The 55,234-nt window shown below is 63.8% G+C and carries 53 protein-coding genes, 5 tRNA genes, 1 rRNA gene and 3 pseudogenes; 23 read left to right on the plus strand and 39 right to left on the minus strand.

Going from position 1 to position 55,234, the window contains the following annotated elements; genetic code table 11:
- Window positions 1–94: 94 nt before the first annotated feature.
- A pseudogene (locus BM357_RS15165) lies at window positions 95–334 on the plus strand (transposase domain-containing protein); the annotation flags it as partial.
- A gap of 102 nt (window positions 335–436) precedes the next feature.
- On the opposite strand, the gene BM357_RS20510 reads toward BM357_RS15165, so the two are convergent.
- The 9 genes from BM357_RS20510 to BM357_RS15210 all read right to left on the minus strand — a co-directional run bounded on the left by BM357_RS20510 (window position 437) and on the right by BM357_RS15210 (window position 10,758).
- On the minus strand, window positions 437–571 hold the full coding sequence (locus BM357_RS20510; protein WP_281245611.1) for a hypothetical protein: 135 nt from the start codon (window positions 569–571) through the stop codon (window positions 437–439).
- 98 nt (window positions 572–669) lie between these two features.
- Window positions 670–3,492, minus strand: a complete 2,823-nt coding sequence (locus BM357_RS15175) for a UPF0182 family protein (RefSeq protein ID WP_074955344.1) — start codon at window positions 3,490–3,492, stop codon at window positions 670–672.
- 204 nt (window positions 3,493–3,696) lie between these two features.
- Window positions 3,697–4,380 (minus strand): response regulator, encoded by a 684-nt coding sequence (locus tag BM357_RS15180; protein WP_074955347.1) that lies wholly within the window; start codon window positions 4,378–4,380, stop codon window positions 3,697–3,699.
- Window positions 4,377–6,059, minus strand: a complete 1,683-nt coding sequence (locus BM357_RS15185) for a GAF domain-containing sensor histidine kinase (protein ID WP_074955350.1) — start codon at window positions 6,057–6,059, stop codon at window positions 4,377–4,379. Before BM357_RS15185 ends, BM357_RS15180 begins: the two co-directional genes overlap by 4 nt.
- 119 nt (window positions 6,060–6,178) lie before the next feature.
- Window positions 6,179–7,258 carry an S-adenosylmethionine:tRNA ribosyltransferase-isomerase gene (locus tag BM357_RS15190; protein WP_074955353.1) on the minus strand — a complete coding sequence of 360 codons (1,080 nt, stop codon included), beginning with the start codon at window positions 7,256–7,258 and terminating at the stop codon, window positions 6,179–6,181.
- Between the two features lies 1 nt (window position 7,259).
- Window positions 7,260–8,036 carry an SDR family NAD(P)-dependent oxidoreductase gene (locus tag BM357_RS15195; RefSeq protein ID WP_074955356.1) on the minus strand — a complete coding sequence of 259 codons (777 nt, stop codon included), beginning with the start codon at window positions 8,034–8,036 and terminating at the stop codon, window positions 7,260–7,262.
- A 173-nt stretch (window positions 8,037–8,209) separates the two neighbouring features.
- Window positions 8,210–8,833: a methylthioribulose 1-phosphate dehydratase gene (gene mtnB, locus BM357_RS15200; RefSeq protein ID WP_074955360.1), complete on the minus strand. Its 624-nt coding sequence runs from the start codon at window positions 8,831–8,833 to the stop codon at window positions 8,210–8,212.
- Window positions 8,834–9,535 (minus strand): MtnX-like HAD-IB family phosphatase, encoded by a 702-nt coding sequence (locus BM357_RS15205; RefSeq protein ID WP_245784039.1) that lies wholly within the window; start codon window positions 9,533–9,535, stop codon window positions 8,834–8,836.
- Window positions 9,532–10,758 (minus strand): 2,3-diketo-5-methylthiopentyl-1-phosphate enolase, encoded by a 1,227-nt coding sequence (locus BM357_RS15210; RefSeq protein ID WP_074955363.1) that lies wholly within the window; start codon window positions 10,756–10,758, stop codon window positions 9,532–9,534. The genes BM357_RS15205 and BM357_RS15210 overlap by 4 nt, the downstream gene beginning before the upstream one ends.
- 223 nt (window positions 10,759–10,981) lie before the next feature.
- Here BM357_RS15210 and BM357_RS15215 point away from each other — a divergent pair, with 223 nt between their 5' ends.
- A complete protein-coding gene (locus BM357_RS15215; protein ID WP_074955367.1) occupies window positions 10,982–11,602 on the plus strand; it encodes a LysE/ArgO family amino acid transporter in 621 nt (206 codons plus the stop codon).
- Window positions 11,603–11,630: 28 nt separating this feature from the next.
- On the opposite strand, the gene BM357_RS15220 is transcribed toward BM357_RS15215, so the two are convergent.
- Genes BM357_RS15220 through BM357_RS15235 form a run of 4 tightly spaced genes read right to left on the minus strand, consistent with a single transcriptional unit; the run spans window position 11,631 to window position 15,654 of the window.
- Window positions 11,631–12,998 carry an amidohydrolase family protein gene (locus BM357_RS15220; protein WP_074955370.1) on the minus strand — a complete coding sequence of 456 codons (1,368 nt, stop codon included), beginning with the start codon at window positions 12,996–12,998 and terminating at the stop codon, window positions 11,631–11,633.
- Between the two features lie 52 nt (window positions 12,999–13,050).
- Window positions 13,051–13,926, minus strand: a complete 876-nt coding sequence (locus tag BM357_RS15225) for a VOC family protein (protein WP_074955373.1) — start codon at window positions 13,924–13,926, stop codon at window positions 13,051–13,053.
- A 46-nt stretch (window positions 13,927–13,972) separates the two neighbouring features.
- Window positions 13,973–14,935: a fumarylacetoacetate hydrolase family protein gene (locus tag BM357_RS15230; RefSeq protein ID WP_074955376.1), complete on the minus strand. Its 963-nt coding sequence runs from the start codon at window positions 14,933–14,935 to the stop codon at window positions 13,973–13,975.
- Window positions 14,926–15,654 (minus strand): FadR/GntR family transcriptional regulator, encoded by a 729-nt coding sequence (locus BM357_RS15235; RefSeq protein ID WP_074955379.1) that lies wholly within the window; start codon window positions 15,652–15,654, stop codon window positions 14,926–14,928. Before BM357_RS15235 ends, BM357_RS15230 begins: the two co-directional genes overlap by 10 nt.
- 219 nt (window positions 15,655–15,873) lie before the next feature.
- Between BM357_RS15235 and BM357_RS20760 the strand changes: the two are divergent.
- The 3 genes and pseudogenes from BM357_RS20760 to BM357_RS15250 form a co-directional block, all read left to right on the plus strand.
- A pseudogene (locus tag BM357_RS20760) lies at window positions 15,874–16,185 on the plus strand (carboxylesterase family protein); the annotation flags it as partial.
- A 308-nt stretch (window positions 16,186–16,493) separates the two neighbouring features.
- Entirely contained in the window at window positions 16,494–17,036 is a 543-nt protein-coding gene (locus BM357_RS15245) for a 1,2-dihydroxy-3-keto-5-methylthiopentene dioxygenase (protein ID WP_074955383.1), read from the plus strand.
- A 16-nt stretch (window positions 17,037–17,052) separates the two neighbouring features.
- Window positions 17,053–18,504 (plus strand): aldehyde dehydrogenase family protein, encoded by a 1,452-nt coding sequence (locus BM357_RS15250; RefSeq protein WP_074955387.1) that lies wholly within the window; start codon window positions 17,053–17,055, stop codon window positions 18,502–18,504.
- Between the two features lie 119 nt (window positions 18,505–18,623).
- Here BM357_RS15250 and BM357_RS15255 read toward each other — a convergent pair whose 3' ends face one another.
- From BM357_RS15255 to BM357_RS15270, 3 genes are all read right to left on the minus strand, one after another.
- Window positions 18,624–18,926: a hypothetical protein gene (locus tag BM357_RS15255; RefSeq protein ID WP_139234753.1), complete on the minus strand. Its 303-nt coding sequence runs from the start codon at window positions 18,924–18,926 to the stop codon at window positions 18,624–18,626.
- A 320-nt stretch (window positions 18,927–19,246) separates the two neighbouring features.
- Window positions 19,247–19,322: transfer RNA gene (locus BM357_RS15265), tRNA-Met, on the minus strand.
- A gap of 5 nt (window positions 19,323–19,327) precedes the next feature.
- A tRNA-Lys gene (locus BM357_RS15270) sits at window positions 19,328–19,403 on the minus strand.
- Window positions 19,404–19,585: 182 nt separating this feature from the next.
- On the opposite strand from BM357_RS15270, the gene BM357_RS15275 reads away from it, so the two are divergent.
- Window positions 19,586–19,660 (plus strand) — tRNA-Ala (locus BM357_RS15275).
- Between the two features lie 5 nt (window positions 19,661–19,665).
- A tRNA-Asp gene (locus BM357_RS15280) sits at window positions 19,666–19,742 on the plus strand.
- 239 nt (window positions 19,743–19,981) lie between these two features.
- Here the strand turns inward: BM357_RS15280 and BM357_RS19950 are convergent.
- Together BM357_RS19950 and BM357_RS15285 are read right to left on the minus strand one after the other, a co-directional pair.
- Window positions 19,982–20,122 carry a hypothetical protein gene (locus tag BM357_RS19950; RefSeq protein WP_175511556.1) on the minus strand — a complete coding sequence of 47 codons (141 nt, stop codon included), beginning with the start codon at window positions 20,120–20,122 and terminating at the stop codon, window positions 19,982–19,984.
- A gap of 37 nt (window positions 20,123–20,159) precedes the next feature.
- Window positions 20,160–20,492: a hypothetical protein gene (locus BM357_RS15285; protein WP_074955395.1), complete on the minus strand. Its 333-nt coding sequence runs from the start codon at window positions 20,490–20,492 to the stop codon at window positions 20,160–20,162.
- A gap of 291 nt (window positions 20,493–20,783) precedes the next feature.
- Here BM357_RS15285 and BM357_RS15290 point away from each other — a divergent pair, with 291 nt between their 5' ends.
- Window positions 20,784–21,989 (plus strand): class I SAM-dependent rRNA methyltransferase, encoded by a 1,206-nt coding sequence (locus BM357_RS15290; RefSeq protein ID WP_074955398.1) that lies wholly within the window; start codon window positions 20,784–20,786, stop codon window positions 21,987–21,989.
- Window positions 21,990–22,013: 24 nt separating this feature from the next.
- Here BM357_RS15290 and BM357_RS15295 read toward each other — a convergent pair whose 3' ends face one another.
- Window positions 22,014–22,487 (minus strand): DinB family protein, encoded by a 474-nt coding sequence (locus tag BM357_RS15295; RefSeq protein WP_217647705.1) that lies wholly within the window; start codon window positions 22,485–22,487, stop codon window positions 22,014–22,016.
- A gap of 189 nt (window positions 22,488–22,676) precedes the next feature.
- Between BM357_RS15295 and BM357_RS15300 the strand changes: the two genes are divergently transcribed.
- Entirely contained in the window at window positions 22,677–22,907 is a 231-nt protein-coding gene (locus BM357_RS15300) for a hypothetical protein (RefSeq protein ID WP_074955404.1), read from the plus strand.
- 367 nt (window positions 22,908–23,274) lie between these two features.
- Here the strand turns inward: BM357_RS15300 and BM357_RS15305 are convergent, their stop codons facing one another.
- The 3 genes from BM357_RS15305 to BM357_RS15315 form a co-directional block, all read right to left on the minus strand.
- Entirely contained in the window at window positions 23,275–24,207 is a 933-nt protein-coding gene (locus BM357_RS15305) for a GNAT family N-acetyltransferase (protein ID WP_175511557.1), read from the minus strand.
- 19 nt (window positions 24,208–24,226) lie between these two features.
- A complete protein-coding gene (locus BM357_RS15310; RefSeq protein WP_074955410.1) occupies window positions 24,227–24,670 on the minus strand; it encodes an OsmC family protein in 444 nt (147 codons plus the stop codon).
- Between the two features lie 89 nt (window positions 24,671–24,759).
- Window positions 24,760–25,704, minus strand: a complete 945-nt coding sequence (locus tag BM357_RS15315) for a heme o synthase (RefSeq protein WP_074955413.1) — start codon at window positions 25,702–25,704, stop codon at window positions 24,760–24,762.
- Between the two features lie 183 nt (window positions 25,705–25,887).
- Between BM357_RS15315 and BM357_RS15320 the strand changes: the two genes are divergently transcribed.
- Window positions 25,888–27,411: a polysaccharide deacetylase family protein gene (locus BM357_RS15320; protein WP_074955416.1), complete on the plus strand. Its 1,524-nt coding sequence runs from the start codon at window positions 25,888–25,890 to the stop codon at window positions 27,409–27,411.
- Window positions 27,412–27,467: 56 nt separating this feature from the next.
- On the opposite strand, the gene BM357_RS15325 is transcribed toward BM357_RS15320, so the two are convergent.
- The gene (locus BM357_RS15325) at window positions 27,468–27,707 is read right to left on the minus strand and encodes a Trm112 family protein (protein WP_029422008.1); all 240 of its coding nucleotides are present in this window, start codon (window positions 27,705–27,707) and stop codon (window positions 27,468–27,470) included.
- A gap of 207 nt (window positions 27,708–27,914) precedes the next feature.
- Between BM357_RS15325 and BM357_RS15330 the strand changes: the two genes are divergently transcribed.
- Window positions 27,915–28,484, plus strand: coding sequence for an FAD-dependent oxidoreductase (locus tag BM357_RS15330; RefSeq protein WP_074955419.1), 570 nt, complete (start codon window positions 27,915–27,917; stop codon window positions 28,482–28,484).
- A gap of 69 nt (window positions 28,485–28,553) precedes the next feature.
- Here BM357_RS15330 and BM357_RS15335 read toward each other — a convergent pair whose 3' ends face one another.
- Window positions 28,554–29,342: a putative hydro-lyase gene (locus tag BM357_RS15335; RefSeq protein ID WP_074955422.1), complete on the minus strand. Its 789-nt coding sequence runs from the start codon at window positions 29,340–29,342 to the stop codon at window positions 28,554–28,556.
- Window positions 29,343–29,586: 244 nt separating this feature from the next.
- Here BM357_RS15335 and BM357_RS15340 point away from each other — a divergent pair, with 244 nt between their 5' ends.
- The gene (locus BM357_RS15340) at window positions 29,587–30,816 is read left to right on the plus strand and encodes an NRAMP family divalent metal transporter (protein ID WP_342741634.1); all 1,230 of its coding nucleotides are present in this window, start codon (window positions 29,587–29,589) and stop codon (window positions 30,814–30,816) included.
- Window positions 30,817–30,924: 108 nt separating this feature from the next.
- On the opposite strand, the gene BM357_RS15345 is transcribed toward BM357_RS15340, so the two are convergent.
- The gene (locus BM357_RS15345) at window positions 30,925–32,163 is read right to left on the minus strand and encodes a YeeE/YedE family protein (protein ID WP_074955424.1); all 1,239 of its coding nucleotides are present in this window, start codon (window positions 32,161–32,163) and stop codon (window positions 30,925–30,927) included.
- Window positions 32,164–32,362: 199 nt separating this feature from the next.
- Between BM357_RS15345 and BM357_RS15350 the strand changes: the two genes are divergently transcribed.
- The 8 genes from BM357_RS15350 (at window position 32,363) to BM357_RS15385 (ending at window position 42,160) form a co-directional block, all read left to right on the plus strand.
- Window positions 32,363–33,538, plus strand: coding sequence for a thermonuclease family protein (locus BM357_RS15350; protein WP_245784040.1), 1,176 nt, complete (start codon window positions 32,363–32,365; stop codon window positions 33,536–33,538).
- A gap of 153 nt (window positions 33,539–33,691) precedes the next feature.
- Window positions 33,692–34,912 carry an MFS transporter gene (locus tag BM357_RS15355; protein ID WP_139234754.1) on the plus strand — a complete coding sequence of 407 codons (1,221 nt, stop codon included), beginning with the start codon at window positions 33,692–33,694 and terminating at the stop codon, window positions 34,910–34,912.
- 105 nt (window positions 34,913–35,017) lie between these two features.
- A complete protein-coding gene (locus tag BM357_RS15360; protein ID WP_074955431.1) occupies window positions 35,018–35,851 on the plus strand; it encodes a helix-turn-helix transcriptional regulator in 834 nt (277 codons plus the stop codon).
- A gap of 161 nt (window positions 35,852–36,012) precedes the next feature.
- Window positions 36,013–37,161, plus strand: coding sequence for a Gfo/Idh/MocA family protein (locus BM357_RS15365; RefSeq protein ID WP_074955434.1), 1,149 nt, complete (start codon window positions 36,013–36,015; stop codon window positions 37,159–37,161).
- 16 nt (window positions 37,162–37,177) lie between these two features.
- Window positions 37,178–38,341, plus strand: a complete 1,164-nt coding sequence (locus tag BM357_RS15370) for a dihydrodipicolinate synthase family protein (protein WP_425426558.1) — start codon at window positions 37,178–37,180, stop codon at window positions 38,339–38,341.
- A complete protein-coding gene (locus BM357_RS15375; protein ID WP_074955440.1) occupies window positions 38,341–39,150 on the plus strand; it encodes a sugar phosphate isomerase/epimerase family protein in 810 nt (269 codons plus the stop codon). The genes BM357_RS15370 and BM357_RS15375 overlap by 1 nt, the downstream gene beginning before the upstream one ends.
- A 118-nt stretch (window positions 39,151–39,268) precedes the next feature.
- Window positions 39,269–40,849, plus strand: coding sequence for an acyl-CoA synthetase (locus BM357_RS15380; protein ID WP_074955442.1), 1,581 nt, complete (start codon window positions 39,269–39,271; stop codon window positions 40,847–40,849).
- Window positions 40,850–40,867: 18 nt separating this feature from the next.
- Window positions 40,868–42,160 (plus strand): MFS transporter, encoded by a 1,293-nt coding sequence (locus BM357_RS15385; protein WP_074955445.1) that lies wholly within the window; start codon window positions 40,868–40,870, stop codon window positions 42,158–42,160.
- A gap of 127 nt (window positions 42,161–42,287) precedes the next feature.
- Here the strand turns inward: BM357_RS15385 and BM357_RS15390 are convergent, their stop codons facing one another.
- The 3 genes from BM357_RS15390 to BM357_RS15400 all read right to left on the minus strand — a co-directional run bounded on the left by BM357_RS15390 (window position 42,288) and on the right by BM357_RS15400 (window position 44,720).
- Window positions 42,288–43,370, minus strand: a complete 1,083-nt coding sequence (locus BM357_RS15390) for a DUF1643 domain-containing protein (protein WP_074955448.1) — start codon at window positions 43,368–43,370, stop codon at window positions 42,288–42,290.
- A 66-nt stretch (window positions 43,371–43,436) separates the two neighbouring features.
- Window positions 43,437–43,937, minus strand: coding sequence for a DinB family protein (locus tag BM357_RS15395; RefSeq protein WP_074955451.1), 501 nt, complete (start codon window positions 43,935–43,937; stop codon window positions 43,437–43,439).
- 288 nt (window positions 43,938–44,225) lie between these two features.
- Window positions 44,226–44,720, minus strand: a complete 495-nt coding sequence (locus BM357_RS15400; RefSeq protein WP_074955454.1) for an SRPBCC family protein — start codon at window positions 44,718–44,720, stop codon at window positions 44,226–44,228.
- 209 nt (window positions 44,721–44,929) lie between these two features.
- Between BM357_RS15400 and BM357_RS15405 the strand changes: the two genes are divergently transcribed.
- The gene (locus tag BM357_RS15405; protein WP_074955457.1) at window positions 44,930–45,133 is read left to right on the plus strand and encodes a hypothetical protein; all 204 of its coding nucleotides are present in this window, start codon (window positions 44,930–44,932) and stop codon (window positions 45,131–45,133) included.
- 173 nt (window positions 45,134–45,306) lie between these two features.
- Here BM357_RS15405 and BM357_RS15410 read toward each other — a convergent pair whose 3' ends face one another.
- From BM357_RS15410 to guaB, 10 genes are all read right to left on the minus strand, one after another.
- Window positions 45,307–45,603, minus strand: coding sequence for a hypothetical protein (locus tag BM357_RS15410; RefSeq protein ID WP_074955460.1), 297 nt, complete (start codon window positions 45,601–45,603; stop codon window positions 45,307–45,309).
- Between the two features lie 336 nt (window positions 45,604–45,939).
- Window positions 45,940–46,018, minus strand: a tRNA-Arg gene (locus BM357_RS15415).
- Window positions 46,019–46,253: 235 nt separating this feature from the next.
- Window positions 46,254–46,697, minus strand: coding sequence for a hypothetical protein (locus tag BM357_RS15420; RefSeq protein WP_074955463.1), 444 nt, complete (start codon window positions 46,695–46,697; stop codon window positions 46,254–46,256).
- A 19-nt stretch (window positions 46,698–46,716) separates the two neighbouring features.
- Window positions 46,717–47,034 carry a hypothetical protein gene (locus BM357_RS15425; RefSeq protein ID WP_074955466.1) on the minus strand — a complete coding sequence of 106 codons (318 nt, stop codon included), beginning with the start codon at window positions 47,032–47,034 and terminating at the stop codon, window positions 46,717–46,719.
- A gap of 11 nt (window positions 47,035–47,045) precedes the next feature.
- Entirely contained in the window at window positions 47,046–48,326 is a 1,281-nt protein-coding gene (gene serS / locus BM357_RS15430; protein WP_074955469.1) for a serine--tRNA ligase, read from the minus strand.
- Window positions 48,327–48,527: 201 nt separating this feature from the next.
- The gene (gene pdxT, locus BM357_RS15435) at window positions 48,528–49,103 is read right to left on the minus strand and encodes a pyridoxal 5'-phosphate synthase glutaminase subunit PdxT (RefSeq protein ID WP_074955472.1); all 576 of its coding nucleotides are present in this window, start codon (window positions 49,101–49,103) and stop codon (window positions 48,528–48,530) included.
- A gap of 3 nt (window positions 49,104–49,106) precedes the next feature.
- Complete coding sequence (gene pdxS / locus BM357_RS15440) at window positions 49,107–49,991, minus strand: pyridoxal 5'-phosphate synthase lyase subunit PdxS (RefSeq protein WP_029422155.1); 885 nt, start codon at window positions 49,989–49,991, stop codon at window positions 49,107–49,109.
- A 32-nt stretch (window positions 49,992–50,023) separates the two neighbouring features.
- The gene (locus BM357_RS20515) at window positions 50,024–50,146 is read right to left on the minus strand and encodes a hypothetical protein (RefSeq protein WP_269320496.1); all 123 of its coding nucleotides are present in this window, start codon (window positions 50,144–50,146) and stop codon (window positions 50,024–50,026) included.
- A 45-nt stretch (window positions 50,147–50,191) separates the two neighbouring features.
- Window positions 50,192–51,427: a D-alanyl-D-alanine carboxypeptidase family protein gene (locus BM357_RS15445; protein ID WP_074955475.1), complete on the minus strand. Its 1,236-nt coding sequence runs from the start codon at window positions 51,425–51,427 to the stop codon at window positions 50,192–50,194.
- Window positions 51,428–51,630: 203 nt separating this feature from the next.
- Complete coding sequence (gene guaB / locus BM357_RS15450; RefSeq protein WP_074955478.1) at window positions 51,631–53,100, minus strand: IMP dehydrogenase; 1,470 nt, start codon at window positions 53,098–53,100, stop codon at window positions 51,631–51,633.
- 304 nt (window positions 53,101–53,404) lie between these two features.
- On the opposite strand from guaB, the pseudogene BM357_RS20765 reads away from it, so the two are divergent.
- Both BM357_RS20765 and BM357_RS20345 read left to right on the plus strand, forming a co-directional pair.
- A pseudogene (locus BM357_RS20765) lies at window positions 53,405–53,764 on the plus strand (YaaC family protein); the annotation flags it as partial.
- Window positions 53,765–54,028: 264 nt separating this feature from the next.
- Window positions 54,029–54,550 (plus strand): YaaC family protein, encoded by a 522-nt coding sequence (locus tag BM357_RS20345; RefSeq protein WP_245784041.1) that lies wholly within the window; start codon window positions 54,029–54,031, stop codon window positions 54,548–54,550.
- 597 nt (window positions 54,551–55,147) lie between these two features.
- Here BM357_RS20345 and rrf read toward each other — a convergent pair.
- Window positions 55,148–55,234: ribosomal RNA gene (rrf, locus tag BM357_RS15460) — 5S ribosomal RNA — on the minus strand; the annotation flags it as partial.

The following is a 55,234-nucleotide window of genomic DNA, read 5'->3' on the forward strand; positions in this document are numbered from 1 at the left end:
GCTCGCGTGACGTTTGGCGGCAGGCCAAGACGCCATACAACAGCATACAAACCAAGTGCCGTCGAATCTCGCAGAAAGACTCGTTCAGCAGACCCTAATTGGTCGCAAGAACTTCCTGTTTGCCAACACCCCACAAGGTGCGAGGGCGAGCGCCATCGCCTACAGCCTAGTGGAGACAGCCAAGGAGAACGGGCTGGACCCGTATTTGTACCTGGAATACCTGTTCGAGCGGCTACCCAACATCCGAACGGATGACCGGGCAGCGATGGACGCGTTGCTCCCGTGGTCAGATCGCCTGCCGGAACGAATCCGGAGACGTGGAAAAAAAGGATAGCATGAGAAATCGCCCCGCTGGGTCTCCTGGCGGGGCTGATTGTTGTCGTCCATGACTGTCGCACGACGGTTGGAGAAACGCAAGGTGTGGGGGCTTTGACGCTTACACGACAACGTCTAAGGCCGACTGGGCGATATCTGCAAGAACCACCATTGCTGCAGCGAACAACTTCGCCATCGCTCGTCCCATTCCCGAAGCCGCACCAGTTATGACCGCGACCTTGTTCTCCAGTTTCATCCCGGAACACCGTCCCCGTGTTCGTATTGAGCTGCCGTGCTGCCTTGTGTGCGCCTGCCGCCTGCCGTCTGCCGACCCTTCATCGCCGTGCCTTCGTGTCACCTACCCGATGAAGGTCGCGAACCGGGCTGGCCGGCCAACCGGGCCAACACCGCCTCCAGTTGCTTCAGGTCCTTCCCAGCCGCTTCGAAGTCCCCCTTCGCCGTGTCCGCCTCGTACTGGCGCAGCAGTTGGCTGGCCTGTTGGGCGAGTTGGGCCGTGTTCGATCCCGCCGCTCCGCCGGAACCCGCACCGGACTCACCGGGACCGCCCGCGTCTGTGCCACCGCCGCCGGTCCCGATGCCACCGCCGGTCCCCGCGCCGCCGGACGGAGCGTTCGGCGCCGGCTGGTTGCCGTTTTGCGCCTGGAGCAGGTCCTGCAGCGCGGCGCCGAGGGAGTTGTCCATGAACACCTGCTTGTTGTAATTGACGATGACCCTGGCCAGCTGCGGCAAGGAATTTTCGCGGTTGGCCACCAGGTACACGGGCTCCACGTACAGGATGGTATCGCCGACGGGCAGCAGCAGCAGGTCCCCCCGCACCACATGCGATCCCTGCTGGTTCCACAGCGACAGTTGGCTGGAGATACCCGGGTCGGCGTCAATCTGGTTCTCCGCCTGCATCGGACCGAACACCAGGGTGGACTGCGGGAACTGGTACACGGTCAGGTGTCCGTAGCGGCCCGGCTCATTGTCTGCGACGAACCAGCCGTTCAGGTTGTCCTTGTTGGCCGGCGTGAAGAGCGCGCTCAGCACGAAGTGCGGCGCCGTCTCGCCCGGCATGCGCACCATCTGGTACACCGGCGGCCGGACCTGCTTCTCGTTCTGTTGGTAAATCTGGGTCGCGATGGCCCACAGATCCTCCTGGTTGTAGAACGACGCCGCGTCCGTCATGTGGTAGCGCGTCAACGCCTCCGCCTGAGCTTGGAACAGGTCCTGCGGGTAACGGAAGTGAGCCGCCACGTCCGCCGGCACCCGGGTGGTGAACAGCGTCGGGTACAACCGCATCAGGCTTTGGATCATCGGATCCGACGGATCGACCACGTAATACGTCACCTTGCCGGTGTAGGCGTCGATGGTGACCTTCACCGAATTGCGGATGTACGCGGCGCCGAGAAAGTGCTGCGCATACGGAATGTGATTCGAGGACGTGTAGGCATCGAGCATCCACTCGATGTGGCCCTGGCCGTCGATGAACGGATACGCGTCCTGGTCATAGCGCAAGAAGGGCGCGATGTCCTGAACCCGCTGATAGATGTCGCGGTCGAACAAGTACAGCGACTGGGGCGTGATCTGGTCGCTCGTGTAAAAGCGCAGACTCCGGTTCGCAATCGCGAGCATCCAGCGGTTGCCTTGCACCGGCAGGCCGTAGCCGCCCTGGTAGTGAGACGTGTGATCGGAGGACCCGACCGGATAGTCGAACTCCGGTTCCCGGCTGGGCGCGATGACGTCCGTGTTCATCCGCCCGAAGTAGATCTCGGGCCGGGTGATGGCCGGCAGCGGCGCCTGTGTCTCCTGCGGCGTGTCCTTGGCCAGCATGGCGGGCAGGCCGTCTTGATCCACCTGGTTCACCGGACTCGCCGCCAGACCGTATCCGTGCGTGTACACCAGGGTGCGGTTGATCCAGGTCTGCACCGGCACCTTGTCCACATCCATCTGGCGCGCCCCGACGTACACCTCCTGGCCGTCGTAGCGGTCGACCGACACCTGGTCGAAGTGGAAGTAGCTCTTGAAGCTCTGCAGTTGGTTGTAGATGTCGGTGGTCTGGCCCTGGTCGTTGATGCGGGCGTTGTCGAGGGTGGGCTTGTCTTTGTCCACCGCCGCCCGGGTCAAGGCCGGGGCAGGGGTGAACGGTTTTTGATCGACGTGATCAATCCCGATGGCCCACCGGGTCATGTCGATGGTCCTCTGGATGTACGGCAGTTCGACCGTGTTCTGGTTCGGGTGCACGTACAAGGCTTCCGTCAGACCGCCGATGATCCCCGTCACCACCAGGCTCCCGACGTACCCGGAAAACGCCCACCACACCGGCCGAAACCCGCGCCAGCGCAGGACCACCATCCCGTCCCGCAACTGCAGGACCCGGTCCACCCGCACCGCCAGCCACAGCACGAGCACCGCCGCAACGGCCAACAACAGCGTGTGCACCACCGAGAACACCGGGATGGACAAGCGGGCGCTGACAAACCCCGGCCCGAACAAAAACGACCCATTGCCCTCCTGCAACTCGGCCAGATAGCGCGCGAACCAGGAGATGGCGGTGAAGCAGACCAGAGCACCTCCGATGAGCGCCAACACCACCCGCGCCTCGCGCCGGATCACAGCGGGGAGATCCACGCGGGAGATGGTCAGCCGCTGCATCCCCAGGCTCACCGCCAACGCCGCCATGCGGACGGCTGCGAGCAGCAGCAGCGTCCCCGCCAAGCGGCCCGCCAGGCCGACGCACAGGGGCAGTTGATACACGAAGAACGCGAGGTCGAGGTGAAAGAGCGGATCGACCCGCCCAAAGGGCTGGTGCTGGAAAAACAACATCCAGTCCGTGGCGTTCAGATACCATACCGCATAGCCCAGCACGAATCCGACTGCCACCGCGGGCCAGCGCACCAGCGCGTACGCCCAGCGCGGGAGGTGCTCCGAGAAGGGCCGCACCGCCCAGGCGCCGAGCAGGGCGTACAGCAGCGCGCCTCCCCAGCGGGTGCACAGTTCAAACACCATGTTCTTGCTGTACACGTCTCCGTATCCCAATGCCACGTGCAACCGCAGATCGTACAGCCGGTGGAACCACACGTGGCCAATCAGCAACAACAACACGACGCCCGCGAGGACCCGAATGCCTCGCGGAACGCGGCGCGGCACCAGCCGCTTGGTCTTCCGGACAATCACGATGGACGTCTGCCTCCCCGTTCCCAGGCGATGTACCCGTTCGCCTCTCCGCCGGCCCATCGGGTGGAAGTGATGGTTCCTCTGAGCAGAGATGGACCGAACGTCTCCATCCCCATTGTATCAGGGCGGCGCCGACGGAGGGATGACATCGTGGTCCACATTTGTGTTTTGGATGAGGCGGACCCCGCCCCCACGGATCCCCGGTCAATCCATGCGGACGAGTCCCAGCCGCGTGGCCGCCAGCACCGCCTGCGTCCGATCGTAGACGTCCAGCTTGCCCAGGATGTGGCTGATGTGCACCTTCACCGTCTTCTCCGCAATCCCGAGCGCCGCGGCGATCTCCTTGTTCGACATGCCCTGGGCCAACGCCTGAAGCACCTCTTGCTCACGCTGCGTCAGCGGCTGACGAAGGTACGGATCGGCCGCCCCGCCCCCCGCGGGCTTGGATTCCCGGCGGGGCTCCCCGCCGCGGAGCGCGTCCAAGGCCACCGGATCCAACACCGCCCGGCCCACCGCCGCCTGGCGGATGGCTGTCACCAAGTCCTCCGGGCTGACGTCCTTCTGCAGGTACCCGATGGCCCCGGCCCGGATGGCGCCGAGGGTTCGATCCCGCTCCTGAAACGACGTCAACGCGATGATGCGGATGTCCGAGTGCCGCTGCGTGATCTCGCGGATCGCCGCCACCCCGTCCATCGCCCCCGGCATCACCAGGTCCATCAGCATCACGTCCGGGCGAACCGCGTCGGCCAAGTGGATGGCGTCCTCGCCCGTGGCCGCCTCGCCGGCCACTTCGATATCCTCCGAGAGCTGCAGGAAGGCGCGCAGGCCTTCCCGGACCATCGGGTGATCATCCACAATCGCAAGTCGGATGGTCCGCGCCTCGCTCACCGATCTTCCCCCCTCGCCGGGTCCCCAGGCACCGGCACCGTGAACACCACCCGCGTGCCGCGGCCCGGATGGCTGGTGATGGACAACCGGCCCCCCGCCTTTCGCATGCGCTCGTACATCGTGCTCGTCCCCAGGCCCTCCGCCGCCTCCGGATGGAACCCGCAGCCGTCGTCCTGCACCGACACCTCGACCTCGTCCGCCGCGAGCCGGAGGTGGACGTGCACGTTCCGCGCGCCCGCGTGCCGGAGCGCGTTGTGCAACGCCTCGTCCAGAGCTGCAAGCAAGGACTCGCGCGCCTCGAAGGGGATGGCCGGCTCCTCTGCATCGCCGGCAACGGTCAGATGGATGCGGGTCTGCCCCTGCAGTTGCAGCGGTGCGATCCGCTCGCGCACCCGCGCCACCCATCCCCGTTCTCCCGCGGGGCGCAGCGCCTCGATGAGCTCTCGCATCTCACGCTGGCTGTCCGCAATCAACGCCTCCAACCGCTCCAACACCTCGTCCATGCGCCGTTCATCCGTACGCTGCGCTGCCATCCGCCGCTTGGCGTGGCCGCGCCCGGCCAGCAGACGGGCCGTTCTGGCCAGCAGTTGCGCGGAGAACAGGCGCTGGCTGACCGCGTCGTGCAGATCCGCCGCCAGGCGGCGTCGTTCCACCCACCGGGCTTCCTCCAAGGACTGCTCGTACAGGCGGGCGTTCTCCAAAGACGCGGCCACGTGCCAGGCGAACGCCGACAACATCTCCTCGTCACTGGCCGAAAACGCGCCCCGGCGCCGGCTTTCCACCCGGACCTCGTAGGGGCTGTGCGGGATCGGCCGAACCATCGCGCTGCGGGCCTCTGGCAGCAACACCCGCTCTGCTTCGTCCAGCAGCGGTTCCTCCTCGTCGCGCGCGTACGAGTATCCGGCCGGTTCTCCGTCGGATGAGCGGTACGCCGACGCCACCACCCGCCCCGGGCCCCCCGCACCGAGGGCCTCCGCCTCCGGATCCCCAGGCTCGCGGAAGGTGATGCCGCAGCACTCGTACCCGAGCCGATCCACGAACTGGCACACGGCCAGTTCGAGCACAGCCCGGGGGCGGACCACGCTGACCAGCTCCGCCGCGATGTCTGACAGCGCCCGGAGTTGTTCCGCACGCCGCCGCTCCTCGGCCAGAATGGCGGCTCTGTCGACCGCCACCGCCACGTGGTGACCGATGGCCGTGAGCAGTTGCAGCGCAGACGGGGTGAACACGCTGTGCCCGGCCGCGGCCACGTTCAAGATCCCGAGCGGCTTGCCCTTGCTTCGCAGGGGCACGCTCGCGTGGTAGGTCAATCCGCCCTTGTCGCCGACGGCATCGCGCAGGCGGCTACAGCGTACGATGTTCACCGCCCGGTCTAACCGCCCTTCCACAAACCGGTCCTGGCATTCGCACCACCCGGACTTGAGCGGCGCCCCGCCGTCGCACGCCAGGGCCGGCGGCAGCCCGCTCGCTCCCACTTCCACAAACTGGCTGCGCCCGGCGTCGTAGCGGAATGCCCACGCCGTCGACAGGCCCAGCACCCCGCTGAGCCTAGGTAAAATGGCGTCCATCGCTTCCGAGATGTCCGTCGCCTCGTTGAGCGCCTCGGCGATGTCCTTGAGCATGGCCAGGCGCTCCGGTTCGGGCCACGCCTCCTGAACAGAACCATTCGAGTCACGCATGTTCGCTCATCCCGTTCTACGGTTTCAGGCTGATGGTACCACACCGCCCGGCACGCGGCGGAAAATTCCCTCCCCGCCGAAGGCGCCGCCGCGCCCGTGCCGAGGACACGTCCGGCGCCTCACACCAGCAGGCTGATATCGCCGAATTCGTGCCACAGATACCCCAACTGCACCGCCTCCTCATAAGCCCTGCGCAGGAACTCGGGGCGGGCGAACGCGTACAGCAGCGCCAGATGGCTGGTGTGGTTGTCGTGCATACCGGTGATGAGACCGTGGACCACCCGCGGCGGGGTGGCGGGGGTGACCAGGTGGGTGGTCCAATTCGATCCGCTGCGCACCCGCACCCCTTCCCCGCCCCGGGCGGGCACCGCGGCGCTCTCCAACGCCCGCACCACGGTGGTGCCCACGGCGATGACGCGCCGCCCCTCCGCCATCGCCCGGTTGACCGCGGCGGCCGTGGCGGGCGGAATGTGATACCACTCCGGCAACACCGGGTGGCGGGCCAAATCCGACGCGACCTCGTGAGAGGACACACCGGTGTGCAGAAGAAGCGAGCAGAACCGCACCCCCCGCGCCGCGAGGCCGCGCAGCACCCGGTGCGTGAACGGGCGGGCGGCGGAAGGCATCTCGGCCGACCCTGGGGTACGACTGAAGAGGGTTTGGAACGCGCCCGTCTCCAGCGGCCGTGTCACGTAGCCGTACTGGATGGGCACCCCGGCGGCTTCCGCCACCCGAAACAGGTCGCGGTCCGCGCGGACTCGCCACAGACGGCTGTCGGGATGAAAGTGGGCTTCCACTTGGATCCGGGCCAGGACCCGCCCGTCCTCGGGATGGACGACCCTTAACGTATCCCCCGGCTCGAATGGACGAGGGTCTGGCCCCCCGTCCGCCCGCCGCCGCTCCAGGATACAGGTGTCCTCCGTCAACCGGATCGCCAGGTGCAGATACAGCGGCTCACCCCGGTATACGGCCCGCAACCGGCCGGGAATGGTGGCCGACGTATTGACCACCATCAGGTCCCCGGCGGACAGAAAGTGGGGCAGGTCGACGAAGCGCGCATGCCGGCAAGCTCCCGTCGCCCGGTCCATCACCAGCAGGCGCACCTCGTCCCGCCGGAGTCCGCGCGCCTCCGGGGGGAGGGGTGCGGGAGCCGGGGGACGGCTCAAGTGCAGATTGAGATCCAGCGCAGACTGGGTCATGTCAGCACCCCCCTTCGCACGGGAAGAGGGCTGTGCCGCGCACCGCGAGGCGCATCCCGCTCGGGTGCGGGAAGGGGGCGGCGGTGAGCAGCGGATCGAACAGGCGGGCCAACACCGCCGCCACTTCGGCAGGGTCGGCCAGCCCTTGGGCGGGGGCGCCGGGATCCGCCAGCCGGTGCAGCTCGGTGTCCATGTCGCCGGGGTCGACGCTGTACAGCGCGATGTGGTCGAGGTCCGTTTCCCGGGCGAACGTCTTGATGAGGAGATCGAGCGCCGCCTTGGACGCGCCGTACACCCCCCAGCCGGGATACCCGCCGACCGCGGCGTCGCTCGAGAGGGCCAGGCACAGGGCGCGCGGGCGCGCGGCCAGCAAGGGCAACGCCTGCTGGAGCAGCAGCACGGGGGCAAACGTGTTCACCTCGAACACGGTGCGCAGATTGACGACGTGCGTGTCGCGCAAATCGGGCATCGGGATGTCCCCGAGGGTGGACGCGTTCAGAACCAGGGCGTCGAGATGCCCGAAGCGGCGCACCACGTGCGAGAGCCATGTGTTGCGAAAGCGCGGGTCCGCGACGTCGCCCGCCACGCCGTCGACGGGGCCGAGTGCTTCAAGCGACTCGACTGCCTCCAAGAGCCGGCGCTCCCGGCGCGCGCACAGCGCCACGGCCATCCCGCGGCGAAGCAGGACCTCCGCCAACGCCAGGCCGAGCCCGGCACTGCCGCCGGCGATGGCGACGACCGGACGGTCTCCCGCCGGGTGACGAATCCCTTCATTCATGACAAACGCCTCCTCACGGCCGCATTGGCCAGATCTTCCTTCTGGTCAAAGCGTACGGTGAAGAGGCGGGAGGCACATCGGCCGCCGGTCATAGACCGGCTCGGCCAATGGTCCTATGACTTTCGGCCGAGGTCATGACGCCACGTGGCGAAGGCGAGGCCGGCCAACCGAGGTCACGGGAACTGCCGGCGCCGCAGCACGTACTCGAACAGGAACTCGAACGCCTCCAGGTGGCGCAGGGCGGCATCCGCGTCCTCGCCCCAGGCGTAGATGCCGTGGTTGCGCACCAGGACCCCCGGCACCGCCGGTTGGGCCTGGGCCGCGACGGCGGCGGCGAGATCGTCCAGACGGTGGTGATTCTCCACAATCGGCACCCGGATGCGCGCGCCCTCCTCCCAGTGGCCGAGCGCCTTGAGCAGCTCGTGACCGGCCAGGTCCACGTAACCCTGAGGGAAGAACACATCGGATGCGAGGTTGTTGAACATGGTGTGCACGTGCACAATGGCGCCGCAGGGCTGCGACTGGTACAGCCGCACGTGGACCACCGTCTCCGCCGAGGGGCGGTGGGACGTCTTCGCCACCGGCCGCCCGTCCTCGCCGACGAGGAGCACGTCGTCCAGCGCCAGGCGCTGCTTGTCCGCCCCGCTGCGCGTGATGGCAAAGCGCAGAGGCGCATCGCTCACTTTCACCGACAGGTTGCCGCTCGTCGCCGGCAGCCACCCCTTGGCCGCCACCGTCTGCGCCAGCCAGCGCACCTGCTCCGCCTCGCGGCGGAAATCCACATGCGTTCCTTCCATCTACCGGGCCACCCCCTGGTCGCGCGGCACATCCGCCAAGCGGGCCACGATGTCGTCGAACGTCTCAAACGGCAGGGACGGGATCCCCATCCGGTCGCACTCGCCCCGCAGCCGGTCGCGCGCAAACACGAAATCTGCGACGCGCGCCGCCTTCGCGTCGGTCACCCCGTCACCGACCAGCATCTGGCGCACGCCCGGCCGCTGCCGATACCGCAGCACCGCCGGCTTGCACAGGCCGCAGCCGCCTTCGCACGCCGCGTCACACGGGGTCGACCACACCACGCGCAGGTGCGAACCGCTGGCATCGATGCGGTTGCATACCACGTCGAGACGGTCCCGGAACGGCGCCAGCGCCGGCTCGACGAAGAAGTCAAAGCCGCCGCTGACCACCGTCAACCGCCACCCGCGCTCCCGGCAGAGCCGGACGAACGCCGGGAATCCCTGCCGCAGCCGCACGCTCGTGACCGCGAAATCGCGCACCTCCCCGAACCGAGACGAGGGAATCCGGGCGAACATCTGCTCGACGCCCTCCTGGACCGTCAGCTCGTGCCGGTTGACCCGATCCATCAGTTCCAACCCCGCCTCTGGGACGAACCGCTTCATGATCTGCGCAATCATGTCGTTCTCGGAGATGGTCCCGTCGAAGTCGCAGAACACATCCCAGGCTCCGTCGGCGAAATCCGGCATCGGCCTGTCGATCACGCTTCCCTCACCCCCCACTGCTGTATCGCCGCGGCCAGCTCGGGGCTGTCCTCCGCCGCTTCCCGAAGCGATCGGCCGGCCACAACCGCCCGGATGGCCGCCATGAACGCGCGCGCACCGGCGCGAGCCCCGCCCGGGTGACCGTGGATGCCGCCGCCCGCGTTCACAATCACATCCATCCCGTAATCGCGCACCAACAGCGGCACGAGACCGGGGTGGATGCCGGCCGACGGCGCGGGCAGCGCCGGCTTCAGGCCGTTGTCCGCCCGCAGGTGATGCAGCACCTGCCCGCTCTCCTCCGCCTCCAGGGTGACCGTCCCGTACGGCGACGGGTAAATGACGATGTCCGCCCCGCCCAGGCGCAGCAACTGGCCGAACAGGACGCTCGCCGAGATGCCGTACCCGGGCGCGGCGTACATCGCCCCCGCCACCGCCGGGTGAGCCATGAGCGGCACGGACACTTCCGGATCCTCCGCCAACGCCTGCAGCACGTCCAGTCCGTACGCGAACGCGTTGATCAAGAGGGCCCCCGCACCCAGTTCCGCCAGTCGCCTGGCGCGATCCCGCAGCTCCGTCACCGGCCCCGTCAGGTTCACGGCGTACAGGACGCGCTGGCCGGTCTCCGCCTCCGTCCGCCGTGCCGCCTCCCGGTACGCCCGCACGCGGTCCTCCGGCGACGCCAGGGATTCGTTGAAGAAGATCTCGTCGTCCTTGATGAGGTCCGCCCCGCCCAGGGCCTGTTCCGTGAATGCCGCCACCAGTTCGTCCATCGGGAGGCCGATGCACGACTTGAAGATGCTCATCAACAGCGGCCGGTCGTGCACGCCGAGGACTTGGCGCACCCCTGCCGCCCCGAACTTCGGCCCCGGGAACGCCCGTGCAAACGATGCCGGGAGATGAAGACCCGCCAGCCGGATCTTCCCGTCCATCGACAGCTTGCCGAACACCGTCGTCAGGAGTGCCGGGATGCGCGCCGGGAAATTGACCACCGGATAGCCGATGGCGATGCGTGCCCGCACCCGTCCGTCCGGCAGGCGCTCCTCCACCGTAATGTCCTCCACCCGGCCGCAGTACGGGCGCATCCGCTCCTGCGTCGCCGCCGGCAAGTCGGTCCACGATCCCACGGTCAGCCCGATGGCGATCCCGTCGGCCCGTTTGCGCAACTGCTTCTCCTCGTCCTCCACCACGTACGTGGCCACCACAAAACGGTCGTCCGCCGTCACTTCCACATCCCCCTTGCCGCCGCGCCCCGCCGGGTCCGCGGCCCCGTCCCGGCCGCCGCCGACACCGGCCGGCCGTGGTGTCCGGTTGGAAAACTACCCCCACTATAGCGGCCGCCCTCAGGGGCGTCAAACGCCGCCGGCCGTATGGCGGGATGGTGTTGTACAATGGAAAGCGGCTGCGCCGGTGCAGTCCGGACGTGGGTACGGCGAGGAGGGAATCGGGTTGTTGGTCGCGTTCGTCCACGGGTTCCTGTTGTCCCTGGGCCTCATCCTGCCCATCGGGATGCAGAACGGGTTCATCCTCACCCAGGGGGCGTTGCACCGCCGCTGGGCCGGTACCCTCCCGGCCGTCCTGACCGCCGCCGTGTGCGACACGCTGCTCATCGCGCTGGCCGTGATGGGCGTCTCCGCGGTGGCCCTGCACATCCGGTGGCTTCGGTACACGTTCGGCGCCATCGGGATTGCCTTCCTCCTCTATATGGGCGCATCCGCCTGGCGGGAGAACCAGGGACAAGACGAATCGGCGGTGACCACCGCCTGGACGGTCCGCCGCCAGATGGTGTTCACCGCCTCTGGGTCGCTGCTCAACCCGCACGCGCTGATAGACACCCTGGCCGTCGTCGGCGGCAGCGCCGCCGCCTATCCGGCCTGGCCGGAGCGCATCGCCTTCGGTGTGGCCAGCGTCCTCGTGTCCTGGCTGTGGTTCTTCTCGCTCTCCATCGCCGGACACCTGGCTGGGCGCGCCCTGTTGGGCCGCTCGTCCCTGCGCGTCCTCAACCGCGTCTCCGCGGTGATGATGTGGGCCTCCGCCGTCTACCTCGCCTACATCATCTGGCACCTGTGACGCGTGGGCGCGCACAGCGGCTGCGCCATCACAGCGGCCATGCCCCGTCCGGCGTCCCGTACTCGGCGAAGATGTAGTCCCGGGATTGGGCCGCCAGGGTGCGGACGCGCGCGAGATCGACATGCAACAACCGGCCCCCGCGCTTGACCGCCTTGCCCGCGACGTAGACCGAGTCCACGTTGCCGGCGTGGGCGCACTGGACCACGGCGCCGACGGGATCGTTCACCGGCGTCAGGTTGATGTCGGTGGCGCGGATGAGAATGACGTCCGCCTGTTTGCCGGGCGTCAGCGATCCCACCTTGGATTCCAGGCCCAACGCCCGCGCGCCGTCAATGGTCGCGAACTCCAGCACCTCCCTGGCCGAGAGCGGCAGCTTCTCCGGCATGTTGCCGCCCGCCAGAATCCCTTCGTTGATCCGCGAGCGCTCCGCCTGCAGCATGAACTTCATCTGCGCGAACATGTCGCCGCCCGTCGAGGTGACGACGTCGATCCCGATGGTCGGCCGCCCACCGTGCCGGGTGAGCCGCCCGGTCAACGGGTACCCGTGCCCCATCATCATCTCAATCTCGGGCGTCACCGACACGGACGCGCCCGTCTCGGCAATCAGGCGGAACTCCTCGTCGCTGATGGTGTTCACGTGGACCAGGTTGAGATCCGGTCCGAGCAGCCCGGCCTGGTACATCTTCTCGATGGAGCGGTCCACCGATCCCCACGATCCGAACCCGACGTGCATCGAACACACTGCGCCGAGTTCCCGGGCAAGCCGGATGTCGTGCAGCGTCGCGTTCCAGGAGGAGAACTCCGGCCCCCGGATGGCGAGGCCGAAGGTCAACAGTTGGTCGTCGGAGGAAAAGTACTGTTTCTTCACCCGCACGCAGTCCTCCGGGTGGGTCAGCTCGCTCTCGCGGGACCAATAGTCCCCAGCGCCCCGCAGCGGCGTGCCGTATGCGAAGACGGCCCGGATCCGCGCCTCCTGAAGGGCGCGGATCATCTCGTCGGCGTGATCCGGCGAGTTGATCATGGACCAATCGAGCAGCGTGGTGACGCCCGCGTCGAGGGCTTCCAGCGCGCCCAACAGGTTGCCGATGTACACGTCCTCGGGACGCAGGGTGCCGCCGAGTCCGCCGAAGTACAGATGCTGCAGATAGGTCGTCAGCGGCCAGTCGGCCCCGGCATTGCGAATGACCGCCTCCCACACGTGGCGATGGGTGTCGACGAACCCGGGCAGCACAATCATCCCCGACGCGTCCACCACCTCGCAGTCGGACGCGTCGAGGTCAGGCTGCACGGCCGCAATCCGGCTGCCTTCCACCAGCACATCCGCCCGCTTGAAGTCGCCCAGCGCCGGATCCAGGGTCAGCACGCAGCCGCCTTTGAACAAAATCCGCTCCGTCACGGTTTATCATCCCCTTGGCCTGTGAAATGGAGGGCGCGAGGCCTGTCCGGCGTCACACCAACGCTTCTTCGAAGGCGGTGCCCCAACGGGTGATGCACTCGTCGGTGCCCCACACGCGCGGCCGCTGCGGAATGGTCTCGTGCCAGGGTCGCGGTTCGAACATGTTCAACTCTGGGATAAACACGTCGGCGTCGGTGAAGAGTTCAATCATGTTCCCCTCCGGATCACGGTGGTAGGTGGCAATGTTGTGCCCGGCACCGTGCCTGGAGGGCCCCCACAGAACGGGGATCTCATGCTTGCTGAGATAGTCCATGCTCCGCACCAGGTGGCTGTAGTCCCGGAGCTCAAACGCCAGGTGATGCATCCCCTTGCGGTCGGACGTGCAGAAGTTCAACACATGGTGATCCCGGTTGCAGGTCATGAATCCGAAGAACGATTCAATCCAATCGGTGTTGACGAACCCGAACTGCTTGTAGTACTCGACCGAGCGTTTCGCGTCGCGCACGCGCAGGGACAGATGCCCCACCTTGTTCGGCACAATCCCCTCGCTGCGAAATCCGGGTGCGGTCGCCTCCATCTGCGAGAACAGATGGACCTCAAACCCGTCCATGTCGGTGAACTGGACGATCTCGGGGATGGCCGGCAAAGAATCCGCTTTCATTTCGGCCGCAATACCCATCCGCTGCAGCGCCGCGTGCGCCTCGGCGGCGGAGAGGTCAGGCGCCAACTGCAGGCCGAATCCTTTCAATCCCGGTTCGGACGACGGAGACAGGATGATATTGTGGTGGTCAAAGGCCGTGCTCAGATACGCCCGGCCCCCCTCCTCTTCCGTCAAGGACAGCCCCAACACCTCCGTGTAATACCGGACCATCGCGGAGACGTCGGTACAGCCAAAGTGCACGTAGGCCAACCGAAAGACTCGCACCATGCCCTTCCCTCCCAAAATAATCTTGATTCGCTTCTGTGAATTGTGCCTAGTTCAAGCTCACAACCTGGTTTCTCTGCGTGCCCAGGTGCACCTTCCCGTCGGAACTGTGAATCTCACACGTCACGACGTCGCCGTCTTTGAGGTACTGCGCCCGGCCCGCCTGGCTGCGCTCCAGCAGGGCCCACTTGTCCTCCGCGGGGATGCGGGGATCGGACAGCGACGCCATTTCCTCGCTGGTCAGGTGCAGGGCCACGCCGCCCGGTGTCCCGGTCAAGACGAGGTCCCCCGGGGCCAGATCGACAATGGCGGACAGCTCCGTCAGGGTCTCTTCCGGCCTGTACAACAACTGCCCCGTGTTGGCGGACTGGCGAAGCTCCCCGTTGACCCACAGGTTCAGATGCAGGTCGTGGATGACGCCGGATTCCCCCTCATCAAAGAGATAGATGAAGGGCCCGGTCGGACAGAACGTGCGGTAGCTCTTGCCCTTGAACCACTGCCCCTCCACCAACTGCACATCGCGCGCCGAGATGTCGTCGCACATCACGATGCCGGCCACGTAATCGCCCAGATTGTCCGCCGTCACCCGGGTGGGTTCCGTCAAGGGCCGGCCGATGACCAGTGCCAGCTCGACCTCGTAGTCGAGCAGACGCACATTCGCCGGCCGCACGATGTCATCCTCAGGGCCGCTCAGGGACGTGTCCGACTTGGCGAAGATCAGATTGTACGGCGGCCGGACCGGTGCCATACCGGCTTCCAGGCGGTGGTTCGCGTAGTTGGCGCCCTGGCACAGCAGTCTGGCCGGCCGTGTCACGGGGCACAACCATCGCACTTCCTCATCCGGCCACCTGCCCTCGCCCGCCTCCGCGGCGCGCCGCACGTCAGCGATGCCCTCGGTCAGCAGTTGTCCCAGCGAGGGATACCGTGCCGCAAGCGGCTTCACGCGCTCCTCGACCATCACACCCCATTGCCAATCTCCGTCCTTCTCGAAACGAACCAACCTCACGCCCACGCGCTCTCCCCCTTCTCATCCAGCCGATGGACCAGTCCGCTGACGGCGTTGAGCAGCCGAAGCATGCTGCGGTAGGCCCGAAGCGGGTGGCGATGGCAGACGGCATCGAAGACCGCCCTGTGCAGGGCGAGCGACGCCTGAGACGCCTCCTGGGTCGTGTGCTGCATGACCGGCATGGTGTGGTGCCGGCTGTACAGCAGGGCGTCCCGCAGCATCCGCACCAGGCTGAGCATCAGTTCATTGTGGGAGGCGAGGATGATGCTGTCGTGGAACTCGTAGTCGGCCTTAGCCCAATCCCCCTCGCCGTGCAGGGATGCCTCGAGGCGCTCGAAGCCCGCGCGGATGACCTGAAGATCCTCGTCCGTGGCGTTCTTGGCCGCCAAAGCCACCGCCGCCGGTTCAATCGCCAAACGGACCTCCGTCAGTTGCATGAGAAAGGACCGGTTCGGCGTCGCCTCCGTCGACCAGCGCAACACATCCTGGCTCCACCAGTGCCAGTCCGTGCGCTGACGTACCCTGGTGCCCACCTTTTGATGGGACTCCACCAAACGCAGGGCCTCCAACGCCTTCAACGCCTCCCGTGTGACGGTGCGGCTCACGCCGTTCATCTCGCTGAGCACCTCGACCCGGGGCAGAATGTCGCCCGGCGCCAGCTGTCCGCTGACGATTTTCCGCCCGATCTCGTGAACCAGTTGCGTGCTGAGGTTTCTCTGGCGCATCCAACCCCTCCTGTTCCGGCGCTCGCAATGACCGACCCTTGCACCGTCCATCGGCAAGTATAAAATAATATTTAAATATTTATCTGTCAACTGTGTTGTTTTCTGAATCGCATCCCGGCAGTCGCCGGGGGCGTTTTGTCCCGCCCGTGGGCCGGCGATGAGGAGCGGCGGCAATGTCCATGGATGAGCGAAATGGATGCGAAAGGAGCAGGGTGTATGATGGTGCTTGAGACCGCCGACGGCCCCGTGGCAGGGACCCGGGAAGGCGGCCACTGGGTGTTCCGGGGCATTCCCTACGCCGCCCCGCCCGTGGGCCGGCTGCGCTTTCACCCGCCGCAGGCCCCGTCCCCCTGGACCGAGGTCCGGGCCTGCCAAGCTTTTGGCGCGAGGGCGCCTCAGCCGGCCGCGGGGCTTCTCCCGGCGGCCCCGCTGCCGTGCGCGGAAGACTGCCTGACCTTGAACGTCTGGACGCCGGGGATGGACGCAGGCCGCCGCCCTGTGTTCGTCTGGGTGCACGGCAGGGAATCGGTTTGGGGCGATCCCGTATGGATTTCTGGCGGCCCTACCGTTCCGACACCAGGGAGGTCCTCGTCCTCGGCCCAGTCCCGGGCATGGCACGCATCCCCCGACCCCCATCGAACCTGGATTCAACGTGGATCAAGTCTTCGTCCTGTCGTGAAGTGCAAAATTCAGTGCTGTCCCATCGGTATACTCATAAAGGCGGTAGACAAACGGATCCGGGTACCCTATGATAGGGCCAATAGCACTTCACCCTTTGCCTCCAGCCCGTCCCCAGTGGAGAGGAGGACACCACACCATTTCAGGAGGAGGTCACGCCCTTGGCAACCATTCGCGTTCGCAACACCGGCCAGCGGATTGAGGGAGAATCGACGGTGCGGCAATTTCTCGCCGACAACAATGTCTACTATGATCACTGGGATCCGGGCAAGCTGCCCGTCCATTTGCAGGGCAAGTTCGTCCTCGCCGCGGAGGATCAGGAAGCCATCCTCCAGGCGTACCGGGAGGACATCGAGCGTCTCGCCCAATCCCGCGGATACGTGAAATGGGATGTCATCGCCCTGTCGGAGGCCACGCCCAACCTGGAGGAGCTCCTGAAGAAGTTTGAACAGGTGCACACCCACAGCGAGGACGAGGTGCGCGCCATCGTCGCCGGCAGCGGCATCTTCATCATCAAGGGCAAACCGGAGACCGGTTACTTTGACGTGGAGTTGGAAGCCGGAGATGTCATCTCCGTCCCGGAGAACAACCCCCACTTTTTCACCCTGACGGACGAACGCAAGGTGGTGGCCATCCGCCTGTTCATCGATCCGTCGGGTTGGGTGGCCCACCCCTACGAAGACCCTGAATTCGTGAAGGCTTGAGGGGAGGCTGTGCGCCATGCGACGCACGGACCTGTGGATCGGCGGCCGCTGGGTGGAACCGGCGCGCCGCGTCCCCCTGCGCAACCCGCACACCCGGGCGCTGCTGGCGGAGGTGGGCTACGCCTCCGCCGCGCAGGCGGAACAGGCCATCCTGGCCGCGTCCGACGCATTCGCGGCCTTTCGCGTCACCCCCGCGCATGAACGGGCGGACATCCTGTATCGCGCCGTCGACATTCTGCGGCGGCGCAGCGAAGAGGCGGCACGCGTCATTGCGGAGGAGGCCGCCAAACCCATCACCGCGGCGCGCGGCGAGATCGCCCGCACCATCCAGACCTATCTGTTCGCCGCCGAAGCGGCCCGCAGCATCTATGCCGAGTCTGTGCCGATGGACGCGGCGCCGCGCGGAGAGCGGCACACCGCGTACACCAAGCGCGTGCCGCTCGGCGTGGTCACGGCCATCACGCCATTCAATTTCCCGTTCAACCTGGTTGCCCACAAAGTGGGGCCCGCCATCGCCGCCGGCGACACCATCGTGCTCAAGCCCGCCGAGCAGACGCCCCTGTCCGCGCTTTTCATCGCAGACGTGTTTCGCGAGGCAGGCCTGCCGGATGGGGTGTTGAACGTGATCCCCGGCGACGGTCAGGAGCTGAGCGAGGTTCTGACCACGCATCCGAAGGTGGCGTTCGTCACGTTCACCGGCAGCCCCCGCGTCGGGAAAATCATCCGGGCCCAGGCCGGATTGCGCAAAGTCACGTTGGAACTGGGCTCCAACTCTCCGCTTCTGGTCGATGGCGGGTTCAGCCCCGCCGAGCTCGACCGGATCGCCCAGGAGACGGTGGCGGGCGCATTCTCGTACAACGGCCAAGTGTGCATCTCGGTCCAGCGGGTGTTCGTTCACGAGTCGGTGTTCGAAGACCTTCTGGCACGCGTGGTGGCGGGCGCAAAACGGCTTCGCATCGGCGATCCGTTGGACGAGACGACCGATATCACTGCACTCATCAACGAGGCGGCCGCGAGCCGGCTGCAGCGTTGGCTCGATCGAGCCGTGGCCGGCGGGGCCAAGATCCACTGCGGCGGGCGATTCCACGGCCAAGTGATGGAACCGACGGTGTTGACGGACGTCCCCGCGGACGCCGAACTCAACTGCGAGGAAGCGTTCGGGCCGGTGGTGGTGCTGTGGCCGTTCTCCACCTGGGACGAGGCCATTGACCTCGCGAACGACTCCAAGTTCGGCCTGAATGCAGGGGTGTTCACGAAGGACATCGAACGCGCCATGGCGGCCGCCGAGCGGCTTGAGTCCGGTGGCGTCCTCATCAATCAGGTACCGACCTACCGGGTCGATCACATGCCGTATGGCGGGGTCAAAGAGAGCGGCAGCGGCCGCGAGGGGGTCCGCTACGCCATGGAAGACATGATGGACGTCAAACTGGTGGCCATTCGCCACGGTGTGTTCACGACCGCGGAGTGATGGCCGCGGCCGCGCAGATACGAATGCCCGGATTCCGGTCCACGCCCCGGTCCGGGCATTCGTACGCCGGTCCCCCGCCCAGCCTGTACGACAGGGTCCCCGGTGTACGAGCATCCGCGTCAACCGCACCCCGGTGCGCATCGTTGCATCCGGCCGTCCGGCAGGACCAGCTCGTGGAGAAAGGCAATCTGTGTGACGCCATCCTCGGTGGTGATGCAGAACTCCTCCCCGGATTCCGCCCGGTAGATCGACAGGATGCGATCCCCGTTCACCAACGCCAAATCGTTGTTTACCCGGTGTTCTTCCTCTCCGCCCCAGTCGCCGCGGATATACCGCTCGAATGCGCGAATGAGATCATCGGCGGTGATCCGGCTCTCCAGCACCGCCGTGCTGATTTTCACTTTTCCCACACGAAATAGCATGTGCCCGCCTCCCGCTCCCGGCGCTCCGCCTGTTGCGCATACATTTTCCTGTTCTGCGTATATCTTCGCAATTTTTTCGGACAGTCCTGCTCATCCGTGCAGGTCTGACATGCCAGTCTGACATGCCAGTCTGACATGCAGATGCGCGGGCCGTAAGACCGGCGAAGACCGTCATTGCGGTCAGGGAGAACGTGCAGGCCGGAAGAACGGTGTTCCCCCCGAAAGAACGGAGTTTCCAAGTGATGAACCCCAAAGATGAAAAAGATGAAAATGAACACGAAAAAACCCTCCGTTCCCGGAGGGCGTGCATTTGATGACCTTGGTTGCGGGGACAGGACTTGAACCTGCGACCTTCGGGTTATGAGCCCGACGAGCTGCCAACTGCTCCACCCCGCGTCGATTGGTGGGTCATGAAGGACTCGAACCTTCAACCTGCCGATTAAGAGTCGGATGCTCTACCAATTGAGCTAATGACCCGCGTCATCGAACACCGCTTAAGATAACACGGTGGGCTTCTCTTGTCAACCCCTTCAGCCGTCCGCCGACAGATTTCCAAAATGCGGCCGATGCGGGTTCGTCGATCTGCCCGCCCCCGCACGCCTCTTGACGGATACGGACGTGTCATGGTATGGTTCTGCGTGTTGTGCCACACGGTGCAAGGGGGTATAGCTCAGGGGGAGAGCACCTGCTTTGCACGCAGGGGGCCGTCGGTTCAAATCCGACTACCTCCACCATCTGTGGAGCTGTGGTGTAGAGGCCTAACATGCCAGCCTGTCACGCTGGAGACCGCGGGTTCGAATCCCGTCAGCTCCGCCAACGTCGGGTCCCAAAAGGGACCCGATTTTCGTTGGCGGGGCTGGCGGGTACAGAGAAACCGCGTGGGTTCGCTCCGCGCGCACGAGCGCGCAGCGCGAGGAGCACGGGACCGTTTCCACCGAACCATTACGGGCGCGTACGCGCCACTCAGAAACAAGAAACGGTCCATGCCGTCAGCTCCGCCAACGTCGGGTCCCAAAAGGGACCCGATTTTCGTTGGTGGAGCTGACGGGTAACCTTCACTTGTCGCGACGGGTCTTTCGTCGCGCGTCGCGCCGGCTGAAAAAGACGATGCCGCCAATCAAGAGGGCCAACAACACCGCCCAGTACAGCCAATGGGCAAGACTCTCCTGAAGGGCAGCCCAAGTCCATGCATCCACAACATCACCTGATTCTGCTTTGGGTATCCGGCTGGCCTCACATGGGCCGCATCTTTTTCCGGTGATCGCGAATCCACTCGTGCAGTTGAATCTTGTCGTCCCGCCCCTCCACGTACCGGCCGTACGGTGCCGCGTAGGCGTACGGCAATCCCTCCCGCTTGGCCAACGCCAACAATTCCTGCGGGCTGGCGTGACCGGTGTACGGGATCCCCTTCCCGTCCAGCGTCACCACCCAGTAGTTCGGTGGCGGGTCTCCTTCCCCCGTCAACACCCAGTCGCCTCGGTAAACGTTGAGGATGGGGAGATCCTCCGTCATCACGGTGAACCCCAGTTCAGACACGGTCGTGTGGTGTTCGCGGGTGTTGCTCACATCGGTTCCCCCTTCCCAGCCGGCCGGCCGCCATCCACGGCGTGCGACAGGCCTTTACGGTGGCCATAGTATGGGCCCGCGCAAGCGTACCCATGCGGTGCAGGAGACCGTCGCGTGCAGGGAGGCGATGGGATGTTAGGATATAATGATCCGGAGTGCCCAGGCCGGGCCCGGGCGGTCCCCAAACCGCACCGCCAGACCGGCATGTGCAACCCGCCTGTCCGCCGCATGCGCCCGGGGACAGGCATCCCGGGAGGATGCACCCGGGCAACACCGCAAGGAGGGACCGGAATGCCCGCTCGTTTGGTGTTGCGTCAAAACCGCAAGCGTCGTTTGGAACAGGGCCATCCGTGGGTGTATCAGTCCGAGGTCCAGCACGTCGATGGATCCATTCAGCCAGGCGACATCGTCGACATCGTCAACCACCAGGGTGTGTTTCTCGCCCGCGGTTACGCCAATCCCCAGTCGCAAATCATCGCCCGTGTGATGGCGTACCAGCCCGACGCCACCATCGACGCGTCCTTTCTTACCCGCCGCGTCGAACAGGCGTGGGCGTACCGTCAGCGGTTCTTGCCCGGTATCACGTCCTGCCGGGCGGTGTACGGAGAAGCCGATTTTCTGCCCGGCCTCATCGTGGACAAGTATGAGGACGTCCTCGTCGTCCAGGTCCTCAGTTATGGGATGGAACGCCTCCTCCCCGCCATCCAGGAGGCGCTCGTTCAGGTCTTTCAACCCCGCGGCATCCTGTTGCGCAACGACGTGCCTGTCCGCCGCCTGGAGGGGTTGCCGCTCGAAAAGCGGGTGCTGTACGGCGAAGTGCCGCCCGTCGTCGAGATCATCGAAAACGGCCTGACCTTCGAGGTGGATGTGTTCGAGGGCCAGAAGACCGGTTATTTCTTCGATCAACGCGAGAATCGCGCCGCCATCCGCCCCATCGTCCAAACCGGCACGTCCGGGGAAGGCGGTGCCGAGGTGTTGGAGTGTTTCTGCCACACCGGATCGTTCACCGTGCACGCCCTGCATTATGGCGCGCGGCATGTGACCGCCGTCGACATCTCTGAATCCGCCATCGAGGTCGCCAAGCGCAACGTGGCGCGCAACGGATTCGCCGGAGGCGTCGACTTCGTGGTCGCGAACGCGTTTGACCATCTGCGATCCGAAGAACAGGCCGGCCGCAAGTACGACGTGGTCATCCTGGATCCCCCGGCGTTCGCCAAATCCCGCCACGCCGTGGAGAGCGCCTGCCGCGGGTACAAGGAAATCAACCTGCGCGCCTTGAAGCTCATCCGCGACCACGGCTACCTGGTCACGGCAAGCTGCTCCTTCCACGTCTCTCCCGACCGCTTCCAGGCGGTCGTGCTGGACGCCGCCTTCGACGCCCACAAAATCGTGCGCCTGGTGCACTGGGCGGGAGCCGGCAAAGATCACCCCGAGATCGCCGGGGTGGACGAAGGTCACTACCTGAAATTCGCCATCTACGAGGTGACGAGCCGCTAGGGGGCAGCTCGCCACCTCTCCGCCTCAGGTCCGGTCGTAAAACGCCGGAGGTTCGTGCCCGAGCAGCCGCAGGTACACGTAGCCCTGGCCGCGATGATGGATCTCGTTCTCCAACGCGTACGTCAACCAGCTCACCGCGTTCGTCTCGGGACCCTCCCAGAACGGATCCGGCCGCACCTCCAGCAGAGACTCCATGGAGATTCGATCCCACGCGGCCCGTGTCCGCGCCCGCACCTCATCCCCGTACGCCAGAAGCTCGTCGGCCGTCGCCGTTTTCAACGCTTCGGGCGGGCCTTCCCACGTCCATTCGCCGTCCGCCAAGCCCCGGATGTAGGCCCGCTCCATTTCCCAGATCTCCAACAGCATGTCCCGGAATGGCCGCATCCCCGGCACCGGCCTGGCGTCCAGCGCATCCACCTCCGCCAGGGCCCTCGCCACCTTGTTCGTCAAACGCCGATTGTCCTCCCACACCGACAGGAACCAAGCCTTCCAATCCAACCGCATCATCTCCTGTGCATCCGACCTCGCGATTCAGCGATCCGTCCCTTGGCGTACGGCGAGGTCTTTATCGAATCGAATCTTCGAAATGATACTATACGAGAACATATGTTCGTGTCAACCGCACGGTTAATCTTTTCTATCATCGGGCATGCTAGAGAAGAGAGATGGCTGAAAGGAGGGATCCCCATGACAGAGAACGATGTGATCGGCATGGCACTGGCCGTCCTCGTCCTCATCGGGATGGTGCGCCTCCTCGGCCCCCGGCCCGGCTTTCGGATCCGGATCGAGCGGCGGCGAAAGACGAAGGTGCGCAGACGAAAGGTCCCCGTTCACCCGCTCGTCCTCAAGGAGCGCCGGTTGGCCAAGGAGCTTCGGAAGGTCAGGGCCCAATTGAGAGCCGGCGAGATCGACGCGTAGAGGTTGAAAACGCAGGAAGCTGTCGATCCCGCAAGCCCACGCTCAACCAAACCGCCGCCCGCGAACGGGCGGCGGCGGCACACACCACGGGGAGACCGGTGCCCGGTTGATGGTACGGAACGGGAAACCCTCCCACGAAGATCGTTGGCATTCCCGCCCCCTCGCCGCCCGCTTTGGACCACCGCCTCACCGGCGGCCCGCGTACATCCAGACTCCCCAGGCGATGAACAACACCAGCGCGATGGCGGTCGGCAGCCAGACCAAAGTTGGAATCGACGCCTGGACCATGCTATCCCCTCTTTCCCATCCGTCGGCAGACGGGCCGCGTCACGCACACGCACGTCCCCCTCCGTATTGTCAGACGGTTCTATATTAGCCCAAGCGTACGCACCTTGAAAGTGGGCATATTCAGCATCCCCCGGGGCACGAGGGCGTAATCGCAGACCCGGCCGTCCATACCGGGCCGGATGTGGATGGCCGCCCACCCTGCCGCCAGCGCAACCGAGAACACGCGCCGCGTCTGCATCCGCCATGCCAGCGCCAGCGCGGGGTCCGTTCGCCGGATCTCCTGCATTCGCGCGGGGATGGAGATCCATCGCAGGAGGACGCCACTCCCTCCTGCCGTGCGCATCCGTGATCGGCCTTCGTCCGCATTCCCATCCGTTTGCAGGCGTTCGTGCAGCGCCTCGTCCGGAACCGCGGCCGGCTCCGGCAGCCCATCCGGGCGCACGCGGGCGGCCAACAACCGTTCCGCCGTGTTGACCGGAGCTTGTGCGCACGCCCTGCGGACGTCTTCAGGAACGACGGGGATGTCGGGGGCCAAATCCCACGTCACCTCGAAGCGGTCGGACGGCATGCCGCGGTTCAGATCATCGTTCAGTTCACCGTAGCAGTTCTCCACGTAGGTGTCTGCCACGGCCCCGAGTTTGGACAGGTTGAGCCACGCGTTGCGCGCCTCCAGCGGATCGTACGTCCAGACCATCCTGCGGTAACCGAGAGCCCGAGCCGCCTCGGCTTGCCGGTGTTTCAGCCGCTCGCCCACACCCTGGTTGCGGTAATCCGGCAGCACGCCCATCATGTGCGAGCAGAGGTACGCCTCGCCGGCGCGAAAACCGGGGAATCCGTACACAAACCCAATCATGCGCGGGCCGTCAAACGCGCCGATGGCGACACCGCCGTTTTTCACCGCCGTCCAGGTCTGGTGCACCGGAATCGGGTCCGTGCCCCACACCCGGCGCTCCAATTCCTGCATGTCCTGCAATTGTTCCAGACGCGTGAGTGGGTAGATGTCGATGTCCATGGCCCCTCCGAAAGGGAGCTCAGCTGGATTGAACCTCCACGCGGCCCACCGTGTATTCGACATTGCCTGCGATGGTCTTGCCGATAAAGCACCGGTTTCGGGCATCCAGTGCGGAGGATTCGTACTCGGCCTGACGCGCCGGATCTCCCCCGGCAATGGTCGGCGACACCTGCAGCCTGGCGAACTTCGACTGCAACGGATATCCGGTGACGGTGCCTTCCGCTGCGATCCGGACCTCCGACACCGGCAATTCACGCTTCTTCAACAAGCCGAAAAGCGTCGCGCTGTAGCAAGAAGCCACCGCCGAGATCAAGAAGTCCTCCGGACTCGCCCCGACCCCTTTTCCACCCATCTGGTCGGGCGCCGAGTATGTCAAGGTCTGCCCCGCGATCTCCAAGCGGCCCTCGCCATCCCTCCCCGTTCCCGACCAACGCAGCGTGACTGGGAATTGCAAGTCCGCCATTGCGCCTCACTCCTCTTTAAGGAAATTGTACCGCAAGCCCGCCGATTATGGGTACCATCCCGACGCACACGGCAGCCCGTTCAGCCGCTTCAAATCCCACCCGCCGGCCACAGCGCGCCGAGCGCCATTGCGCCGAACACGACGGGCAGGTAAATCAGGGAAGCGAAAAACGTCCGCTTCGCCCAATACGTCGTCTTTGCCCGCGGACGCAAGAGATGCACATGCATCCACAGGAACCACAGCCCAGCGATGGCGGCCGGCACCAGGTACAGCCACCCCAGGTGGACCGTGAAGGGCAGGAGCACCGACACCAACACCAACAGGACCGCGTACGCCCCCATCTGCCGCCGAGTCGACAGCTCCCCCCGCGCCACCGGCATCATCGGCACGCCGGCTCTCGCGTACTCGTCCCGCTTGTACAGCGCCAGTCCCCAGAAATGAGACGGTGTCCACAGAAAGATGAGCAAAAACATCCCCAATGCCGCCCAACTCAACTGCCCAGTCACCGCCGCCCAGCCGACCAGCGGCGGGAAGGCGCCCGCGCCTCCGCCGATCACGATATTCTGCGGGGTCCTGCGCTTGAGCACCATCGTATACAGGACGCCGTAGTACAGGTACCCCGCCAACCCCAGGGCCGCTGTAAGTAGGTTGGCGCCCACGGCCAGGATGAGGACACCGAGAAATCCGAGGACCAGCGCCCAGGCCAGGGCCGCCTTTGGCCGTACCACGCCGGCCGGCAGCGGGCGATGAGCGGTGCGGGCCATGACCCGGTCGATATCCCGGTCATACCACATGTTCAACGCCGCAGACCCACCCGCGGTCAGGGCGAGCCCAGCAACGCCCGACAGTGCCTGCAGGGTGATAGGCACCTGATGGGCTGCCGTCACCATGGCACACACCTCGGTGAACAACAGCAAAAACACGATACGCGGCTTCGTCAGCTCCCAGTACGCCGACATCCGGGTGCGCAGCGGTACAGGAGACACTGTACCCTCCTGCCAACTGCCGGCCGCGTGATCGACACTCGCCGGCATCTCGCGTCACATCCTCTCGATCCGTTTGGTAACACCAGCGTAGAAAGCGCGGCAACCGACCCGTGTGCGGCGCATCACACCTACGCCCGCTCCGGGATTCATGTTCACAAGGATGTTGCAGACGGCCAAATTTGCAGAGATGTCGTACAATGGTTCCAAAGCGCAATGGGGAGTGGGATGCGGATGACAGACCGTGCGGTTTTGCGATCCCGTTGGAACCGGATCTTCTTCTGCTTGGCGGCGGCGCTCAGCGTCGCCGGGTGCAGCGGACCCGGTGCGGCCCCCGCGACCGGTCCGGCGAACAACGCGTCCCCTGGCGGAGGGAACCGGACGACAGGATCGCATTCCGCACCCGCTGCGGCAAACGCCGCGTCCCTATCCCATCCGGCAGGCCACGGCCCAGGCGAGGCGTCCGGCCTGAAAAACCCGGCCTGGATCGCCGATCCGGTCAACTACTCCCCGGCCGGCGCCGCCGCAAATCACGCGGCTCCTGCAAACCCAAACCTGTCTGTCCCCATCCTCGAGTACCACGAGGCCAACTATGTGCCCGGGAACGTGGCGACCCTGAAACCCGGCCAGTTGGAGGCCGAGTTCCAGTGGTTGTCCGATCACGGCTTTCACACCATCAACTTCGGCCAACTGTACGCCGCACTTTACCAGGGGTACCGGTTGCCCAGCCGGCCCGTGCTGCTCACCTTCGACGACGGGTATGAAAGTGTCTACCTGAAGGTATTCCCCCTCTTGAAACGGTACCACTTTCAAGCCACCGTGTTCGCCGTCTCCGGCTTCACCCACGACCAGCCCAATCGCGACAAGCCGTTCCCGACGATGACCGTGTCCGAACTGCAGGAGTTGCAGGCCAGCGGCCTGGTGGACGTGGAGAATCACACCGCAACGCACGCGGACCTGTCCAAGTTGAGCGCGGACGAGCAGCGGCGCGAGATCGACGGGGCCGCGGCGTTCCTGGAGAACATCGTCCACCACCCCATCCGCTTTTTCTGCTATCCGAACGGCGATTACGGCGACCAGACCGTGGATCTCCTGCGCCAGTCGGGGTATCTGCTGGCCGTCACGCAGCATCAAGGATACGCCAACCTCAGCCAGGGGCCGCTCACCCTGCACCGGTTGACGGTGCTCGAGTCGACGACGCTCAGCGAATTCGCGGCGATGCTCCGCCCCTCGCTATCGGAACCCACCCAGACGCTGCCCCAGTCGCTGATGAACATGCACCAACAGGCCAGCCAGGCGTTCTCGAACCACCGGTACAGCGACACCATTCGCTTGGAGAACCAGGTCATCGCGGACGATCCCGGGTACGCCCCCGCCTACAACCTGCGCGGCATCGCCGAGCTGTACGCAGGCCAAATCCAACAGGGCCAGGCGGACATCGACCACGCCCTGCAGCTCGATCCCGGCTTCGGCTACGCCAAATTCAACAAAGCCCTCGGCCTGGAGTTGACAGGGCGGTACGATGAGGCCATCCGGGCCTATCAGGATGCGCTCGCTTCCGGCCGCGGGGAGTGGTGGATCCCCTGGTGCGACTACGGGATCGCGAGCATCTACGGACGCCGCGGCGACGTGGAGAATACCGTCCGCTACCTGCGCGAGGCGATTTCGCTCGACCCCTCCTGCAAAACGGAGGCGCGCACGGAACACGACTTCGATCCCGTGCGCGCCAGCGCAGCCTTTCAAGCACTTATCCGTTAGGCCCGCGGCCCGGCGGGAAGGCGGCCGCGCGGCCAGCCGCCTCACCGTTCACCGCGTCATGTGGCGCGTCGGAGCTGCCTTCCGCGCACGATGCGATGCTCCGCATCCCGCTTGATGGCGAACAGGCGGCCGCATTCGTCGCACTTGAGCACCTCGTTGACGACGTGGCGATACCCGACCTTTTTGGGGCGCCCCGTCTTGCCCCCCGCGGTCACCGGCCGCAGATACTCATGGATGTGCTGCTCCACCACCGACAGCGGAACCTTGCAGATCCGGCAGCACGGGACTTGATACATCGGTCGTCACCCCTCGGAATGGGAAACCTGGCGATGGACGTGCTTGTCCACCCTCCATGACCTGGTGCACACCACCAACGTGTCGTATCCTGTTGAATCTATCGTATACCAAGGAGTGGCCATTGTGGAGAGGTGTTCCGGGCAACTGGAAAGCTGTGCGCGGGTGGTGCAGAATAGAGACGTCCAAAGCGAAAGGAGTGGCTAGGCATGTACGACATCGCCATCATCGGCGCGGGCCCGGCCGGGGCGAGTGCCGCGATTTTCGCCGCACGCGCCGGCAAGAAGACGGTCGTCTTCGACAGTGACCAGAGCATCACCCGCAAAGCATGGATTGAGAACCACTACGGGATTGACCGGATCGCCGGCCCCGACCTGGTGGATCAAGGGAAGCGCCAAGCCCAGCGCTTCGGCGCGACCATCGTACAGGCGAAGGTGACCGGGATTGAGCGGCTGTCCGACGGATTCGCCCTGTTGACCGACGGGAGCCGTTTCGAGGCCCGGCACGTGATCTTCGCGACCGGGTTGTGGACCGACCTGGCGGAACAGGTCGGGCTGAACACCCAGCCGGCCACGGAACCGCGCATCAAGACGGTGATTGTGGTGGACCGCGACGGGCGGACGAACATCCCGGGCATCTGGGCGGCCGGAACGGTGGCCGGCACCAGCGTGCACACCATCATCACCGCGGGCGACGGTGCCCGAGTCGCCATCAACGTCATCAGCGAACTGAACGGCGAACGCTGGGTCGATCACGATGTGCTCAAACCGTCCACCTGATCCGGCGAATACCTGTTACGAGCCTGGGAAAAGGGCCGCAGCTCCGCGGCGGAGCCGCGGCCCGTTCATTTACAGCACTGCGAACTGCTCGTCTCGGACGTCCGTGATGAACATGTGGCCGGGGGCATGCGTGATCATCAGCTCGGGCTTGACGTGCATCGCCACCGCCTGAGGGGTGACGCCGCAGGCCCAGAACACCGGCACTTCTCCTGGGTGGAAGGTCACCGGATCGCCAAAATCGGGCTTCGACAGGTCTTCAATCCCGATGGCCGCCGGATCCCCGATGTGCACCGGCGCACCGTGCACCGCGGGAAAGCGGGAGGTCACCTGCACCGCCCGGACCACCTGCGCGTGCGGGATGGGCCGCATGCTGACCACCATCGGTCCCGAGAACCGCCCCGCGGGGGTGCAGTCGATGTTGGTCCTGTACATCGGGACATTGCAGTTCTCTTCAATGTGGCGGACCGGCACCCCGTTGTCCAGGAGCGCCTGCTCAAACGTGAAACTACACCCGAGCAGAAAGGCCACCAGATGGTCCGACCAATACGATTGAATGTCGGTCGTCTCGTCCACCAGTTCTCCACTCCGGTACACTCGGTATTTGGGCACGTCCGTGCGCAAGTCCGCGTCTGGCGCGACCCGGGCCGGCACCGGAGAGCCCACCTCGGTCACGTCGAGCACGGGGCAGGGTTTCGGATTGCGCTGGCAGAACAGCAAAAACTCAAACGCCAGTTCCTTTGGTAAAATGACCAGATTGGCCTGCGTGTACCCGGCGGCCGCACCGGCGGTCGGTCCGGTCCATTCCCCGCGCCGAATCTTTTCCCGCATCTGGGCGGGGGTGAGACGGGATGCGTCCATGTCAGTTTTCCTCCTTTAGGGATCCGCGCCATACCGTTCCAATCACCGCAATTGCAACCCGATTGTGTAAACACCTGTGTCTATGATCTTATCACATGCAATCGTCTTCCGCATTTCAATTCCTTCCCTGTTTTTTAGTATGTCAGATTTCCACACAATTTTCATTGACGCACGGAATGTCGCCGGTGTATGTTCTATGCGATGTGAATGCAACATGGAGAAATTGCAGAAAGGAGAGATCTTCGTGAGCGAATTGCCGAACGCCGCCATGGTGGCCGCCCGTCGCACGAGCTTGTCCGCGCTCATCGGCGCCGCCTTCATCATGGCGACGTCCGCCATCGGCCCAGGGTTTCTGACGCAGACCGCGGTGTTCACGCAGCAGTTCAAGGCGGATTTCGCCTTTGCCATCCTCGCCTCCATCATCCTGGACATCGGTGCCCAGATGAACACCTGGCGCGTCATCGGATACACCGGTCTGCGCGGACAGGACATCGGAAACCGGGTGCTGCCCGGCTTGGGAACGGTCATCGCCGTCCTCATCGTCATCGGCGGCTTGGCGTTCAACATCGGCAACATCGCCGGCGCCGGACTCGGTTTGAACGTCCTGTTCGGCCTCGACGTCAAGTGGATGGCGGCGGTATCCGGCGTGATCGGCATCCTCATCTTCTTGGCCAAAAACGCGGGCCCCGTGATGGACCGGTTCGCCCAAATCCTAGGGGCGTTGATGATCCTGGTGGTGCTGTATGTCATGCTCACCTCCCACCCGCCGGTGGGACAGGCCATCGTCTCGAGTGTGTCGCCGAGCATGGGGTACAACGCGCTGATGTTGCCGATGATCACCTTGATTGGCGGTACCGTCGGCGGCTACATCATGTTCGCCGGCGGGCACCGCTTGGTCGACGCGGGCATCACCGGCAAGGAGAACCTGGGGCGAATCGCGCGGGCATCCCTGACGGGCGTGTTGATCACGGGCCTGATGCGAATCATCCTGTTCCTCGCCATCCTCGGCGTCGTAGCCGCCGGCCACACGCTGGCAAAGAGCAATCCCCCGGCGTCCGCGTTCCAATTCGCGCTGGGCGACCTCGGCTACAAGTTCTTCGGCATCGTCCTGTGGAGCGCTTCCATCACATCGGTCGTCGGCGCCGCGTACACCAGCGCGTCGTTCTTACGCGGATTCGGCCGTTGGTTCCGGGACCACCAAGCTGCGACCATCATCGGCTTCATCGTTTTCTCGACGCTGGTGTTCATCCTCTACGGGCAACCGGTGAAGGTATTGGTCGTGGTGGGTTCGCTCAACGGCCTCATCCTGCCGCTGACTCTGCTGACGATGCTCATCGCCGCCGCCAACAAGCGCATCATGGGGGCGGACTACAGACACCCCGTTTGGCTGTACGTGTTCGGGGTGATTGCCCTCATCGCCACGGCGTACGCCGGCATCTCCTCGCTCGGCAACATCGCCAGCCTGCTGCATTGATGGCCTGGATCCGCGGTACGAAGCAGCCGCAGCAGATGATTGAACAGGGGTGCCTCCCCGTCGGGAGGCACCCCTGTTTGTCGCCGGAAACACCCGCCACGGTCCGGTTCAACGGTTCTGCAGCCGGCAGACCGGGCGCAGCCGGATGCCGATGGCGCTGCCAATCAAGGCGCCCAGGAACCATTCCCACCCGTGCAGGCTGAACGAGGCGATGCCGGAGAAGTAGGCGCCGATGTTGCAACCGAAGGCGATGCGGGCGCCGTAGCCCATCAACAGGCCGCCCCCGAGCAGCCCCAACACCATCCGCACGGGAATTCCCCGGAAATATCGCGCGGGCAATTTCCCAGCCAGCGCAGCCGCGAGCAGAGCGCCGACCATGATGGCGATGTCGTCGGTGGTCTCGAGATTATTCAGCACGCTCTGGTGCAGGGCCGCCGCGTTGGCGGTCGTCTGCCAGTACCCCCAGTTCTGGACGTGAATGCCGATGCCTTGGGCAATCTTGGCCCCCCACAGGGCAAAGGCGGAGGTCACGCCCCACGGTTTCCCGGAGACCACCAGCAGCACGAAGTTCCCGATGGCGAGCACCACGCCGCCGGCCATCCAGCTCCACGGGCCCTTGACCACCTGGGCCCAACGGAAACGGCTGCCCCCGAACAGCGGTTCCACCCGGCCGTTGCGTCGCTTCTCCACGCCCCACACGATGGCGAACACCAGAGCCATCAGAGCGAAACTGACGACCAAGCCGCCGGCCGGTCCCAACGTCTGCACAAAGGAAACGGGTCCGAGATTCGGTGTCTGCATCCACCAGGCGTAATGGGCGGAGCCAATCACCGAACCCGCGACAAACCCAATCAATGTCAGGATCCCACGGACATCACCGCCGCCCGTGTGATACAACGTGCCCGACGCGCAGCCATCCCCCAGCTGCATCCCGATGCCGAACAGGATGGAACCCGCCAGCACCGACAGCCCAACCGGGTACACGTTGGCCTTCACCGCGTGTCCGAGGATGTGACCGCTGAGCAGTACGGGCAGGAAGAGCACGTTGGCCAGCGCAAACGTGATCATCTGCGCCCGGATGCCAATTCCCCGGCCACTGACGATGAGGTGCCGAAACGAACTGGTGAATCCGAAATGCGCATGGTAGAGCGCCATGCCGAGGACGCCTGCCACCAGGAACAGGACGGCGTTGTTGAACGACACCGCCCGGTCGATATAGATAAACCCGACGAGAAAGATGAGAACGGAAACCCAAACCCATACGCGCTGCATCGTCTCCGGCCGGTCCGCCTGCGGAAGGGAGAAGCGGGAGTCGAGATCGACGATGCGCGCCTCTGGCGTTGCCATGGAAGCCACCTCCTTGATGATGCATGCCGTTCTATTTTAATACCATTCCAATGAGCTAACAAGGGATTAAGGAATTGTAAGCGCTCCCTAGATTCGATACGCTGGATCCGATACGATAGAAAAGAAATTCTCTCATTGGCAATCGTGCCAACATAGGTCCCATGTCGCGGACAAGCGATGGAATGTGGAGTGGTAAATCGTGAAAGACCGTGAGTTCCTTCGGACCATCCCGCTGTGGCAGCGCACCTGGCAAACCCTGGCCGCAGCGGCCGTCGCCATCGGCTTGGCCACCGGCTGCACCTCCGGCACCACGCCGGCAGCAGCACCGCCCCATCCCTCGAATACCGCCGCCGAGACCCAGACGCAGACGTCCGGCCATGCGGACGCCGCGAACGGCACACCCGCCCATGCAACGAACGGATCGAACGCGGCGGTTGGAAACACTGCGGCTTCGGGATCGAGTCCCCCCGCGACGTCCGGAGCGGCGGGCGCGGTTGCAGCCGATCCGCCCAAGTCGGCGCTGGTCCCGGTGGTGGTAGCCCGCAACGTGGACGGGGACACCCTTCACGTCATCCTCCCGAACGGCAAGGAGGCCACCGTCCGGATGCTGCTCATCGACACCCCGGAGACCGTGGACCCCGACAAGCCGGTGGAGCCGTACGGACCGCAGGCGAGCGCCTTCGCGAAGCAGAAGCTGCCCGTGGGGAAACACGTGTTCCTGGAGGAGGGTGTGCCCGGGAGCCAGACGGACAAGTACGGCCGGTTGCTGGCCTACGTGTACATCACACCGACGGACATGTACAACGAGGACGTCGTCCGGGCCGGCCTCGCCCGGGTCGCCTACGTGTACGAGCCAAACACCCAGCACCTCGCGGCGCTGCGCCGGGATGAGGCGTACGCAAAATCTCAGAAGCTGGGGATCTGGAGCATCCCGGGCTACGTGACGGATGACGGGTATAACCTCGCGGCCGCAGGCGGTGCGAGCGGCCATGGAACGACGGGATCGACCGCGTCATCGGCGACAGCAGGCGGCGGAAGCCAGCAGACCGGCCATTCGTCGGGCGCCTCCGGGTCTTCGGCGGGCACCGCGGCGTCTTCGGCAGGGACGCTGAGAATTGTCGCTTCCCACCTGGACGTCGCACGCGGCGAAGAGGCGAGCGTGACCATCCATACGGCGCCGGGCGCGCAGGCGCACATCGAGGTCCGCTACAAGAGCGGGCCCAGCCATGCCAAGGGCCTTGTGGATCAGACGGCGGACGCTTCCGGCCGCGTGACCTGGACATGGACGGTCGGGACCTCCACCACGCCCGGCGATTGGCCGGTGACCATCACCAGCAACGGGCAGACAGTTCAGACCAAGGTTCACGTGCGGTAGCAGAGCGTGCGATTCACCAAGTCAATCCTCTCTCAATTTCTGCACTTCCGGTTTTGCGAATCATTTCTGCCCACAGTAAGCGCCCCCAAACGGGGGCGTTGTATCATTCCCATACAAGCGCTTTCAAAGACTTCAGACAGGGGGAATGATAGGGTGGATCGCCGCAGATTAGTGCTCGTCACCCTGCTGTGCGGCCTGGGGTACATGATGTACTCGGTGGACCGCATGGTGATGTCGTCGTCCGTCGGTCTCATCGCGAAGGATTTCCATCTCTCCAAGGGCCTCTCAGGACTGTTGATGAGCTCATTCTTCTACGGTTTCGTCGTGCTGTTGTTCATCGGAGGCATCCTGTCGGACAAGTTCACCGGGAAGACGGTGCTGATCTGGGGCCTGTGCATCTTCTCCCTGGCCACAGGAGCCACCGGGCTGGCCACCGGATTCACCACGATGCTCGTCTACCGCATTGTCACCGGCCTGGGTGAAGGCCTCTTCTGGCCAGCGGCGTCCCAGGAGATCACGTTGGTGACGACGCCGGAACAGCGCACCACCGTGATGTCCATCTATTGGTCGGGATATCCAATCGGCGGGTTCTTCGGTACGTGGCTCGGCGCGGTCATCGGGTCTCACTACGGGTGGCGACCCGTGTTCTTGGTCGCCATGCTGCTAGGTCTGGTGGTAGCGCTCCTGTACGGAGTGTTGGTCCGTCATCCGAAAGCCGCAGACGCCAAGGTGAGCCTGGTCGAAGACGTACCTCTGCGGGAGATTTTCCGCAAGCCCACCGTCGTGGCCTTCGGCGTCTTCTACCTGCTCCTGATGTCCGGATGGTGGATCGTCCTCCTGTGGGCCCCCACGTTCATGATGACGACGAAGCACATGTCCCTCTCAGTCGGCGGCACCATTGCCAGTCTGATGGGACTCTCCGGCGCGCTGGGCGGTGTGTTGATCGGCCGTTTCTGCGATCGTGGCACCATCCAGCGGCGCAAGCAGGTTCTCGTGGCGATCACCATCATCACCGCCGTCCTGATGGCCCTGATGGTCGCTCCGGTGCCGGTCTGGCTGCTGGTCCTGCTGGTCCTTCTACTGGGGTTCTTCGGCTATCCCATCACCCCGGTGATCCTCACGCTCACCTCTCAGGTCGTTCCGAAACAGGTGGCCGGGTCAGCGATTGGGTTCGTCATGAATGTCGGGATGTTGGCAGGCGCCATCACCCCGGCGGTCGCGGGATATTTACAGGAGAATATGGCGATGACGACGGTATGGATGCTGGCGGCAATCGTGCAGCTCATCAGCTGCGCCGCGTTGTGGTTCACTGGACATTTGGAAGGCGCCCAGGTGCGTGACGGTGCTGCGAAAGCAGGAGCACCACTGTCGTAGTTCATGTCTGTGCCGCCGGCGACACGTTGGTGACGCCGGCGGCATCGAGGGCGTGCAGCCGCCCGCGTCCACTTCCAAACGAAAACCCGATGCGGAGGATGCCCAATGCCGCTGCGCGAAATCTCGTTGCCCGAAAGCCAAGTGTTGATCTACGAGAGCAAACATCCTCCCGGGGAACGGGTACCGGACCACCACCACCGGATCTACCAGATCCTCTACTTTCTCAACGGACACGGCACCATCTCCCTGGAGGGAAAGGCGTATGAGGTCACGGGTGACCAGATGGTATACATCGCACCGTACTCGGAACACGCGGTGCACGCCCAATCACGGATGACCGTGCTCGTGCTCGCATTCGGAGATTTTCTGTGTGGATTGCCGGGCGGGCGGGATTTCTTCATCCGCTCGCTGGCCCGGTCGAAGTACCAGATGCTCGATCCGTTCGCCGCCGCCCAGGTTCGGGATTCCTTTCGCCAGATCCTGTACGAGCAAACGCGCGCGGACCGGTTCTCGAGCCTCTCCATTCGCAGCCATCTGCTCGGCGCTCTGGTCACCATCGCCCGTGGATGGGAGATGCAGCGCGCTCCGGACCTGAACACTCAGCGGGCGAACATGCTGCGCCATCACATCGAGACGCGGTACTTCGAACGACTGTCCGCGGAAGATTTGGCGGACATGCTGAAGATCACGGCACGGCACATGAACGACATCTTCAAACAGCAGTACCACGTGACCCCGATTCAGTATCTCACCGAAGTCCGCCTGCAGCGGGCCAAAGAACTTCTGTTGAATACGGACAAAGAAGTCGTCTCCATCTGCTTTGAGGTCGGCTTCGAAACGCTCTCGACATTCTACCGGGCATTCAAGCGAAAGGTGGGCGTGTCACCGCTCCAGTTCCGAAGTCTGCAACGTGCCTCTGTCGACGTCCCGCCGCCGTAAGGGCGCCGGCACGCGGCCTTGCTCAGAGGCCTCCGCGAAGCAAGACGTTCAGTTCCGAACCTGCGAATCCCTTCCGCAGCTGAAAAGACACCAATCCACCGGCGTGATACGGTTGGGCCGCGGGATCGGAATCGTACTCACTTGAGGAGGGAGACCGCCTTATGAGAACCATCGGCATCATCATGAACGGCGTCACGGGGCGCATGGGCACCCGTCAACATCTGGAGCGCTCGATCGTCGCCATCCGCGACCAGGGGGGCGTCCCCCTGCCAGATGGCGACGTGCTCATGCCCGACCCCATCCTCGTCGGCCGCAACCCATCCAAGCTGCGGGCGCTCGCGGAACGCTACGGGATCGAGCGTTGGAGCACCGATCTCTACGCTTGCCTGCGCGATCCCTACAACGAGATCTACTTCGACGCGCAGACGACACAGCTGCGCGCCCAGGCAGTACGGGCGGCGATTGAGGCGGGCAAGCACATCTACTGCGAGAAACCCACGGGTACGTCGCTCGACGAAGCGCTCAATCTGGCCCGAATGGCCCAGCGGCGCGGGTTGAAGCACGGTGTGGTCCAGGACAAGTTGTTCCTGCCCGGCCTGCTGCAGTTGAAAAAACTGGTGGACACCGGATTCTTTGGCCGCATCCTCTCGGTGCGCGGCGAGTTCGGCTACTGGGTGTTCGAGGGGGACTGGCAGGAAGGACAGCGTCCCTCTTGGAACTACCGCAAAGAGGAGGGCGGCGGGATCATCGTCGACATGCTGTGCCATTGGCGGTACGTGCTCGACCATCTGTTCGGGCGGGTGACGGCTGTGTCCTGCCTCGGGGCCACCCACATTCCCCGCCGCTGGGATGAATCCGGACAACCGTATGACGTTACGGCGGACGACGCGGCGTACACCACCTTCGAGTTGGAGGGCGGCGTCATCGCGCACATCAACTCGTCCTGGTGCGTGCGCGTCAACCGGGATGAGCTGTTCGAACTCCAGGTGGACGGCACGGAGGGCAGTGCGGTGGCCGGATTGCGCAACTGCAAGGTTCAACACCGCGCCTTCACCCCGAAGGCGGTCTGGAATCCGGATTTGCCCGATCCGAACCAGTACCGAGACCAGTGGGTCCCCGTACCGCTTCGCGAAGAGCCGGACAACGCATTCAAAGTTCAGTGGGAGATGTTCCTCAAGCACGTGGTGCTCGGAACGCCTTTCAAACACGACCTGTTCGAAGGCGCCAAAGGGGTGCAGCTCGCGGAGCTGGGTCTGTTGTCCTGGCGCGAACGGCGCTGGATCCCGGTGCCCGAACTGCCGTCCGAGTGATGAGAGGAGGATGGCCATGTTGGCATTGAGACTTCCACAAGCAGGCGGCGGATGGGAAAACTATCACTTGACCGGTTCTCCGGTTCCGGCGGCCCCGATGGCCCCCGCGCGCTGCCGGGTGGCTTTCGCCGCCGCGCACGTGGTCGCCAATCCCCTGCAGGACGTCGACCCATCATCCCAGTCCGCCGTCGACTGGGAGGCAACCCTGGCATATCGGCGGTATCTGTGGTCGCTCGGCCTCGGCGTGGCGGAAGCGATGGACACGGCCCAGCGCGGCATGGGGCTGGACTGGACCGCCAGCCAGGAGCTGATCCGCTTGTCGGTGGCGGAGGCCAAGGCATGCGGCGGCCGGGTGGCCTGCGGGGCCGGCACTGATCACCTCACCCCCGCGCCCGGAGTCGCCTTGTCCGATGTCGAGCGCGCCTACGTTGAGCAGTGTGAATTCGTCGAGGCGGCCGGCGGCCAGGTGATCCTCATGGCCAGCCGCGCCCTCGCGTCCGTGGCCCGCGGCCCGGAAGACTATGTGCGCGTGTACGGCACGGTGCTGTCTCAGGTGAGCGGCCCCGTGATCCTTCACTGGCTGGGAGACATGTTCGATCCGCAGCTCACCGGATACTGGGGGCACACCGACGTGCACCAGGCAATGGACGTGTGTCTGCAGGTCATTCACCGGTGGGCCGACCGGATCGACGGAATCAAAATCTCCCTGCTCGACGCGGACCTGGAGAGACAGATGCGCCGGCTGCTGCCGCCCGGCGTCAAGATGTACACCGGCGACGATTTCCATTACCCGGATCTCATCCTCGGCGACGGAACGCACCACAGCCACGCCCTGCTCGGCATCTTCGACGCCATCGCGCCAGTGGCGGCGGCGGCCCTGCACGCCCTCGACGCGGGGGACGCCGGTCGGTATGCGGAGCTGTTCAAACCCACCGTCCCGCTGAGCCGGCACATCTTCCAGGCGCCGACGCGTTTCTACAAAACGGGGGTCGTGTTCCTCGCCTACCTCAACGGCCACCAGCATCATTTTCGCATGGTCGGCGGCATGGAAGGCATGCGGTCCGTGATCCACTTGGCCGAATTGTTCCGCCGCGCGGACCAAGCCGGCGTGTTGCGCGATCCAGAGTTGGCCGTGCACCGCATGAAGCTCACGCTGGCGCTCGCGGGAGGGGTGAGCTGATGGATCTCCGGTTCCTCAGCCTCAACCAGATGACGACGGAACGCTGGAGCGTGCGGGAAGCCGCCGAGGGCTGTGCCCGGGCCGGCATCGGCTGGATTGGCCTGTGGCGGCACAAAGTGGCCGAGGCCGGTCTGCGCGAGGCAGCGCGGGCCGTCCGGGACGCCGGCCTGCGGGTCTCGAGCCTGTGCCGGGGCGGCATGTTTCCAGCCGCGTCTGCAGCTGAGCGCCAGCAACGCATTGACGATAACCGGCGCGCCATCGAGGAAGCCGCCGAGCTCGGCACCGATGTTCTCGTGTTGGTCTGCGGCCCCCTGGACGGCTGCACCCTCGAGGACGCCCGGCGCATGGTGGAGGAAGGCATCGCCGTACTGGTCCCCGACGCTCACGATCACGGCGTTCGACTCGGCATCGAGCCGCTGCATCCCATGTTTGCAGCGGATCGATCCGTCATCTCCACCCTCGGCCAGGCGAACGATCTGGTGGAGCGCATTGGATCTAAGCAGGTCGGGGTCGTCATTGACGTTTACCATGTCTGGTGGGATCCGCACTTGTACCGCGAGATTGAACGGGCCGCCGGCCACATCGTGGGCTTCCATGTCAACGATTGGCTCGCCCCTGTGAAGGACGCTCTTATGTCACGAGGCATGATGGGTGACGGGTGTATTGAATTGGCCCGCATCCGGCAGGCCGTCGAGGCCGCCGGCTACAGCGGACCGGTCGAAGTCGAGATCTTCAACCAGACGATATGGGAAACTCCGGGTGACGAGGTGCTCGCCCAGATGAAGGATCGCTTCTCACGGCTGGTATAACACATCCCCTGCCCATCGGATCCTCCCTCCTGATCCGCGGCAGGGGTTGAGTTCGTTTATGTTTGTGTGATAATTTCAATTTATTCTTCCAATGTGACAAAGAGAGGGGGTTAATGTGATGGGAGCCAACCTCGGCGTGCTGGTGGATCACGCCGCACGCACGTCGCCTGACCATCCGGCCGTGGTCTTCGGTGAATCGATGTGGACATACGGACAGTGGCTGGCCCGCATCCAGCGCTTGGCCGGTGCCTTGCGGCAGTCCGGCGTCGCACGCGGCGATCGCGTCGCCGTCCTGTCAGCCAACCGGCCGGAGATCTTGGAGGTGTTTTTCGCGGCCTGGCGCATCGGTGCCGTCGTGGTTCCCATGAATTATCGACTGCATCGGGATGAGGTCGCCTACATCCTGCAGCACAGCCAGGCCAAGGCCCTCGTGTACGAGCAAGCGCGCACCGCGGATGTGGAGGTGATCCGCCCGTCCTGTCCGGATACCCAACTGTGGATCGGCATCCGTCCGGACGATGCGACGGCAGACGACTTCCCGACCTACGAAACCTTGGCTTACGAAACCCTGGTGAGAGAGGGACCCGTCTTGTCCGACGTGGCACCCGTGGACGGCGATGATCTCGCCTGGCTATTCTACACCTCCGGAACGACGGGGCGGCCCAAGGGTGCCATGCTCACCCATCGCATCCTCCTGTTGATGACCCTCAACGTCTGCACGGACATCTACCCGTTCTCCCGCAGCGACGTCGCCCTGCACACGGCACCGCTCAGCCACGGTTCCGGCCTGTACGCGCTGGCCCTCGTGGCCAAAGGCGCCACCCAGGTCATCCATGCACACGCGCGGTTCGACCCGGAGCGGGTTTTGGAGGACATCGCAGCCCACCAGGTCACCGTGCTCCCCTTCCTCGCCCCCACCATGGTGAAGCGGTTGACCAGCGGCCTCCGTCAGACGAACCGAGACGTGCCGAGCCTGCGGTGCATCATCTACGGCGGAGCGCCCATGTACGTGGAGGACATGCTGGAATCCCTCGAGGCATTCGGGCCCATTTTCGCGCAGGTGTACGGCCAGGGGGAGTGTCCCATGAGCATCACCGGGATGGATCGCGCCGCACATCGGCCGGACGACCCGGTTCACCTGGGATCCGTCGGAACGCCGCGGACCGGCGTCGAGGTGGCGGTGGTGGATGAGCAGGGGAACCGCTTGCCGGTGAACACGCCCGGCGAAGTGGTGGTCCGCAGCGACATGGTGATGAAAGGGTACTGGTCGGATCCGGAGGCCACGCGCCGGACCGTGATCGACGGGTGGTTACACACAGGGGACATCGGCTACTTCGACGAACACGGAAACTTGTTCCTGCTCGACCGCAGCAAGGACCTCATCATCAGCGGCGGCAGCAACATCTATCCCCGTGAGGTCGAGGAGGTTCTCCTTCGCCATCCGGGGATTGCGGAGGCCTGTGTGTTCGGGATTCCGGATCCGGAGTGGGGCGAGGCGGTAAAGGCGGTCGTGGTGAGAAAGCCCGGTTGGTCCGTGACCGAGGAAGAACTCATCGCATTCTGTCAGCAACACCTGACCAGCTACAAGAAGCCGCGCGTGATTGGCTTCGCCGACAGCCTGCCCAAGAACGCCTACGGCAAGGTCCTGAAACGCGAACTCCGTGCCGCTGAATGGGCTCAAATGAACCGGCAGATTTGACGGAAGGGGGGACTCGGCGTGAGTCCACTGCGGGTATTGCTCGCCAGCATGATTGGTTCCGTGATTGAATGGTATGATTTTTATTTATACGGTTCCGCGACCAGCCTCGTGTTGTCCAGCCAGTACTTCCCCTCGCATGATCACGCCGTATCCCTGATCCTGGCCTTCTCGACCTTCGGGATTGGGTACGCGGCACGTCCGTTGGGCAGCATCCTGTTCGGCCACCTGGGGGATCGCGTCGGCCGCAAGGCGGCCCTCATCTACACGCTGGTCGGCATGGGCATCAGCTCGACCTTGATTGGCCTGTTGCCCACCTACGCCCAGATTGGACTCTGGGCCCCCATCCTGCTGGTCGCCCTGCGCCTGATTCAGGGCGTATCGCTCGGGGGCGAATGGGGCGGGGCCATCCTTCTGGCGACGGAGTATGCCCCGCGCGGAATCCGCGGGCTCTATGGAGCCATCCCTCAACTGGGGGTCCCCGTCGGGTTGGTCACCGGGACACTGTGCTTCACCCTCATCAGCCATCTGACGACGAATGCCCAGTTTCTCAGCTGGGGTTGGCGCGTGCCCTTCCTGCTGAGCCTTCTGTTGGTCGCGCTGGCCATCTGGCTGCGCACGGGCATCGAGGACACGCCCGCGTTCCAGGCCCAGCGTGCGCAGGGCGACATCGCGCGGGTGCCCATCGCGGAGGTGTTCCGCACCAACTGGAAGAATGTCCTGCACGCCATCGGGCTGAAGATCGGCGACGGATTCTTGAACGTGTTCGTGATGTCGTACGTGCTGACGTACGCCACGGTGTACCTCAAGTATCCGCGCAACACCGCACTCAACGCGCTGACCATCGGATCGGCCGTGATGCTGGTCATCATACCGTTCACGGGCTACCTGTCCGACTACATCGGCCGCAAGCGCATCTATCTGAGCGGCCTGGTCCTCCTGTTCGTGCTGTCGATCCCGTATTTCTCCCTGATCCCGCGCGGAGCGGGCTGGTTCTATGCGATGGAGGCCGTGGTCCTCGGGGTTGTCTGGGGTGCCATCTTCGCGACGCAGGGGACGTTTTTCTCCGAGCTGTTCCCGACCAAGGTACGCTACACCGGCCTGTCGGTCGGGTACCAGGTCGCCGCGGCCATCGACGGATTCGGGCCCATCCTGTGGACATGGATGGCGAAGACGTACGGTCCGTCCGTCGGGAAGTTCAGTCTGTTCATGATGGTGGTCCTCGGCTTCAGCCTCCTGTTGACGCTGTTCGTCCGGGAGACGCGCGCCGTCGCGTACACCGGCGCGGAACCGAGCCTCAGCCCATACCGGTGATGGGGGTCCATCGGGCATGGTGTCCACCGATGATGGTGTCCATCGCAGCCAGGGCCCCCGTGTCCGCCCCCTCCGGCGGCGCGGGGGAACCTTGCGGGCGCTGACCGTTGCGGAAGCTGACCCCGTGTCAACTGGGTACTGAACGGCTCGGTTCCAGCGCCTGCTTGGGGTCCATCTGCCCGAAGATCACGCTGAGGATGACGGGAATGAATCGATCCATCACGCGAAAGTTGGTGTACACGAGGTTTCGGACCACCGCCGGACGGAGTTCGTCGCCGTCCACATCCACGCTGGTCCTGAAGAAGACGCGTCCGCTGTCCATATCCATTTCAAAGTTGCCCACGCTGAGATTCCAGTTGATGCGCATGAACAGTTCAGCGGCCACACTCCGCTTTTCCTTCGGCACGCGGATGGGCAATCTCGAATAGAAGACGAAAATGCCGTACTCCTCTTCGAGGATTGCCCGGCCTTCCAGATCTCCGTGATCCGCACTCAACCAAAAGCGGATGGTGCGCGCGTTCAGCTCTGTGAACTGCCACTGCTCCTCCTGCAGGAAGGCGTGCACGACCTCCCGCATGCTCACCCGCGTCGTCTCCAACCCCGCGTCGTCCTGCGCTTGTGGCATCACCGCCGTGACCGCTTCCGCACCCCGGGACTCGTACACCGTCTCGTCCGCATGGTCCGCCTCCTCGTCCACGAAGGCCACATACCATCCGCGATCATCCCGTTTCACGGCGCATCGCCTCAGGGGCGTGTCCCCCGGCACCAGCAACGGGTGCTTCGGCTGTCGCTGCTCCGTCAACCCCAGACAGAAAAACGGAACGTCCGCCGGCACAGCGTCCGCCAACAGGCTGACCATGAAATCCCCTTGCGGAAGTGTCCGCACCTTGTTGCCCCAGGCCACCACCACGCGGTTCGCCCTGCGGATGGCCGATAGGATATGCGTCTGGTTCTCGGGACCAATCGGATCGGCCACCTTGCGCAAATCCGACGGATTGGCCGCCCGATAGGCGAAGAGATTGACGACCTCGAGCGAACCAAATCCCCACCGGCGCGCAAAGCCGATGCATCGGCGGATGGTGTTGTCGTCTTCCGCATCATCCGCGGTACTCGGATTCAACATGATGAAGAGCACCCTGGGCCGCCCTTCTTCCCACTCCCGTACAAGGGAGTAGCGATATGGCCCGTCCATCACGGCGTGTTTGTTCACATCGCTTCCTCCTCGGTATCGGGTGGTTCGACACCCGGGGCGCCACCTCCTCTTGATAATCGCTCATCACGTCATCCGGAAATTTGAACCAATGACCTGTTTCATCTCCTCAATTTGTGCGGTATGGCGGCGCTCGTGAAGAGGCAAAACCTCCAACCACTGGTGAATACTCAACATGCCAAAAAAGGGATGCCGGAACCCGTGATGGTGCAATGCATCGGCATCTTCAATCGAGGCAAGAACGGCTGTGAGTTCGCTTCTCGAGGCCGCCAATGAGGCCACTGCCTCGTCCAGAGTGGTAAACATCCCCTGTGGATCGGAAACCTTGGGCGATTTCAACTTTCGGCTTCTATCCAAAACGCTCTCAACAGATTGCCGTGGGATCTCCGAACTCGGCTTGGTCAATGCATGACGGATTCCTTGGACAACCGCCTTTTCTGTCAAATGGAGATGTTCAAGGACATGGAGAATGGACCACCCGTCTGCGTTACGGATACGCAGTTCTTCATCTGACAAATCCTGAACGGATTGCAATAACTGCATTCTCGCTTGGCGCAAGTCATCCACTGGTCCTGCCTCCCTCAATGGATGGGTTGGACACGTGATTTCGTTCCCCGAATGGAAGTGGCGCGGGCCCCGGACAACCCAGGCACCAGCGCCACACTGGATATTTTGGTGCATCCGGATCGACCCGAACCCCGCAAGGACCATGTCGGCAAGACGAAAAACGGGGTCCGGATCAGGATGTCCCGACCCTGATCTGTTGTCTTCGAAACGTTACGGACCCAAACATGCTCATTCCAGAAATGACGGACGCGCACAAGGGGGCGTCATGTCCTACGATCACGCCATCGGTCAAGCCCTTTTCAGATAATCGGCGAGCTGATCCAGCGTTCCATCAAAACCTCGCCGGATGGATTCTAACCCTGCTTCATAGGTCTCACGCTCTTCCTCCGTCGCGTTGATAGGTCCTCCTTGAAGGGTGAGTTTGGTTTTACCGTCCATCTCGGAGAACGTCAACGTGTTGGAGATTTCCAACGGCCACGTTGAACTGAATGGTGCACGGGTGATGTTGCCCTCCTCATCGGAAAAGGAATTGATGAACACGATCTTCTCCGGCGCAACAATTTCGAGATAAACGAATCTGCCCCACATTTCGTGGCCGTCTGGAGATCGTATGCTGTAATGAAAAACGCCACCCGGGCGGAGTTCCAATTTCGAGACCTGCATCGTGAACCCTTTCGGACCCCACCAGTGCTTCAGACGCTCACGTTCGGTCCACGCTTCGAACACGAGCTCCCGTGGCGCATCGAAGGTACGCGTGATGACCAACTCAATTTGTTCCGACATTCACATTCTCCTTTAAATTTTGTGTTCATTGATTATAACGGGATCGCCCTCCTTCTGTAAACTCGGGCTTCAACGAGCGTACCCCTCCACACACGACCCGTCAAATCGCATACACCTTGAAAATCATCGGTCGGTCAGGTCCGTTCTCTGACTCCTTCATCACATCAGGATCCACCATCCTCGCATACAATCGTTCAGGAGGGAAAAGCATGGAGTTTCAGGCGAGTCTAAGCACCCGATTCGCCGTGACCTTCTTGACCATATTGGCTCGGTTTCTCATCGGTCCACCGAGCCGCGTTCATCCGTTTACCATCCTGCTCATCATCAGCCTGCTGTACCCCGGCGTATCCCTATCCAGATTCGTCGTGGGACGAATCCTTTTTCTGCTCATGCTGTTTATGGACATCCGATAATCCTTCCAATCCTCACACACTCTTTTCCGCACTCACTGCTTCCGCCCAATATTAGGGCGTTCTTCCTCTCATCCGTGACCACCTCCGCCTGGCTCACTCGCGGGCAGTCGTCGCTGTTCGGGAATTTTCTCTTCCTGCAAAATCGTTGCCACTTGCGTATACGTGGAGGCGTTTCAGTGGTTGTCCGCCATGGTCCACTCTTGCGTGATCACACGACGACGGATCCACCCCAATACAGCGGTGACGCACAGCCACCCTGCGTCAATGCCGAGCCAGACGTGCAGATTGTGAACAGCTTTGGCCGCCAACTGCAGGTCCGCCTGCATCACGGCCGCGTGAATGGTGTGTTGGGACTGCATTTGCCACGACCACGCTTGAAACCACCAGAGCGCGGTGTAAAACAGGCAGGCGAGCAGGGTAACCGCGCTGCCGATGAACAAGAGGTGGACGATGGCGCGTGTCCTTTTCATGACATAGTCCTCCCATTCGAAGATGACGGGTTCCGCGTCGGGGTGCGAAGTGCGGATTGGATATGGGTGATGGAGCGGTATATGACTTGATAATAACAAATTTTCCGTACATGAAGTAAATTCCATCTTGGTTGGCGTTCCCGTGAATGTCAAACCGAGCACGCCTGGCAACTCCTCGGTCCGAGGCTGGATCATGGTCTCAAATCGGCCAAGGTTGAGCAGCGCCTGAAAATGATTTCGGTACACGAAGATTGTCAATAGATTTTCAAGAAGCCGCGGTTGAGCAAAAGCGCGGGCTCCCGGAATCCCAAGAACCCGCGCCACGACTGGATATTTTGGTGCACCCGGAGGGACTCGAACCCCCGCAAGACGCGGTTTAGGAAACCACCGCTCTATCCGCCTGAGCTACGGGTGCATGATGGAGAGACCGGATACCCTCTCTTATATTATACAGGACCAGGCGGCATCCAGGCAAAGGAAAGCTCCGGTCCCGACGTCAATCGTTCAAATACCCGGCGCCAATCGGTCAAATGCCAGCATCAATCGTCCATGGATTGCCGGCCGGCCCGTATGGGCGGCTGACCATCGTTCAAGGTCCATCGTCCACGGTCCCTCTCCAACGGTCAACCGTCCGCAATCGATGACCACGGTCAACGGTGCCTGGGCCGAAATGGCATGGATACGGACAACCCTTCGACGGACATGGTGAGGCGGCCCTGTTCGCATCCCAGATGGCGAACGTGCAGATGGACCCCGAGCCCCGCCAACAACGAGGGCAGATGGACGCGAAGCGACTCCTCCATCACCGAGATGCCGGGCGGCCCGTCCCGCACCGCCTCCTTCAGTTGGCGCTGTACCAGCGCGGACGGGATGGGGACCAGTTTGTGGGCCGAGATGTCAATGGCCACCGTGTCGGGTGCCGGGATGGAGGGCACCGCGAGAAAGTCCACATGCCACCAGAGCAGTTTCACTTGGCCGCGGATGCCCTCCGGCGTGATGGACACGATGCGAAGCCCGGATTCCGGCAGCAGTTCGTCCATCCAGTCCTGTAAGTCATCCCGGTCCATCACAATGGAGATTTGGGAAACGCGCACGAGATCCCCCTCCGCACGTTCATGGACGGTGCCGGGTCGGCCCAGAGGACGGCTGCCTGCGTGATCGGCGCAACCGTTGCCAGGACTTGACGCCGAGGACAGCCATCATCCCAAAGCCGGTGACCAGCAGCAGGATGGACACGACCGCTGCCGACACGGTCGGCAGGAGTCCGACGAGAAACCCCATCAACACCGCCGTCCATGAAATGAACATGGATCGGCCAAACGCGATGCGGTGCATCGCCCGCCATTGCATCCACACACACCAGAGCAGGAACGCGATGAACAGCAGCTTCACCGCGTCCCACAGCCACGAGACCCACGGGGTGCCGGCCATTGGTCATTCCTTCACTCCGCCGGGCGGATGACGTCCACGCCCAGGTACGGGACCAGGGCGTCGGGAATGCGGACACTGCCGTCCTCCTGCTGCCCGTTCTCCAAGATGGCGGCCACGGTGCGCCCGATGGCGAGCCCGGATCCGTTCAATGTGTGGACGAATTCCGGTTTGGACGTCTCATCCCGACGGAAGCGCAGGTTCGCGCGGCGTGCTTGATAATCCTCGAAGTTGGAGCAGGAACTGATCTCCCGGTAGACGCCCTGGGCCGGCATCCAGACTTCGAGATCGTACTTCTTTGTCTCCTTCGCGCCCAGGTCCCCGGTGCAGATCTCAATCACCCGGTACGGCAGGTTCAACGCCTCCAGCACGGACGCGGCGTCTTCCACGAGCCGTTCCAGTTCGTCATAGGAGGTCTCCGGCAGCACCAGTTTCACCAGCTCGACCTTCTGGAACTGGTGCAGGCGAATCAGGCCCCGCGTGTCCTTCCCGGCCGATCCCGCCTCCGACCGGAAGCATGCGCTGTAACCCGCGTACTTCACCGGCAGCTGGGACGCGTCGAGGATCTCGTCGCGGTGGTAGTTGGTCAGCGGCACCTCCGCCGTCGGGATGAGATAATACGGCAGTCCCTCCAACTTGAACATCTCATCGCCGAACTTCGGCAAATTGCCGGTTCCGATGAGGCTGGTCTCATTGGCGATGAATGCGGGAAACATCTCGGTGTATCCGTTGCGGCTGGTCTGGAAATCGAGCATGAAGTTGGCCAGTGCCCGTTCCAGCTTGGCCCCAAGCCCTTTGTAGACGACGAAGCGCGATCCGGTGATCTTCGCCGCCCGTTCGAAGTCGGCGATGTCCAGCCGCTCGGCGATCTCCCAGTGCGGCCTCGGCTCAAACGGGAACGCCGGCTTGTCCCCCCAGTAGCGGACCGGCACGTTGTCCTGCTCGTCCTTCCCGTCCGGCACGGAGGCATGCGGGATGTTCGGGATGGTCAACAGGAGTTCCTTCACCTCGTCGTCCAGCCGGCGGACCTCGTCGTCCAGCATCTTGATCCGGTCGGACACCTCTCGCATCTGCGCGATGTCCGCGCTCGCGTCCTCGCCGTTTCGCTTTTTCTTCGCGATGGCCTCCGAGGCCTTGTTGCGCACGCTCTTCAGCCGCTCCACCTCGGCCAGCGCGTTGCGCCACGCCTCGTCGACGCGCAAGAGTTGATCAATCAAGGTCGGATCGGCGTGTTTTCTTTCCAAACCCTGGCGAAACTCATCCGGATGACTGCGGATCGCGCGCAGATCCAGCATGTCCAACACTCCTTCCGGTGGCACCCCGTCACACCGACGAGGAGCAAGTCCGTGCACACATATGGATCGAGCATAGCAGATGGTGAACAGCTCCCGCAAGGCAGAGGGCGATGCGCGATGCGCCCCGCCTCCGACGAAAAGGGTGCCCTCAGCGGGCACCCCGTCATGGTTGGATGGGTTTGTTACGCTCGATCTCGATGCTCAACGCTTGCCCGCGACGATGTCGAGGAAGTACGCGTGCAGGCGATCATCGGCGGTCAACTCAGGATGGAATGAAGTGGCGATAAACTTTCCTTCACGCACGGCCACGATGCGTCCCTCGTACGTCGCCAGCGTCTTCACGCCCTCGCCGACCGACTCGATGTGCGGCGCCCGGATGAACACCGCCCGGAACGGTTTCTCCCCGATCTCCGGGATGTCGAGATCGGTCTCGAAGCTCTCCCGCTGGCGGCCGAACGAGTTCCGGTTCACGGTCACGTCCATCAGCGCCAGGTGAGGCTCTGGCTCTCCTTGAATGCGCGCCGCCATCACAATCATCCCGGCGCACGTGCCGAACACCGGCATCCCGTCCTGCGCCATCTGCCGAATGGGCACCATCAGCTCGTATTCCCGGAGTAACTTGCCGATGGTGGTGCTCTCCCCACCCGGGATCACGAGGCCTTCAATGCCCTCCAGATGGTGCGGCAGCTTCACCAGCACCGGTTCGGCGCCGAGATCACCCAACATCCGCGCATGTTCGTGAAACGCCCCCTGCAGGGCGAGGACTCCGATCTTCATTCCTCACCAACCCCGAACAGCCATGCGCTCCTCGTCGCGCAGGGTGTTCAGGTCGATGCCTTTCATCGGCGTGCCCAAGCCCTTCGACAGGTGCGCAATCAGCTCGTAGTCTTGGTAGTGGGTCGTGGCCTGGACAATGGCACGCGCGAACTTCTCCGGATTCTCCGACTTGAAGATGCCGGAGCCGACGAACACGCCGTCCGATCCCAGTTCCATCATCAGCGCCGCGTCAGCCGGCGTCGCGATCCCGCCCGCCGCGAAGTTGACGACCGGAAGCCGGCCGAGCTTGTGCACCTCGAGCACCAGCTCGTACGGCGCGCCGAGGTTCTTGGCCTCGGCCACCAACTCATCCTCGGACATGTTCTGGATCTTGCGGATCTGCGCCTGCATCAAGCGCTGGTGCTTGACGGCCTCGACGATGTTGCCCGTGCCCGGCTCGCCCTTCGTGCGGATCATGCTCGCCCCTTCCGCGATGCGCCGCAGGGCCTCGCCGAGGTCTCGGGCGCCGCACACGAACGGCACGGTGAAAGCCTTCTTGTTGATATGGAACTTGTCGTCTGCCGGCGTCAGGACCTCGCTCTCGTCGATGTAGTCGACGCCGAGCGCCTCCAGCACGCGCGCTTCGACGATGTGGCCGATGCGGCATTTGGCCATCACCGGAATGGAGACGGCCTTCATGACCTCCTCGATGATGGTCGGATCGGCCATGCGGGCCACGCCGCCCGCGGCGCGGATATCGGACGGCACACGTTCCAGGGCCATCACGGCCACCGCTCCGGCCGCCTCCGCAATCTTCGCCTGTTCAGCCGAGACCACGTCCATGATGACGCCGCCCTTTTGCATCTGCGCCATACCGCGCTTGACGACGTCGGTTCCTGTCAATGCCATGGTCCTCTCTCCCTCCGGCTCTCGCCTGTATCTTATTCTTTCCTGAGTTTGCGCAGGAAGCGGCGCATTTCAAAAAAGGCGCCGACGATGAACAACAGGGCCAATATGCTGCAGACGGTCAGACTGCCGATTTGCAACCACAGCGCCGAGCCCACGCCATCGCCACCTTCCAAGACGGTTCCGACAACTACATTAGTACATTACAGGCGATGTAGCAATCCGCCAAACCACCGGCCGATACCGCGCAGCAGGCGCACGAACCAGTTGGCCTTCGGATCTTCTCCGGCCGCGACCGCATCCGTCTGGGCGATCACCCTGCCATTCACCACATACTCCAGCATCCCGACCTTCTGCCCTTGATGAACGGGTGCCGTCACCGGCTGGGAGACGAATTTCACCTGTCCCTTGACGCCGGACGGGAGATCGACAATCAGGTCATCCGCGGCGACCACAGGGAGTTGGGTCGTCTTCCCGTCAGGCACCGGCACGGTGTAAGACAGGGTCTGGCCGTGGGTCACCGCCTTGGTCTCGGTGAATTGTTGGAAGCCGTAATCGAACAGCTTCTGCGTGTCCACGAACCGCTGGTGGATGTCGTTCTTCGTGTCGCCCATCACCACCGAGATGAGCCGGACGCCGTTCCGCTGGGCGGTGCCCACGAAACAGTAGCCCGCGTCATCGGTGAAACCGGTTTTGAGACCGTCAACCCCGGGATATTTGCCGATCATCTCGTCGGTGTTCGGCCAGGTGTTCGACTGCTTGCGGACCTCGCTCTTCACCGTGACGTTCGGCTTCGAGGTGAACTCCAACACTTCCGGATAGTGCTCGATGAGATACCGGGACAGCTTCGCCAAATCCATCGCGGTCGTGTAGTGGTTGTCCTGGGGCAGCCCGTCCGGATTCATGTAGTGTGTGCCCGTCAGGCCCAACCGCTGCGCTTCCTGGTTCATCATGGCGACAAAATTGTCCTTGTCGCCGCCAATCTTGTCCGCGACGGCCACGGTGGCATCGTTGGCCGAGAGCACGGCGATGAAGTCCATCATGTCGCGCAGCGTGAAGTGTTCTCGAGGATCCAGATAGGCGTTCGACACGTCGGAGGTGGTGGCCACCTGATAGGCGTCCGGCGTGACCGGAACCTCGTCCTCCCACGTGATTTTGTGATTGGCGACCGCCTCCATGACCAGCAGCATGGTCATGATCTTCGTGGTCGACGCGGGCGCGCGCCGTTCGTCCGCGTTCTTCTCGTACAATATCTGGCCATTGTCCGCATCCATCAGGACGACGGACTGGGCTTTGACGACCGGCGGTGCGGGCGCGTGGATGGCTTGGAGCGCGTTCTGGTTGATGACCTCCGCGCGGACCGCCTGCACAGGCACCAATCCGGCCAAACCCGCGGCTGCGCAGGCGATTACAAAAAACTTTTGTGCGTCTTTCCTCACCGCCGCTACACTCCTTGTCCAGCTTCAGGGGATCACTGGCAGATCTACTCGAAGATTTGCTTGGTAACCCGGGATCCGGGCGCAAGTGTGCAAATCCGGCATCAGTATAACATACGCGGAAGAACCGTCAGATTGGCGAAAAAAGGGTGTTCGGGAAGCCGCACACCGACATCCTGGTGTGCGGCCCCCGAGAGGGAGGAGAATTAAATGCTGTAGTTGGGCGCTTCCTTGGTAATGTGCACGTCGTGCGGGTGGCTCTCCCGCAGACCCGCTGCGGTGATGCGGATGAATTGTCCGTTTTCCTGCAGGTCGGCAATGGTGGGCGTCCCGCAATAGCCCATCCCGGCCCGCAGACCACCGACCAGCTGGTAGAGGATTTCCGCCAGCGGCCCGCGGTACGGGACACGCCCCTCGATGCCTTCCGGCACCAGCTTCTTCGCGTCGTCCTGAAAGTACCGCTCGCCGCCGCCCGCCTTCATGGCGCCGATGGACCCCATGCCGCGGTACACCTTGAAGCTCCGGCCTTGGTAGATCTCCATCTCACCGGGACTTTCGTCGGTTCCTGCCAAGAGGCTCCCGATCATCACCGTGCTGGCCCCCGCCGCGATGGCCTTCACGATGTCTCCGGAATACTTGATCCCCCCGTCCGCGATGATGGGGATCCCTCGTCGGCGTGCCACCGTCGCGCAGTCGTACACCGCGGTGATCTGAGGCACCCCGATGCCCGCGACGACACGGGTCGTGCAGATGGAGCCCGGTCCAATCCCGACCTTGACCGCGTTGACGCCGGCAGCGATGAGCTCCTCCGTCGCCTCGGCCGTCGCCACATTGCCCGCTATCAACTGGATGTCCGGGTGGCGCCGCCGGATCTCTTTCACGGACTCAATCACGCCGACGGAATGCCCATGGGCCGTATCCACCACGATCACGTCGGCGCCGGCACGAACGAGGGCATCGACGCGATCGAACATGTCCTTTGAAGTGGACACCGCGGCCCCGACGAGCAGCCGTCCCTTGGCGTCCTTGGCGGCGTTCGGGAACTGGCGGACCTTCTCGATGTCCTTGATGGTAATGAGTCCCTTGAGCACTCCGTTGGCATCAACCAGGGGCAGCTTCTCGATCTTGTGCCGCTGCAGGATCTCCTTCGCATCCTCCAGTGTCGTCCCGACCGGTGCGGTGACGAGGGCACCCTGGGTCATCACCTCGCGAATGGGCCGATCATAATTGCGCTCAAATCGGAGGTCGCGATTGGTGATGATGCCGACCAGTTTTCGCGTGCCCTCCTCCACGATGGGCACGCCGGAGATCCGATACTTCGCCATCAGGGCCTCGGCGTCGCGGATGGGATGATCCGGGGTGAGAAAGATGGGATCGGTGATGACCCCGCTCTCGGAGCGCTTCACCTTGTCCACTTCATCCGCCTGCCGTTCAATCGGCATGTTCTTGTGGATGATCCCGATGCCCCCCTCACGGGCCATGGCAATGGCGAGCGCCGCTTCGGTAACGGTGTCCATCGCGGCGCTTACAATAGGAATATTCAGTTGGATGTCCGTGGTGAGGCGGGTCCGAACATCCACGTCGCGGGGCAGAACTTCCGATCTCGCCGGAATGAGCAACACGTCATCGAACGTAAGGCCTTCCTTGGCAAATTTGGTACTCCAACGATCCGCCAATGCACGTTCCCCTCCTGTACGTCTCTGCCTGTGCGTCTCTTGTACGGGCGGGCGGATTTCCTTATCCATAACCGTATAACGCGGGCTTGGCCCGCGGATATTACGCGTAGTATAACAACCGCCCTGGCGAGTGTCAACGAAAGCTCGCCCACACAGTCCTCGAGCACGCGTCCGCATACGCGTTGAGGAGTACACGGTTTCGGAGGGCATCGTGATTGAACCGTTTCAATGGACCAGCGAACCTCTGCTGCGCCGCTTCATAGCCCGGTTGCATCCCGATGCCACCCCTTCACAGGTGTATGAAATGGCATCAAAATCGGGGGCGTCCGCCAGTTTGGGAGTCACTTTTCTCAACGTGGCCCTCCGGACAGACTTGTGCGTCATGCCGTTGCTGGCATATTACGGGTGGCTCCACTGGGTCAAGGCGGTCCTGTATGCACTGGACCCCGGCTATCCACCGTCCTCGGCCGTTTTGCAGCACGGCCTTTCGGTACGACGGCAAAAACGCCCTGTGTACCGGTGGCTCGACGAATCCGTGCACGTCTACAAAGAGGGAGCGTTGCAGAGCCTCTGCGCCCTCATCGCGCCGGGATACCCCCTCCCCGGACGTTGGACCGTCGGCGAGTTGTTGGGCCAACTCCCGGGTTTGGGTTCCGTACTCTCCGTTCTCGCACCGGACCGGCTGCGCGTCTATCCGCTGCGTTTCCAACGCCCAAGTGCACCGCCACAGTCGAATTCGTGGTCTGTGGGTGCGGGTTCTGTCCCGTTTTCGGATTCGATGTCCGTATCGGGTGCCACGCCATGGCCTCCGCCGTGCCCCGCGAACGCTTCGGTTACGGACGGCTCGTGTTGGCCTCCGTTGGAGTTTGCGGCTTCACCCGTGTCCGCATGGGTTCCGAGGGTGATCGCGTCACACAGGGGAGCCACGTTGGAAGAGTGGCGAGCGTCCTGCGCCCAACGGCTGAGCCGGGTGAACCCGCCGTCGCCGGTCAACTCTCTTTCGAACGCAGTGCCGCAGGTGCGGACAGAACCGCAAAGTACATCGCAGGATACCGCGCCAGGCGAACCCGGCACGTACACGGTCCCGGAGCACCCCGTTTGCCAGGAGGTTTTCCAAGCGGACGGCGCAGAGCCGGATGGTTGGATGGTGATCCCCAACCCTTGCCCGTCCCATCCTTGGCTTCGTGAGTTCCGGGGAAACTGGTACCTGATGGACGGTGACGGTGACCCGGAGTGGTGCATCCACTACGCGATCCTGTACTCGCTCGCCGCTCTGTGCCGTTACAACGCCAGAGAGTGGTTAGACATCGTGCAGTGGCAGAATGAACAGGATGCGACCATCACCCGCGCCTACTTCTCTTGCTATCCGCCGCATCGCACCGTGTCGGCGTTGCTGCAGGCGGCCTGCGAGATGAGTGAGGCGGCGATGTCCAAGAGGCCTGGTCCTTAGGGAGAGGCCGGTGTCCGAGAAGGCGGTATTGGATGGGGGGGTTGAGGCGACGAATAGTTCGGGGCCGATGCGGCGTCCCGACCGAGGTGACTTTGCCGACGGCAGGTGCCCGGCCGGTACTGGCCCGTGCCGGACCCGTGCCAGGCTCGTGTCGGCCGCTAAAAACACTTTCCGCCTTATCTCGCTCGGGTGCCGGCACCATAGTGTACATTTCCGTCTTAACTCACACCCCGCAGATGCCATAAGGCAGTTTCGTTAATCGCTCCATGTCCACCCCGTCTCGGCTGCCCATCCGCTCGCTTACATGCCATTCCGTCACGAACTCCGCCCCAGGCCCCCACGATAAATGCAATGCCGCCGCTATCCATTCCAGCCCCCGGGGTCATCAGTGCAATTCTGGTGTTACGCCTCGGCGGACGGGCGGTCTTTGCAACCCATTCGCCCCCATTGACCACCCATTCACCACCCATTTCCGACTGCGCGGCACAGGTCAACCTACTGACAAGCCATCCTCCTACGGCACACGCAGCTCCACTCCACACAACAGCAGAAGGCCCGGTCTGCACCTTACCGTGCATTCCGGGCCTTCTCTCTCTCGCCTGGCGGCGTCCTGCTTTCCCAGGGGCTCCCGCCCCTAGTATCATCGGCGCTGGAGGGCTTAACGGTCGTGTTCGGGATGGGTAC

This window comes from Paenalicyclobacillus macrosporangiidus (assembly GCF_900116805.1).
Classification (GTDB): domain Bacteria; phylum Bacillota; class Bacilli; order Alicyclobacillales; family Alicyclobacillaceae; genus Alicyclobacillus_H; species Alicyclobacillus_H macrosporangiidus.

Coding starts and splice junctions, on each gene's coding strand:
- BM357_RS20510 (WP_281245611.1), bottom strand. CDS start 571: ATGAAACTGGAGAACAAGGTCGCGGTCATAACTGGTGCGGCTTCGGGA.
- BM357_RS15185 (WP_074955350.1), bottom strand. CDS start 6,059: ATGCGTGACTCGAATGGTTCTGTTCAGGAGGCGTGGCCCGAACCGGAG.
- BM357_RS15190 (WP_074955353.1), bottom strand. CDS start 7,258: ATGACCCAGTCTGCGCTGGATCTCAATCTGCACTTGAGCCGTCCCCCG.
- BM357_RS15195 (WP_074955356.1), bottom strand. CDS start 8,036: ATGAATGAAGGGATTCGTCACCCGGCGGGAGACCGTCCGGTCGTCGCC.
- mtnB (WP_074955360.1), bottom strand. CDS start 8,833: ATGGAAGGAACGCATGTGGATTTCCGCCGCGAGGCGGAGCAGGTGCGC.
- BM357_RS15225 (WP_074955373.1), bottom strand. CDS start 13,926: ATGGTGCGAGTCTTTCGGTTGGCCTACGTGCACTTTGGCTGTACCGAC.
- BM357_RS15235 (WP_074955379.1), bottom strand. CDS start 15,654: ATGCGCCAGAGAAACCTCAGCACGCAACTGGTTCACGAGATCGGGCGG.
- BM357_RS15250 (WP_074955387.1), top strand. CDS start 17,053: ATGCGACGCACGGACCTGTGGATCGGCGGCCGCTGGGTGGAACCGGCG.
- BM357_RS15255 (WP_139234753.1), bottom strand. CDS start 18,926: ATGCTATTTCGTGTGGGAAAAGTGAAAATCAGCACGGCGGTGCTGGAG.
- BM357_RS15290 (WP_074955398.1), top strand. CDS start 20,784: ATGCCCGCTCGTTTGGTGTTGCGTCAAAACCGCAAGCGTCGTTTGGAA.
- BM357_RS15300 (WP_074955404.1), top strand. CDS start 22,677: ATGACAGAGAACGATGTGATCGGCATGGCACTGGCCGTCCTCGTCCTC.
- BM357_RS15305 (WP_175511557.1), bottom strand. CDS start 24,207: ATGGACATCGACATCTACCCACTCACGCGTCTGGAACAATTGCAGGAC.
- BM357_RS15310 (WP_074955410.1), bottom strand. CDS start 24,670: ATGGCGGACTTGCAATTCCCAGTCACGCTGCGTTGGTCGGGAACGGGG.
- BM357_RS15315 (WP_074955413.1), bottom strand. CDS start 25,704: ATGCCGGCGAGTGTCGATCACGCGGCCGGCAGTTGGCAGGAGGGTACA.
- BM357_RS15320 (WP_074955416.1), top strand. CDS start 25,888: ATGACAGACCGTGCGGTTTTGCGATCCCGTTGGAACCGGATCTTCTTC.
- BM357_RS15325 (WP_029422008.1), bottom strand. CDS start 27,707: ATGTATCAAGTCCCGTGCTGCCGGATCTGCAAGGTTCCGCTGTCGGTG.
- BM357_RS15330 (WP_074955419.1), top strand. CDS start 27,915: ATGTACGACATCGCCATCATCGGCGCGGGCCCGGCCGGGGCGAGTGCC.
- BM357_RS15335 (WP_074955422.1), bottom strand. CDS start 29,342: ATGGACGCATCCCGTCTCACCCCCGCCCAGATGCGGGAAAAGATTCGG.
- BM357_RS15345 (WP_074955424.1), bottom strand. CDS start 32,163: ATGGCAACGCCAGAGGCGCGCATCGTCGATCTCGACTCCCGCTTCTCC.
- BM357_RS15360 (WP_074955431.1), top strand. CDS start 35,018: ATGCCGCTGCGCGAAATCTCGTTGCCCGAAAGCCAAGTGTTGATCTAC.
- BM357_RS15365 (WP_074955434.1), top strand. CDS start 36,013: ATGAGAACCATCGGCATCATCATGAACGGCGTCACGGGGCGCATGGGC.
- BM357_RS15370 (WP_425426558.1), top strand. CDS start 37,178: ATGTTGGCATTGAGACTTCCACAAGCAGGCGGCGGATGGGAAAACTAT.
- BM357_RS15375 (WP_074955440.1), top strand. CDS start 38,341: ATGGATCTCCGGTTCCTCAGCCTCAACCAGATGACGACGGAACGCTGG.
- BM357_RS15380 (WP_074955442.1), top strand. CDS start 39,269: ATGGGAGCCAACCTCGGCGTGCTGGTGGATCACGCCGCACGCACGTCG.
- BM357_RS15400 (WP_074955454.1), bottom strand. CDS start 44,720: ATGTCGGAACAAATTGAGTTGGTCATCACGCGTACCTTCGATGCGCCA.
- BM357_RS15405 (WP_074955457.1), top strand. CDS start 44,930: ATGGAGTTTCAGGCGAGTCTAAGCACCCGATTCGCCGTGACCTTCTTG.
- BM357_RS15410 (WP_074955460.1), bottom strand. CDS start 45,603: ATGAAAAGGACACGCGCCATCGTCCACCTCTTGTTCATCGGCAGCGCG.
- BM357_RS15425 (WP_074955466.1), bottom strand. CDS start 47,034: ATGGCCGGCACCCCGTGGGTCTCGTGGCTGTGGGACGCGGTGAAGCTG.
- serS (WP_074955469.1), bottom strand. CDS start 48,326: ATGCTGGATCTGCGCGCGATCCGCAGTCATCCGGATGAGTTTCGCCAG.
- pdxT (WP_074955472.1), bottom strand. CDS start 49,103: ATGAAGATCGGAGTCCTCGCCCTGCAGGGGGCGTTTCACGAACATGCG.
- pdxS (WP_029422155.1), bottom strand. CDS start 49,991: ATGGCATTGACAGGAACCGACGTCGTCAAGCGCGGTATGGCGCAGATG.